The sequence below is a fragment of the Streptomyces rubellomurinus genome, assembly GCF_000961885.1.
Taxonomy (GTDB): Bacteria; Actinomycetota; Actinomycetes; order Streptomycetales; family Streptomycetaceae; genus Kitasatospora; species Kitasatospora rubellomurina.
In genome coordinates this window covers 55,279-101,245 of the sequence record NZ_JZKH01000019.1, presented here as the reverse complement: position 1 = coordinate 101,245, position 45,967 = coordinate 55,279, and the positions used below count along the sequence as shown (strand labels likewise).

Annotated in this window: 38 protein-coding genes; 12 read left to right on the top strand and 26 right to left on the bottom strand. The window is 74.6% G+C overall.

Annotated features, from left to right (window positions below; translation table 11 throughout):
* Nucleotides 1-168: 168 nt before the first annotated feature.
* Together VM95_RS12355 and VM95_RS12350 are read left to right on the top strand one after the other, a co-directional pair.
* Nucleotides 169-2,025, top strand: a complete 1,857-nt coding sequence (locus VM95_RS12355; RefSeq protein ID WP_045695412.1) for an AfsR/SARP family transcriptional regulator — start codon at nt 169-171, stop codon at nt 2,023-2,025.
* 106 nt (nt 2,026-2,131) lie between these two features.
* A complete protein-coding gene (locus tag VM95_RS12350) occupies nt 2,132-2,701 on the top strand; it encodes a GNAT family N-acetyltransferase (protein WP_045695410.1) in 570 nt (189 codons plus the stop codon).
* Nucleotides 2,702-2,743: 42 nt separating this feature from the next.
* Here the strand turns inward: VM95_RS12350 and VM95_RS38805 are convergent, their stop codons facing one another.
* From VM95_RS38805 to VM95_RS12280, 14 genes are all read right to left on the bottom strand, one after another.
* A complete protein-coding gene (locus VM95_RS38805; protein ID WP_157882075.1) occupies nt 2,744-3,829 on the bottom strand; it encodes a discoidin domain-containing protein in 1,086 nt (361 codons plus the stop codon).
* Complete coding sequence (locus VM95_RS12335; protein WP_045695405.1) at nt 3,816-4,448, bottom strand: phage tail protein; 633 nt, start codon at nt 4,446-4,448, stop codon at nt 3,816-3,818. The genes VM95_RS38805 and VM95_RS12335 overlap by 14 nt, the downstream gene beginning before the upstream one ends.
* A 6-nt stretch (nt 4,449-4,454) precedes the next feature.
* Nucleotides 4,455-6,404: a putative baseplate assembly protein gene (locus tag VM95_RS12330; RefSeq protein ID WP_045695403.1), complete on the bottom strand. Its 1,950-nt coding sequence runs from the start codon at nt 6,402-6,404 to the stop codon at nt 4,455-4,457.
* Nucleotides 6,404-6,823 carry a GPW/gp25 family protein gene (locus tag VM95_RS12325; protein ID WP_045695402.1) on the bottom strand — a complete coding sequence of 140 codons (420 nt, stop codon included), beginning with the start codon at nt 6,821-6,823 and terminating at the stop codon, nt 6,404-6,406. The genes VM95_RS12330 and VM95_RS12325 overlap by 1 nt, the downstream gene beginning before the upstream one ends.
* An 8-nt stretch (nt 6,824-6,831) precedes the next feature.
* Complete coding sequence (locus VM95_RS12320; protein ID WP_045695399.1) at nt 6,832-7,113, bottom strand: PAAR domain-containing protein; 282 nt, start codon at nt 7,111-7,113, stop codon at nt 6,832-6,834.
* A gap of 68 nt (nt 7,114-7,181) precedes the next feature.
* On the bottom strand, nt 7,182-9,029 hold the full coding sequence (locus tag VM95_RS12315; protein ID WP_045695396.1) for a VgrG-related protein: 1,848 nt from the start codon (nt 9,027-9,029) through the stop codon (nt 7,182-7,184).
* A 2-nt stretch (nt 9,030-9,031) separates the two neighbouring features.
* A complete protein-coding gene (locus tag VM95_RS12310) occupies nt 9,032-9,796 on the bottom strand; it encodes a CIS tube protein (RefSeq protein ID WP_045695393.1) in 765 nt (254 codons plus the stop codon).
* Nucleotides 9,797-9,809: 13 nt separating this feature from the next.
* Entirely contained in the window at nt 9,810-10,244 is a 435-nt protein-coding gene (locus VM95_RS12305; protein WP_045695391.1) for a phage tail protein, read from the bottom strand.
* Nucleotides 10,245-10,269: 25 nt separating this feature from the next.
* On the bottom strand, nt 10,270-12,609 hold the full coding sequence (locus tag VM95_RS12300; RefSeq protein ID WP_157882074.1) for a hypothetical protein: 2,340 nt from the start codon (nt 12,607-12,609) through the stop codon (nt 10,270-10,272).
* A 97-nt stretch (nt 12,610-12,706) separates the two neighbouring features.
* A complete protein-coding gene (locus VM95_RS43215) occupies nt 12,707-12,862 on the bottom strand; it encodes a DUF6760 family protein (RefSeq protein ID WP_167352912.1) in 156 nt (51 codons plus the stop codon).
* A complete protein-coding gene (locus VM95_RS12295) occupies nt 12,859-13,341 on the bottom strand; it encodes a hypothetical protein (RefSeq protein WP_045695385.1) in 483 nt (160 codons plus the stop codon). The genes VM95_RS43215 and VM95_RS12295 overlap by 4 nt, the downstream gene beginning before the upstream one ends.
* A 53-nt stretch (nt 13,342-13,394) precedes the next feature.
* Nucleotides 13,395-13,838 (bottom strand): phage tail protein, encoded by a 444-nt coding sequence (locus tag VM95_RS12290; protein WP_045695383.1) that lies wholly within the window; start codon nt 13,836-13,838, stop codon nt 13,395-13,397.
* Between the two features lie 24 nt (nt 13,839-13,862).
* Nucleotides 13,863-15,425: a phage tail sheath family protein gene (locus VM95_RS12285; RefSeq protein WP_045695381.1), complete on the bottom strand. Its 1,563-nt coding sequence runs from the start codon at nt 15,423-15,425 to the stop codon at nt 13,863-13,865.
* 178 nt (nt 15,426-15,603) lie between these two features.
* Nucleotides 15,604-16,296 (bottom strand): eCIS core domain-containing protein, encoded by a 693-nt coding sequence (locus tag VM95_RS12280; protein WP_045695379.1) that lies wholly within the window; start codon nt 16,294-16,296, stop codon nt 15,604-15,606.
* Nucleotides 16,297-16,623: 327 nt separating this feature from the next.
* Between VM95_RS12280 and VM95_RS38800 the strand changes: the two genes are divergently transcribed.
* A complete protein-coding gene (locus VM95_RS38800; RefSeq protein ID WP_052707324.1) occupies nt 16,624-18,075 on the top strand; it encodes a serine/threonine-protein kinase in 1,452 nt (483 codons plus the stop codon).
* A gap of 220 nt (nt 18,076-18,295) precedes the next feature.
* Here the strand turns inward: VM95_RS38800 and VM95_RS12270 are convergent, their stop codons facing one another.
* The 4 genes from VM95_RS12270 to VM95_RS12255 all read right to left on the bottom strand — a co-directional run bounded on the left by VM95_RS12270 (nt 18,296) and on the right by VM95_RS12255 (nt 25,468).
* Nucleotides 18,296-20,389 carry an ATP-binding protein gene (locus VM95_RS12270; RefSeq protein WP_045695377.1) on the bottom strand — a complete coding sequence of 698 codons (2,094 nt, stop codon included), beginning with the start codon at nt 20,387-20,389 and terminating at the stop codon, nt 18,296-18,298.
* On the bottom strand, nt 20,386-21,003 hold the full coding sequence (locus tag VM95_RS12265) for a Pvc16 family protein (RefSeq protein ID WP_045695374.1): 618 nt from the start codon (nt 21,001-21,003) through the stop codon (nt 20,386-20,388). Before VM95_RS12265 ends, VM95_RS12270 begins: the two co-directional genes overlap by 4 nt.
* A 4-nt stretch (nt 21,004-21,007) precedes the next feature.
* Nucleotides 21,008-24,646 (bottom strand): CARDB domain-containing protein, encoded by a 3,639-nt coding sequence (locus tag VM95_RS12260; protein ID WP_045695371.1) that lies wholly within the window; start codon nt 24,644-24,646, stop codon nt 21,008-21,010.
* Between the two features lie 153 nt (nt 24,647-24,799).
* A complete protein-coding gene (locus tag VM95_RS12255) occupies nt 24,800-25,468 on the bottom strand; it encodes a response regulator transcription factor (RefSeq protein WP_045695369.1) in 669 nt (222 codons plus the stop codon).
* 203 nt (nt 25,469-25,671) lie between these two features.
* Between VM95_RS12255 and VM95_RS42460 the strand changes: the two genes are divergently transcribed.
* A complete protein-coding gene (locus tag VM95_RS42460) occupies nt 25,672-26,973 on the top strand; it encodes a COG1470 family protein (protein ID WP_078859812.1) in 1,302 nt (433 codons plus the stop codon).
* Between the two features lie 67 nt (nt 26,974-27,040).
* Here VM95_RS42460 and VM95_RS12245 read toward each other — a convergent pair whose 3' ends face one another.
* Together VM95_RS12245 and VM95_RS38795 are read right to left on the bottom strand one after the other, a co-directional pair.
* A complete protein-coding gene (locus VM95_RS12245; protein ID WP_045695366.1) occupies nt 27,041-27,685 on the bottom strand; it encodes a hypothetical protein in 645 nt (214 codons plus the stop codon).
* Nucleotides 27,686-27,752: 67 nt separating this feature from the next.
* Entirely contained in the window at nt 27,753-31,622 is a 3,870-nt protein-coding gene (locus VM95_RS38795; RefSeq protein ID WP_052707323.1) for a hypothetical protein, read from the bottom strand.
* 275 nt (nt 31,623-31,897) lie between these two features.
* Here VM95_RS38795 and VM95_RS12235 point away from each other — a divergent pair, with 275 nt between their 5' ends.
* Nucleotides 31,898-32,869, top strand: coding sequence for a helix-turn-helix transcriptional regulator (locus VM95_RS12235; RefSeq protein WP_045695365.1), 972 nt, complete (start codon nt 31,898-31,900; stop codon nt 32,867-32,869).
* A 74-nt stretch (nt 32,870-32,943) separates the two neighbouring features.
* Complete coding sequence (locus VM95_RS12230) at nt 32,944-33,702, top strand: class I SAM-dependent methyltransferase (RefSeq protein ID WP_045695364.1); 759 nt, start codon at nt 32,944-32,946, stop codon at nt 33,700-33,702.
* Here VM95_RS12230 and VM95_RS12225 read toward each other — a convergent pair.
* Nucleotides 33,680-34,588, bottom strand: a complete 909-nt coding sequence (locus VM95_RS12225) for a patatin-like phospholipase family protein (protein WP_045695361.1) — start codon at nt 34,586-34,588, stop codon at nt 33,680-33,682. The two genes, VM95_RS12230 and VM95_RS12225, sit on opposite strands and share 23 nt — an antisense overlap.
* A gap of 83 nt (nt 34,589-34,671) precedes the next feature.
* Here VM95_RS12225 and VM95_RS12220 point away from each other — a divergent pair, with 83 nt between their 5' ends.
* Both VM95_RS12220 and VM95_RS45145 read left to right on the top strand, forming a co-directional pair.
* Complete coding sequence (locus tag VM95_RS12220) at nt 34,672-35,232, top strand: TetR/AcrR family transcriptional regulator (protein ID WP_045695358.1); 561 nt, start codon at nt 34,672-34,674, stop codon at nt 35,230-35,232.
* Between the two features lie 316 nt (nt 35,233-35,548).
* Nucleotides 35,549-37,045, top strand: coding sequence for a glycine-rich domain-containing protein (locus VM95_RS45145; RefSeq protein ID WP_045695356.1), 1,497 nt, complete (start codon nt 35,549-35,551; stop codon nt 37,043-37,045).
* Between the two features lie 64 nt (nt 37,046-37,109).
* On the opposite strand, the gene VM95_RS12210 is transcribed toward VM95_RS45145, so the two are convergent.
* A complete protein-coding gene (locus VM95_RS12210; RefSeq protein WP_045695355.1) occupies nt 37,110-38,648 on the bottom strand; it encodes a CoA transferase in 1,539 nt (512 codons plus the stop codon).
* Between the two features lie 155 nt (nt 38,649-38,803).
* Nucleotides 38,804-40,009, bottom strand: a complete 1,206-nt coding sequence (locus tag VM95_RS12205; RefSeq protein ID WP_078859811.1) for an MFS transporter — start codon at nt 40,007-40,009, stop codon at nt 38,804-38,806.
* A 135-nt stretch (nt 40,010-40,144) separates the two neighbouring features.
* On the opposite strand from VM95_RS12205, the gene VM95_RS12200 reads away from it, so the two are divergent.
* Together VM95_RS12200 and VM95_RS12195 are read left to right on the top strand one after the other, a co-directional pair.
* On the top strand, nt 40,145-40,474 hold the full coding sequence (locus VM95_RS12200; RefSeq protein ID WP_045695352.1) for an ArsR/SmtB family transcription factor: 330 nt from the start codon (nt 40,145-40,147) through the stop codon (nt 40,472-40,474).
* A gap of 283 nt (nt 40,475-40,757) precedes the next feature.
* Nucleotides 40,758-41,258 (top strand): GNAT family N-acetyltransferase, encoded by a 501-nt coding sequence (locus VM95_RS12195; RefSeq protein WP_045695350.1) that lies wholly within the window; start codon nt 40,758-40,760, stop codon nt 41,256-41,258.
* Nucleotides 41,259-41,275: 17 nt separating this feature from the next.
* Here VM95_RS12195 and VM95_RS12190 read toward each other — a convergent pair whose 3' ends face one another.
* The gene (locus VM95_RS12190; protein WP_244178736.1) at nt 41,276-42,418 is read right to left on the bottom strand and encodes an ROK family protein; all 1,143 of its coding nucleotides are present in this window, start codon (nt 42,416-42,418) and stop codon (nt 41,276-41,278) included.
* Nucleotides 42,419-42,489: 71 nt separating this feature from the next.
* Here VM95_RS12190 and VM95_RS12185 point away from each other — a divergent pair, with 71 nt between their 5' ends.
* Together VM95_RS12185 and VM95_RS12180 are read left to right on the top strand one after the other, a co-directional pair.
* On the top strand, nt 42,490-43,551 hold the full coding sequence (locus VM95_RS12185) for a Gfo/Idh/MocA family oxidoreductase (RefSeq protein WP_045695348.1): 1,062 nt from the start codon (nt 42,490-42,492) through the stop codon (nt 43,549-43,551).
* A complete protein-coding gene (locus tag VM95_RS12180; protein WP_244178735.1) occupies nt 43,548-44,036 on the top strand; it encodes a heme-degrading domain-containing protein in 489 nt (162 codons plus the stop codon). Before VM95_RS12185 ends, VM95_RS12180 begins: the two co-directional genes overlap by 4 nt.
* 18 nt (nt 44,037-44,054) lie before the next feature.
* On the opposite strand, the gene VM95_RS12175 is transcribed toward VM95_RS12180, so the two are convergent.
* Both VM95_RS12175 and VM95_RS12170 read right to left on the bottom strand, forming a co-directional pair.
* A complete protein-coding gene (locus VM95_RS12175) occupies nt 44,055-45,119 on the bottom strand; it encodes a hypothetical protein (RefSeq protein WP_045695345.1) in 1,065 nt (354 codons plus the stop codon).
* Between the two features lie 34 nt (nt 45,120-45,153).
* Nucleotides 45,154-45,717: a zinc-dependent metalloprotease family protein gene (locus VM95_RS12170; RefSeq protein ID WP_045695342.1), complete on the bottom strand. Its 564-nt coding sequence runs from the start codon at nt 45,715-45,717 to the stop codon at nt 45,154-45,156.
* Nucleotides 45,718-45,967: the final 250 nt, after the last annotated feature.

Genomic DNA, 45,967 nt, shown 5'->3' with positions numbered 1-45,967 from the left:
GCCCTCCCCCGCCGTCTCCCGGGCGGTCGGCGTCAGCACGCTCGCATAACGGTTGATCGGAGCCCGACATATCCGGGGACATCATGGTCGGTATCCAGTACTCTACCAAGCGATCACACTGAGTGATCACAATCGTCGCCCTACCGCTACGGGGGGAGCTGACCGGCGATGCACGTCCGCCCTGCCGAAGACCCGGAGATCTCCGGGGAAACCGTACGACCCCCCTGGCTGACCAGGGACCGTCTCCTGGACCTGCTCGACCGCTCCGCGCCCGGCGCCCTGACGCTGCTCGTGGCGCCCGCCGGCTACGGGAAGACGACACTGCTGGCGCAGCACCTGGAACGCTTCCGGGGCTCCGTGCTGCGGTGGCGCCCCTCGCGCGGCACGACCGGCACCGCGGCGCTGCTCTCCGCCGTCCACCACGGGCTCGGCGAGGCCTGCGGGCCGGCCACCGTCGCGCACCTGCTCCGCCGGGTGGAGCGGCGGCCGGAGCCGGTGCTGCTGGTGGTCGACGACCTGCACCTGATCCACGGCACCGAGGCGGAGTCGGTGCTGGAGGAGATCGCGCTGCTCGCGCCGCCCAACCTCCGCCTGCTGCTGGCCGGTCAGCGACTGCCGCTGTTCAACCTCACCCGCTGGGAGCTCGCCGCGAGCACGGTGCTGGGGCCGGCCGACCTGCGGCTGCGGGCCGACGAGGTCCGCCGCCTGCTCCGCGAGGTGTACGGCAGCCGGCTCTCCGGGCGCCGGGTGGCCGAGGTGGAGGCGATCACCCAGGGCTGGCCCGCGGCGCTGCGGCTGCTCCACCCGGCGCTGCTGCACCCCGCCGCCACGGGCACGGCCCCGCAACTCGCCGCCGTGGCCGGCTCGCTCACCCGCACCTACCTGGAGCGCGAGGTGATCCGGCCGCTGCCGGAGCGGCTGGTGCGGTTCCTGGAGCAGGTCAGCCCGCTGCCCCGGCTGGACGCCGCGGGGTGCGACGCACTGGTCGGCGGCTCGGAGAGCGCCTGGACGCTCGACGTGCTGGCGGACGAGCGCGGACTGCTCCGGCGCGAGCACTCCGACTGCAGCTTCCACTGGGGCCCGCTGCTGCGCGACCACCTGCTGCACCGTCGATCCGCACGGCCCGGCGGCGAAGGGCGGGAGCGCGTCCGGCTCCGGCCCGAGGCGCCGGCGCCGGCGCCGACGTCAGTGCCAGCGCCCGTGCGCGAACTCCCCTCCGGCTCGCCGCCGTTGTCGCTGCGCTGCTTCGGATGCTTCGAACTCACCCTGGGCGAGCGCGAGTTGGACTGGACGACGATCCGGCCGCGGGCCCGGGCGCTGTTACGGGTGCTGGCGATCCACCCCGGCCAGCCGGTCCACCGGGAGCTGCTGACCGAGGCTCTCTGGCCCGAGCGCCCACCGGCGACCGCCGCCCGCTGCCTGCACGTCGCGGTCTCCGCGCTGAGGAGGTTCCTGGAGCCCGGCATCACCCGCGGCGGCTCGCAGCTGTTGGTGCGCTCCGGCGAGGCGTACCTGCTGCGCCTGCCCCCGGACGGCAGCTGTGACCTGCGCCGGTTCGAGACCGCGCTGGCCGAGGGGCTGCGGGCCGAGGCGGCCGGCCGTCCGGACGCGGCGGCGCGGGCCCTGCGCTCCGCCCTGGAGGCGTACACCGGGGAGCTGCTGCCCGAGGACGGCCCGGCGGAGTGGGTCGTGGCCCGCAGGGAGCACTACCAGCGGGCGGCGGCCGAGGCGGCGCTGGTCCTCGCCAGACTCGAACTCGCCCGCGGCCGGCCGCTCGACGGCGCACGGGCGGCGGCGCGCAGCGTCCAGATCGACCCGTTCCGGGACGACGCCTGGCAGACCCTGATCGCCGCCCACGAGCGGCGCGGTGACACCGCGGCGGCCGAGCGCAGCCGCAAGGGCCACGCGCGGATGCTGCTCTCGCTCGGCCTTCCGGCCGCCGACGCCGTCGTCGACGCAGCCGTGCCGGAGGGGCGGGGTGACGACGTGGGGAGCGACACGGGCGGGTCCTCGGGCGTGACGTGACGGCGGCCGTGTCATGCTGCGGCCCCTCCGGCACGCCAACCGGTGACGGAAACGGCGGCCCGAAAACTCCCTGGCCCGTCCGACCCGTCTCGGCCATGATCCTCACGTGACCACCTACCTCGCGTCCGAGCGCCTGACCCTCCGCCCCTTCGCCGCCGCCGACGCGGACCTGCTGATCGAGCTGGACAGCGACCCGGCGGTGATGCGCTACCTGACCGGCGGCGCGCCGACCCCGCCGGAGGACGTCCGCGACCGCGCCATCCCCAGCATCCTCGCCGGCTACGAGCGCTGGAACCACGACCTCGGCCTGTTCGCCGCGTACGAGAAGGACGGCGGCGCGTTCGTCGGCTGGTTCTGCCTGCGTCCGCTGCGCAGCGGCCCGCGCGAGGAGGCCGAACTCGGCTATCGCCTGCGCCGGGCGGCCTGGGGCCGGGGCTACGCCACCGAAGTCTCGCAGGCGCTGCTGGCGAAGGGGTTCGCCGAGCTCGGCATCCGCATGGTCTGGGCCGAGACGATGACCGTGAACCGGCCTTCGCGCAACGTCATGGAGAAGCTCGGGATGACGCTCGCGGAGCACATTCCCACGCCGGACCACATGATGGCGGTCGAGGGTTCCGAGCACGGGGGTGTGCGGTACGAGATCACGAAGGAGCAGTGGGAGCGGCGGCAGGCGTAGGCGCCGCGAGGCACGGCGGCGACCGCCGCCGCGAGGCCGGGGTCAGGGCCGCTCGAAGAACTCCACCTCGGCGACGGCGACGCGACGGTCCGGAGCGGCACCGTAGGCGCCGTCGATCGTCAGCCTGATCCGCACCACGCCGCCGACGGCGAGATGGAAGCGCTGCTCCCCCGGAGCGTCGGCCGGGTTGACGGTCCGGGTGGTGACCTTGCCGTCCGAGCCGGTCAGGGTGACGGTGAGCCGCTGCGGGCGGGCCTGGGTGAGGAACTGTTCGGCGTTGGGCGAGATCCCCGGGTGGACGACGAGGTCGAGCAGCCGGAACGGGCCCGGGAAGTCCATCTCCAGGAACTCGCCTATCCCGTTCCCCGGACGGGCGGGCGCCCAGTACCGGTCCGTCGTCCCGTCGACGGCGAGGGCCGCCGGGTGCGCCGGGTCCTCGCTGGACGCCCGGACGGCGGTCGGGTGGATCTGCTGCGGCGTGGCGAACCGGTCCCGGACGACCTCCACTCCGGACGCCAGCTCGTCGCGGAAGGCGTAGCCCCCGACCCCGAGCAGGACCAGCAGCACCAGCGGCACGACGAACCTCGGGCGGCGCGGCGGGCGGACGCGGGGGCGGTCGCCGACGACCGGACCGGTCTTGGGGCGGCGGACGAACGGCCGGCGCCACCACGGCGGTTTCGGCGCGACCCGGGCGTCCTCCAGCAGGCCGCCGCACCGGCGGCAGTAGCGGCGGCTCGGCACGTTGCCCGTGCCGCACCGGCCGCAGATCAGGTCGCCCGGGGCGATCGGCTCCCGTTCCTCCGGCTCGGCCGGGCGCGGCGGAGGCGGCGGGGCCTCCTCGCCCGGCCGGACGGGCTTCGGCTGGACGGCCTGCGGCGGGTCGGCCCGGCGCGGAGCGGTCTGCGGCGGAGCGGCCTGCGGCGGGTCGGTCGGCCGTGGCGGGATGACGGGCGGCGTCACCGCGGGCGACACCGTGGGCGTCGGCGCAGCGGACGAGGACGGCGGCGCCGAAGCCGTGGGCTTCTCCTCGGCCGCCGGCTCCTCCTCCCACGACAGGTACGCCCCGCAGGTGCCGCAGAAGTCCTCGCCCCGCACGCACGGGTGCCCGCAGTTCTCACACGTCGTCATCGTGCCCCTCCCCTGAAGCCTCCCCGGCCGTCGCGGGCCCCGCCGCCCGGACGACCTCGACCGTGAACGGCAGGTGGGCCGGCCGGTTGGCGGCCACCAGCTCCCGCAGCGCTCGCAGGTCCACCGCCGCCGGGTCCGCCACCCGCAGCCGCACCAGCAGCCGTGGCTCCGGCGACCCCGGCAGCGGCGCCTGCGGCCGCGCCGACCACCGTGCGCCGCCGCTCTCCTCGATCTCCGGCTCCGCCCCGAACGCCAGCCGCACCTGCGCGGCCAGCCCGGCCCGGGTGCCCCGGACGGCGTGCAGCGGGGCCGCGTACGCGACGGCCGCCCGCAACCGGTCCGGCGGGAGCTCCGGCCCGGTCGACGCCCCCACCCACTGGGCCAGGTAGGCCAGGAAGTCCGGCGGCGCGAGCCTCGGGTCGAAGTAGGCGGCCAGGTTGTCCAGGGCGCAGAGGACCGGGGCGAGCACCTCGTCCAGCGCGCCCGTGAACTGCTGGAGGAACGCGTTCTCCCGCCGGTCGTCGCCGTCCGCGGCGTAGACGCCGGGTAGCTGCGCCCCGAGCGGGTGGCGGGAGCGCAGGCCCGGGACGAGCCCCCGTCCGTGCGGCTGTGCGGTCACCGGCCCTCACTCCGCCACGACCCGCACCTGGTGTTCGTACGAGAACACCAGGGCGTGCGGGGCCAGCCGGATCCGGTCGGTGGCCTCGCCGCGGTGGCCGCGCTCCGGGTCGGCGGGGAACAGCCGGACGCTCTCGACCAGTTCGACGTCGGGCAGTCGCTGCAGCACGGCGAACACCTCGCCGGAGTGCAGCGGACGGCCGAAGGGCCAGCCCGTGCCGTCCGGTCCGCCGGTGAGCGGGTTGAGGTACCGGTGCAGCGCGGCCAGGGCGGCGCGCTGGAGCCGGCCGGGCGAGCTGCGCGGTTTGGCCCGCAGGGAGGCGACGACCGTGACGCCCTGGTAGTGCGGCGGTTCGACGAGCAGGCGCGCGCCGAGCAGCCGGCGTTCGTCCAGGTAGCCGGTGACCTGCTCCAACAGCTCGGGCGAGCAGGCGAGTTGACCGAAGGAGAGCCGGCCCTCGCCGTCGTCGGCGGCGGCCGGCACGAGCAGCACCCGGACCCCGCCCGCGTCCGGGCCCTCCTCGTCGGCCACGCAGCGCACCCGGCCGACGGCGGGCGCGGCCTCGCGGGCCAGCTCCTCGTAGTCCTCGGCGGTCACCGCCCGGCCCCGCGTGCGCAGCACGATCGGACCGCGCAGCCGGGCGCCCTCGACGTCCTCGCCGTCCACGCCGCCCTCCGCCGGGCGCGGGTTCTCCACCCGGGCCACGTACGGGACGGAGCTGCGCAGGACGGCGAGCGCGCCCCGGGCCAGGTTGCCCCGGCGCCCGCCGCCGGTGCGGTACGAGCGGATCCGGATCGGCGCGCCCTCGGGCGGCACCGCGCCGTACTGCCGGAGCGTCCCGTCCGGTTCGCGCAGGGCCGGGCCGAAGGTGAGCTCGCCGGTGCTGCGGTCGAGCCGGACGTGGTGGTCTTCGGGGGTCGAGCGGCCGAAGTGCTCCACCTCCCGCCACTCCTCCACCCCGGTCGGGGTGGTGATCTCGACGGTGACCGGCTCGCCGCCGGCGACCACGGGGGGCCGGGCGAGGGTGAAGCTCTGTCCCGGCAGCCCCTCCGAGCGGCCGAGGACCTCGTCCCGAACGTGCTCGGCGTGGACGGCGATCGTCGTCCCGCCGACCGTGAACGCCTCCGCGGAGATCAGCACCGGCGCGGTGGAGTACGACGGCCGGCCGGGGACGGGGGCGGTGATCCGGCAGCGCAGCCAGCCGGCCCGGTGCCGGGCCTCCACGGAGGCGGTGTGGTCGGGCGGCAGCTGGAGGATCACGTCGCCGGGCCGGTTGAAGCCACCGGTGGTGTCGCGGTGGACACCGCACCCGGTCCAGCCGTCCCCGGTCCAGGCCTCCCAGGCCAGCGGCGGGTGGTCGGGGTTGATGCCGTGCCCGCTGACCGGGAAGTCGAGGCGCAGGGCCACCAGGCAGTGCGGCACCGCCTGGGAGAGGCCGAAGAGCAGCACGTCGCCGGGCAGCGGGGTGGGGGCGAAGCAGGGGGTGCCGCGGCCGGCGGCCAGTTCGGCGTCCCGGTCGGCCGGGGGCGCGCCCTGCGAGGAGGTCGCGAGGTGCGCCAACGCGCAGGGTTCGATGGAGAGTTCGCGCTCGGTGGAGAAGACCACCGCCTCCTCGGTGGCGGTCCGCACGGTGGCCACCTCCGTCCCGGCGTGCACCGGGACCGCCCGCGGCTGCGGGGCGGAGAGCCAGAAGGTGACGTCGGTGCGGGCCGCGGCGGGCGGCAGCAGCCGCACCCCGATCAGGTCGAGGAAGGCGAGGTGGTTCTTGTCCGGGACCCGGTTGAGCCGGTAGATCAGCTGGTCGACCATCTGGGCGAAGGCCTCGATGAGGGTCACGCCCGGGTCGGAGACGTTGTGGTCGCTCCACTCCGGGCAGCGCTGCTGGACCAGCCGTTTGGCCTCGTCCACCAGGTCCTGGAAGCGGCGGTCGTCCAGGTTGGGCTGGGGCAGCGGCATCAGGCGCTCCCCGGCTCGTCGGGGGCGTGGGCGGGGATGACGTAGAACGGGAAGACCAGGTTGCGCGGGTCGTTGGTGCCGCGCAGGGCGTAGCGGATGTCGATGTAGAGGGTGCCGGAGTCGACGGCGTCGAAGCCGACGGTCACGTCCTCCAGGTCGATCCGCGGCTCCCAGCGCTCCAGGGAGAGCCGCACCTCGTAGGCGAGCAGGCCGGCGGTGGCGCTGTCGGCCGGGGCGAAGACGTGGTCGTGGATCGCGCAGCCGAAGAGCGGGCGCATCGGCCGCTCGCCCGGCGCGGTGGAGAGGATCAGGCGGATGCTCTCCTCGATCTCCCGCTCCTGGGTGACCAGGGCGATCGATCCGGTCGGGTCGGTGCGGACGGGGAAGGCCCAGCCGGCGCCGATGAACTGCTGTCCCATCGCCGCGCTCACCCGCCGATCAGGACGGTCGGGCAGCCGGCGGTGATCGGCGCGCCGCAGGCGGCGAGGTCGCCGAGGCGGGCCGCGGGCAGGCCGCCGATCAGGACCGTCGGGCAGCCGGGCGGGGCGACCGCGTTCGGCGGGTGGACGGCGGGCGGCGGGAAGGAGCAGACGTGCGGGGTGCCGACCACGGCCGCCGGCTGCCCGCCGATGAGGACGGTCGGGACTCCGGGCGGGGCGAGCATGCCCGGGTGCCCGGTCGGGTCGCCTACCCTGGCGGCAGGTGGCATCGGTGAGACTCCATTCCTTCGGCGGGCGGATCTTCGGGCGCTTGCTCGACGGGCGTTCCCCGGGCGAGCTAGTTGATCTTGACGAGGGCGGCGCTGATCGAGCAGGTCGCCCCGCCCTTGATCTCGGTACTGGCGGACCCGGACACCCCGACCGTCGTGCCGCTGACGTCCACCTGCCCCTGCGTCTGCAGCTTCAACGCGCCTGCGCCGCCGTCCAGTTGGACACCGCTACGGGCCGTCACCCGCACCGAGTCGCCGGCCAGTTCGAGCGCCCCCCGCCCGGCGTCCACACTGACGCCCTGGCCGGCCTTGACGGTCACCTTCTGCCCGGCGTCGATCTCCACCGAGCCGTCGCTGTGCACCACGATCGTCGTGCCCTTCGCGTCCAGGTGCAGGGTGAGCTTGCCGTCGCCGGTGGCCACCCGGACGCCCTTGGGCCCGGCGGCGGCGTCCAGCAGCTCCAGGCGGTGGCCGCTGCGGGACACCAGCGAGCGGCGGTTGAGCGCACCGCTCGTCCCGTCCACCAGCTCGACGTCGTGCCGGGACGGCCGGTCCTCGCCGTTGTAGAGGCCGCCGACGACGTACGGGTGGTCGATCAGCCCCTGCTCGAAGCCGACCAGCACCTCGTCCCCCACCTCCGGGCCGAACACCCCGCCACCGCCCTTGCCGCCGAGCTGCGCGGTGCGGACCCAGTCGCTCACGTAGTCGTCCGAGAGCCACGGGAAGGCGAGCCGGACCCGGCCCTGGTGCTCCGGGTCCCGGGTGTCCGTCACGGTGGCGTTGGCCAGCCCGGCCACCCGGTCGCGCGGCCCCTGCCCGCCGGCGGTGAGGCCGAGCAGCGAGCGGTCGGTGCGGCCGCTGACGGTGATCCAGGTCTGGTAGCCGACCCCCGGGTCGAAGACGTGCCGGGTGGCGGTGACGGTGTACTTGCCCTCGAACGGCGCCCCGATGTTGGTCAGGGCCACCGCGCTGCCGGCCCGCAGCTTCGGGATGCCCATCGCCACCGCCGACAGCTCCGCGAACGAGGCGGCGAGATCGGCGGCGAGCGACCGGGCGGCGTGGTCGGCCTCCGGCTGCGCCGCGTACGGGACGTCCGTGGCCAGGAAGGCGGCCTCGCCGAAGGGTTCGGCCACCTTGCGCGGCGTCAGCCCGAGGGAGAGCAGGTCGCTGCCGCCGGCCGGCGCGTGGGCGACCACCGCGCGCTTGGCCCGGACGTCCCAGCCGCGCACCTCGACCTCCCGCACCTGGTCGGCGGAGGTGACGACCGCGTTGCAGCGCAGCAGGTTGCGGCCGAGCTCCAGCACGAACGGGCTGGAACGGACGGGGGTGGCCGGGTCCGGCGCGCCGGCGGCCGGGGTGGGGCGGCGGAAGTGGAACCTGCCGTCCTCCACGGACACCTCGGATCCCGTCCGCACGGCCAGCCGGTTCAGGAACTCCCAGTCGGTGATCCCGGGTTGGGCGACGTGCTGGAGGACGGTGGTGGTGGCGTCCACCGTGCCGACCGGCAGTCCGGCCCGGCGGGCGACGACGGTGACGATGTCCGAGACCGTCATCTGGCGGTAGCCGGCCACGCGGCGCCCGCGCAGGAGCCGGTGGGAGTGGTCGAAGCCGCGGACGACCGTGAAGGTGCCGGTGGCGTCCGCGTCCACCTCCAGCGCGGTGACCTCGCCGGAGAGCAGCAGCTCGCGCGCCGGGTCGTCCCCGGAGCGGGCGAAGAGCTTGACGGGGGTGCCGATCGTCAGGCCCGTCTTGCCGAGCACCAGGTGGTGCGGGTCGCGGAAGCGCAGCACGAACAGGCCGGGCAGCCGGCGGCTGTCGTCCACGTGGGCGGAGACCAGGAGTTCGGCGACCGGCGGCGCGAGCGGCCGGCCGTCGACCTCGACGGTGAGCGTGTTGGCGAAGCCCTCGCCGGCCATGGTCAGTGCCTCCCTCGGTGCGCGAGCTCGTCCGGCCCGGGCAGCAGCAGTTCGGTGCCCGGCCGCAGCCGCATCGGGTCGTCGATGCCGTTGGCCTCGGCGATCCCGCGCCAGGCGGCCGGGTCCCCGTACTCGCGCCAGGCCAGCAGCGCGAGCGTGTCCCCGGCGACCACCCGGTGCACCCGCCGCGCGGCGAGGGCGCCCGAGGACGGGTTCTGGCCGGGCAGTTCGCCACTGATCTCCTCCAGGGTCACCTGGCAGACGGCGCGGATCGGCAGGCCGCCGGCGGTGAACAGGGTGTACTTCGCCTGGACCTGGCTGATGTAGGAGAGGAACCCGGTCAGCCCGCCCCAGTGGAAGATCACCCAGGGCGGCACCGGCCGTTGCTTGCCGTGGCTCTGCGCCGTCGGCACGCAGCAGGCGAAGAGCTGCTCCACGGCCTTGACCACCCGGTCGTCCTGGTGGGCGGTGGCGTCGAAGAACATCTCCAGCGTCAGCTTGCTGGGCTCGGCACCGGTGAACTCGACCGGCCCCGCCTTCCGCGCGCCCTTGGAGGTCTTGCGCTCCCACTTCGCGGACTTGGTGAGGGCGAGCTCCTTGGGGTTGAACTGGAAGTCGATCTTGTCGAGTCGGGGCCCGGGCGTCGTCGTCCCGCCGTCCGCGGGCGGGTGGCGCAGTTCGAGGTAGGCGTGCTCCAGCTTCGGCCGGGCACCGGCCGGTCCGCCGTGGGCCGCCCCGGCGGAGAAGGCGATGGGCGAGGACGACACCGTCGACCCCTCCTCAGGCCCGGTCCGGATCGAGGAAGCCGTGGTGCGCGATCTCCAGCGTCTCGGTCGCGACCTTGACGGTCTCCGGGTTCAGCGACGGCCCTTGCCAGCGGACCGGCACCACGTCCAGCAGGCTCCACCGGGCCACCACCCGGCCGTCCGCGGTCATCGCGCTGATGTGGCCGGTCTTGCGCGTGACCCCGGACACCATGCCGGCGATCCACCGGGTGACCTTCTCGGTGTCCTTGGTGACCGGGCGGCTGAGCTTGATGTTCGAGTACTTGATGCGGGACGGGAGCTGCCAGACGTAGCCGTTGTTCCCACCCTCCTCGCGCTGCTCCATCACCACCTCGCAGCCGAGGCCCTCGCAGCTGTTGAAGGTGCCGAGCTTGAAGTCGTCGATCTCGACGATGAAGCAGACGCTCACCGCCGGGTCCTCGTCGGCCATCGCGCGTGCTCCCTTCGTAGCGGGTTCAGTAGTGGGTGTCGAAGCGCCGGCCGGCGCGCTCGCGGTCGAGGCGGAGCTCGGCCCGCAGCAGGCGGCCGAGGGGGTCGATCAGGCGGCGGACGAGTTCGTCGGTGCTCTCGGCCGGGGTGACGGGCGGGGGCGGGTGCGGGGGCGTCACGGACGACGGGGGTGACTCCGCGCGCTGGACGGGTGGGCCGGCCGGTGGGTCGGCCGGCGGCTCGGCTGCGGGCGCGGCGTGCGGTTCGAACGTCGGGGGCGACTCCGCGCGCTGGATCGGCAGTTCCGTCCCGGCACGCCGCCCGGGCGGCGGTGACGGCGGGGCGAAGAGCACCGATCCGTCGGGCATCCGCTGCGCGATGCCTGCCGCCACCGCGACCGTTCCGGCGTCGGCCGGGGCGCCGCCGGGCCGGGCCACGGGGGCCTGCTGTCGAACGCCCGAGGGCGGCACGGGTACGGCCTGGACAGCAGTCCGGTACTGCGCACTCAGTCCTTGTAGCGGCAGCGCCGGTCGGTCCCGGCCGGTGAGCGGCTGGGGCGCGTGTACTGCCCCGCCCCCGGCGGCGGATCGCTGGACGGACGCCGGCCAGGCCTGCCGACGCACCTCCCCGGTGGGCTCGACGTGCACCGGCGGAGCCCAAGCCACCGGCACGACCGGCAGTTCGGTGGCGGGCCCGGCGGCCGGCGCCTGCTCGCCCGCCCCGGTCGCCCTCGGGGTCGGCGCGGACCGGAGCTCCAGCCCGTGTTCGCCCAGCAGGCCGGTCGCGGCGGCTCCGGGCGCCGCGCTCACGGCCGGGTCGACGACACCGACGAACTCCGGCTCCATCGATGTCACTCGTTGCACGGGCAGGGGCAGTGGCGCGGCAGGGGCCGGCGGCGGGAGCGCAGCGGTTCCGGGGGCCCCGGCATTCTCCGCCGCCGGGGCGTCACCGGTGCGCAGCGCCTGCGGGACGAGCGGCGCGTCGCCCAACAGCGGCGCCAGCGGCCCCGCGGCCTCCTCCGAGGACGGGGACACCGAGCGCTGCACGGGCGCGACCGCCTCCCCCGCCCGGGACCCACTCGGCGGCGGAAGCGGAGTGGTTCCGGGGGCACCGGCCTCCTCCTCCGCCGGGGCGTCACCGGTGCGCAGCGCCTGCGGGACGAGCGGCGCGTCGCCCAACAGCGGCGCCAGCGGCCCCGCGGCCTCCTCCGAAGACGGGGACACCGAGCGCTGCACGGGCGCGACCACCTCCCCCGCCCGGGGCCCGCTCGGCGCCGGGAGCGGCGTGGTCCCAGGCGTGCCGGCCTCCGCCGCCGGGGCGTCACCACTGCGCAGGGCCTGCGGGACGAGCGGCGCGTCGCCCAACAGCGGCGCCACGGCCTCCTCCGAGGACGGGGACACCGAACGCTGCACGGGCGCGACCGCCTCCCCCGCCCGGGACCCGCTCGGCGCCGGGCCAGAGCCGTCCGCAGCGGGTGGCGACGCGGCCGGCGATCCGACCGGATCAGCCTGCCCGGCCCGCTGCACGGTGGGTGGGACGGCATCGATCGGTGCGCCGACCCTGGCGGCCCGCCGTGGGTTCTGCGGCGGCGACGGCACCGGCCCCGCCGATCGCTGGACGGCGGGAGGCGAGGAGAGCGGCGCGCCCAGCCCCAACCGGGGCCTGGGCGGCGGCGGATCGGCCACCATGGGACTCTCGGGAGCCGCGACTCGCTGCGGCGGTGCGGAGGAGGACGAGGTCATCGGGCGATCGCCGAGGAGCGGCCGTTCGCCTGCGGTCAGCGGAGCAGGCGCCTCGGACGTGCTCGGGGCGTCGGCGTCCGGCGCCGGGGGCTCGACCGGAGCAGGCGCTTCGGCCGGAGGCTCCGCCGCCACTGGATCAGGCTCTTCGGGCAGCGGCCGGCCCGCGCGCTGGACGACCGGGCGCAGCGGGGTCGCCGGCAGCGTCCTGACCGGCAGTTCGACCGACCGGGCGACCACGGTCATGGCCGCGCGCGGGGCCGCCGGCACGACCACCTCGGGAGCACCCCCCGGGACCGGCCGGGCACCGGCCAACGGCGCGACGACGTCCGGCGCCCTGTCCGGCACCACGTCCGCCGTCCCGTCCGGGACGCGCTGGACGGCCGCCGACGCGGCGGCCGCCCGTGGCCCCACGCCCACCGGCTCCGCCAGCCCGTACCCCGTCCCGCCCGGTGCCGCCGCGTGCACGAGGTGCCCGAGCGGTCCGAGGAACGACGGGTCCTGCCAACTCACCAGCCCGCCCCGGAAGCCCGTCGGATCGGTGACCAGCGACGGCGCGCCGAAGGTGAGCCGCTGCACCGGCACCTCCCGCCAGCCGTGCCGCGGCTCCCGTGCGACCGGTGACACGGCCGGTTCCGCGACCGGTGCCGTGACGGCCGGCTCGGCGGGCTCCGCGCCCCGCGCAGCCGCCGTCCACCCCCTCAGCCACCCCCACACCCGTCGCTCACCGCCCCTCGGCCAGCGCGTTCAGCCGGCCGATCTGGGCGAGGTAGCGGAGGCGTTCGGGGTGCTCCAGGTCGAGGATGGAGTCCAGCGGCCAGTGGAAGTGGTAGGCGACGTACGCGACCTCCTCGTACAACCGCTCGGTCGCGTACGTCACGATTCCCCCAGGCGGCCGCCGGCGAGGTCGACCGCGAAGTCGCAGGCGCAGGACGGGCAGGTGACCTGGGCCCGGGTGTGGCCCTCGGCGTTGATCCGGCGGTAGAAGTCCTGGAGGAACGCGAGGTCGGAGGCGAACAGGTCCTCGATGACGCCCGCGTGCACGTCCGTGACGTCCCCGATCCGGGTGATCACCCGTCCCAGCAGCACCACGGACAGGTAGGCGGGGTTCTCCCGCACCCGGTCGTCCCGCAGCGGCACCAGCTCGTCCCGCGCGGTGGCCAGCCGCATCACGCCCGCGCGGTGCAGCTGGCCGGACTCGTCGAGGTACCCGCGGGGCAGCTCGAAGGCGAACTCGGTGCGCATGGGCTCCCGCCGCTGCCCCTCCGAGGGGGAACCCGCGGGGGAACCAGCGGACCTGCCGGAAGCCCCCGGGGCCGCCTCCGGCGGGGCGGCGGCCGAGGCCATCTGTCGTCGCATCAGGGCCTCACCCTTCTCCGGAGGAATCCCCGGGCCTCGGCCGGGGGAGGATGTCAGGCAACGTCCATCTGTTCGTACGTGATGACGATCTTCTCGGTCAGCACGCTGGTGTCGCCGGCCTTGAGCGAGCCGATCTCCAGGCTCTTCGGCCAGGCGTTGACCAGGTTGTAGCGCTTGATCGCGTTGCCCTCGTAGTCGAAGACGATGATCGCGCCGCCCTTCCTGACCTGCGCCATCTTGCCGAAGCGGGAGTCCTTGATCCACTTCTCGAAGCTGTTGTCGCCGGTCAGGCCGCGGGTCAGCGTCACCTCGCCCGCCTTCGGACGGCCCGGGAGCTTCTTGATCAGGTACTTGCCGTCCGCCGTGTTCTGCTTGAGCTCGATGACGTCCTGTTCCATCTTCAGGCCGGTCACCTCGCTGATCTGCCGGATCACCACACCGTCGAACTCCAGGCCGAAGGAGTGGCCGACCGAGCTGTCATGGTCGGGAAGTGCCATGGCGCGCTAACCGCCTTTCCTCACTCACTCGTTGACGAGGCTGGTCCCGCCGGAGAACTGGGACAGCCGGAAGACCACGAACTCGGCCGGCTTCACCGGCGCGATGCCGACCTCACAGACCACCTGCCCGGCGTCGATCCCCTCGGCGGGGTTGGTCTCCCGGTCGCACTTGACGTAGAACGCCTCCTCCGGGGTGAGGCCGAACAACGCGCCCTTGCGCCACTCGTTGACCAGGAACGCCGAGATGGTCCGCCGGATGCGGGCCCACAGCGCGTCGTCGTTCGGCTCGAAGACCACCCACTGGGTGCCGATCAGGATCGACTCCTCCAGGTAGTTGAAGAGCCGACGGACGTTCAGGTAGCGCCAGCTCGGGTCGGAGGAGAGGGTGCGCGCTCCCCAGACCCGGATGCCCCGGCCCGGGAAGGCCCGGATGCAGTTGACCCCGATGGGGTTGAGCTGGTCGTGCTCGCCCTTGGTCAGGTTGACGGCCAGGTCGACGGCGCCGCGCACGACCTCGTTGGCGGGCGCCTTGTGCACGCCGCGGCTCTCGTCGTTGCGCGCCCACACGCCCGCCATCGCGCCGCTCGGCGGCACGAACCGCAGCCGGCCGCTCGCCGGGTCCGCGACCTTGATCCACGGGTAGTACAGCGCCGCGTACTTGGAGTCGTAGCCCGCCCCGACCGTACGCCACTCCTTGACCTGCTGCGGGGTCAGGTCCGGCAGCGGGTCGATGATCGCCACCCGGTTGCCCATCAGCTCGCAGTGCGCGATCAGCGCCAGCTGCACGGCCTTGACCTGGTCGGCGTCCAGCGCGCCCTGCTCGTAGGCGCCCATCAGGTCCGGGATCGCCACCATGGTGATCTCGTCGATCGCCTCCAGGCCGCCGAGGCCGGTGCGGTCGTCGGCGCTGCCGAGGTAGTCGGCCGGCGTCGCGGGGCCGGCCGCGTCGGCGGGCGGCTGTGCCGGGGCCGGTACGGCCACCTCCTGATTGTCCGGGCGGGCCACGGCCTGCGCGGCGCTCTCCTCCAGGGCGATCAGCTTGGAGCGCTCCCGGACCACCGTCACGACGTAGCCGCGCTGGCCGCGTTTGGCGGAGACGTCGAAGCTCTCCTCGACCTGGTCGCCGCGCTTGACCCGCAGCGTGAACGCGTCCTCGGCCGCCGACTCGCCGCCGGCGTCCGCCACCTCGACGGTCAGGCCCTCCCCCGCGCCCGGCAGGGCGGCGACCTGGAACGCGCCGAGCGCCGCGCGCGACCCGGCCGGCAGCGCGCCCCGGCCACCGCCCCGACGCACCGGCGCCGGGGCCGGCTGCGCGGCCGCCGGCCCGTCCCCGATCCGGACGACGTAGCAGGAGCCGCCGCCGTTGAGGAAGTAGGCGTAGACCGCGTGCGCGAGGTAGCAGCCCTCGGCGAACTCGCCGAACTCCCTCGTGTACTGGCTCCAGTTGGTCACCAGCGTGGGCGTGTTCGCCACCCCCTGCGGCGCCAGCCCGACGAAGGCCGCGACGGCCGTCCCGGCCCCTTCGATCGGGCGCGAGCCTGCCTCGACCTCTTCGACATAGACGCCCGGCGACAGATACGACGGCATCCCTTCAGCCCCCTTCAGGCCCACCTGGTCACTCACAGCCTGCTGGCCCCACCGACCAAGGTCACGGCCGTCCGGACGGCGGCCGGGGAAGCCGTCCTTGCCCGAACGGGCAACCGGCGGCGGACGGGCCCGTCACCGCGGCACGCTCCGGGGGACGGCCCCGACCCGCCGGCGCCGCTCAGGCGGGCGTCTCGTCCTCCTCGGCCTCCTCGGCCCGCTGCACGAACAGGCCCTGCACCGGCGCCTCTTCGTCCTCCTCCGCCGCCGCCTCCCGCTGAACGGCCGGGGCCGGCGCCGGTTCGGCCATGACCCGGTCGGCCGTGGCGGCCGCCTCCCGCTCGAAGCGGTCGCCCGGGTCGCTCACCGCGATGCCGCCCGGGGCGGCGGTGCCGTCGACCGGACCGGAACGCTGCTGCACGACGTGGGTCAGCTCGTGCGCGAGCGTCGTCCGGCCCTGGTGCGAGCCCGGGTCGTAGGCGTCGCGCTGGAAGACGATGTGCGAACCGACCGTGTAGGCGTGGGCGTTGACGGCCTTGGCGGAGTCGTGCGCGGCGGCGTCGGTGTGCACCCGGACGTCGCCGAAGTCGTGGCCCAGACGCGTCTCCATGTCCGAACGGACGTCCGCGTCCAGGGAGTTGCCACCGGAGGCGACGACGTCGTGCACCGGTGAGCGTTCCTCTTCCAGCGCCGCGCCGACCGCGGCGTTGCCCACCGCGCGCTGCAGCCCGAGCAGTCCGCCGGCGCCCAGCGCCGAGGCACGTCCGCCGGCCGCCGCCCGGAACAGCAGCCCGGCGCGGTCGTCCTGGGGCGCCTGTTCCGTCCGGGGCTTGGATCCGACGACCTGGTCGACCCCGAGTTCGTGATCGCGCATCTCACTCCCCAACCCGCATGGTTGCCACCAGACTCGTGCCCGCCCGAGCGCACCACCAGGCGTCCCGGGGCACCGCCTGCGCAGGATCGGCTGCCCCAAGGGGCACCCCAGGCGTGTCTCTTTGACGCGTTGAGCGGTTGATCGGAGGCGTCTGTCCGGCTCCCTTCTGCGCCGGCCTGGCCATGCGTACCGACAAGCGGGTCTCGCCGAAGGCCGAGTGGTCTCCCCCGGCTGTCCGATGGAGCTACGCCATCATCCGTCTTGTCCGCGACCTCTCCGTTCGTATCCTGGTTCCCGGTACTTCAGGAACCACTGGGGGCGTTCCGAATGAGGCACGGAGAGCTGATCGCAGGGCGCTACGAGTTGATCAGGCGCCTCGGGCGCGGTGGCATGGGTGAGGTGTGGGTCGGACGTGATCAGGCCCTCAAGCGCGAGATTGCGCTCAAGGCACTTGTCCTGGACGGGGAGACGCTCACAGAACTTCCCTTGCGGTTCGAGCGCGAAGCCATTGCGGTCGCTCAGATCAACCATCCGAACGTGGTCGCCATGTACGACCGCGGCGTGCACGAGGACATCCTCTTTCTTGTCATGGAAAAGGTGGACGGCGAAACTCTCGCTGATCTCCTCGGCAGGCAGGGGGCATTGGACCCCGCTCTCGCGTTGGATATCGCCGAGGCGATATGTGTGGCGCTCATAGCCGCCCACCAGGCTCGGGTCATCCACTACGACATCAAGCCGCACAACGTGATGCTCACCCGCGATGGGCACGTGAAGGTCGTCGACTTCGGGATCGCGGGGCTGTCCCGCACCATGTTCACCTTGGCGCGATCCTCCGAGTTGACACCGGCCGGCACCCCTGAATACGGCGCGCCGGAGCAGTTCCTCACGGAACGCGGTGACGAACGATCGGACTTGTACGCACTCGGTGGGGTGCTGTTCGCCATGCTTGCCGGTCGACCGCCCTTCACCGGGCACAATGCCCTGGCGATCATCCGCCACAAACTCGACGAAGACGCACCGCGACTCGACTCGCTCCGGCCCGGTCTACCAAGCCGACTGACGGATCTCGTAGCAGCGCTCCTGGAGCGCGACCCCGCACAGCGGCCACAGTCCGCACGGGACGTCCACAGTCGCCTTCGCGAGCTCCGGACGACCCACAGCACCCCGAAACCGCCCACGCAATCATCACGGCCGGACCCAGACCATCGTCTCGGCCATGAACGGCAGCGCAGCCGCAGAGGCTGGACCATCGCTCTGGCCGTCCTGGCCGCCTTGGGTGCGCTCGGCGGCGGGTACGCCGGGTACCGGTGGACCCAGGACCAGTACTATGTCGGCGCGGAGGGCGGGCATGTCGCCGTCTACCAGGGCGTCAACCGGAACCTGGTCGGTCTCAGCCTTTCCTCGGTGCACGCCGAATACCAGGACATCGAGCTCAAGTACCTGCCGAAGTACGAGCAAGCGCAGGTCACCAAGACCTTCTCGGTCGACAGCCTGAACGACGCCGACGCGACCATCAGGGACCTCGACGCCTGGGCCAGGCTCTGCAAGAGAGTCAGCGACCCGAACACCGGCTCCGTGATCGCCCAACCCTCACGGGTCTCCCCGGACGCGCTCCTAGCCGCCCCGCCCACGCCGGACGAGACGACTCACGACCCGGAAGTCGCAGCCTCGACTTCCGGGGCCTCCAGCCGGTTCGCTGCTTCACCGAGCAGCGCCCCCACGGTGCCTGGTCTGACCGACAACGAGCTGGCGCGCGCCAAATCCTGCCCGGAGCCGTGACGCCTCCAGGGGCCAAAATCGCGGACCGAGTCGTAAGGCCTGTCTCTTGGATCCTTGCCGGACGCGCAAGGCCAGGGCACGCATCTCGCCGCGTTGTCGTCGGTCGCCAATGGCCCCCAGCCTTCGGCCGGGAGGTGCCCCCACCTCCGCCTTACGATGCACGCACCCTGATGCCGCGCGCTGATCCGGCAAAATCCAGGAGACAGGCCCTACGGGGCAGCTACGGGGCGTCGTGCGCCAGTGCCACGTACGGTCCGAACTCGCTCTCCAGGCAGAGCCGTCCGAGCTTGCGGTATTCGCGGGCCACCGCCGCGATCAGGTCGGCCATGGCTACCGGGCGGCCGGCTTCGGCGGCGAGGTAGGCGGCCGTGACGGCGGCCGAGCGGATGTCTCCGCCCGCCAACTCGAAGGACGTGCCGCAGAATTCGAGGTCGAGGTCCCCCGCGCGCGGCAGCGACGGCCCGAGGCAGCGTTCCCAGAGCGCCGTCCGCTGCTCGGGCCCGGGACGGGGGAAGTCCACCACGAGGTCGAGCCGGCGGGTGAACGCGTCGTCGAGGTTGGCCCGCAGGTTGGTCGCGAGGACGGCCAGGCCGTCGAAGGACTCCATCCGCTGGAGCAGGTAGGCGCTCTCGACGTTGGCGTAGCGGTCGTGGGCGTCCTTGACCTCGGAGCGCTTGCCGAAGATCGCGTCGGCCTCGTCGAAGAGCAGCACGGCGTTGACCCCGGCGGCCTCGGTGAAGATGCGTTCCAGGTTCTTCTCGGTCTCGCCGACGTACTTGTCCACGACGGTGGCGAGGTCGACGGTGTAGAGGTCGAGGCCGAGGTCACCGGCGATCACCTCGGCGGACATCGTCTTCCCGGTGCCCGAGTCGCCGGCGAACAGGGCCATGACGCCGCGCCCGCGCCCGCCGCCGGGCCGCATCGCCCAGTCGCCGAGCACCCGGTCGCGGTGGCGGGCCCGGGCCGCGAGCTCGTGCAGCCGGGCCAGCGCGGGCGGGGGCAGGACCAGGTCGGTCCAGCCGGCCGTGGGCCGGATCCGGCGGGCCAGGCGCTCCAGCCCGGCGCTGTTCTGCGCCCGGGCGCCGTGCAGCAGGTGGGCCCCGGTGAGCGGGCCGCCGGAGAGCACGGCCTGCTGGTGCGCGGTGCGGGCGGCCCGCTCCACCTGGTCCGGGGTGAGCACGAAGGCCGCCGCCGCGTCCTGGTCGACGGCCGCCCCCTGCGGTGCCACCCGGTCGAGCGCCGCCCGCCAGAGCGCGGCTCGGGTCGCGGCGCCGGTCCGGGCCACCTCCACCAGGAGCGGGACGGCGGGCGACCACTCGGGCTCCCAGGACACCCGCCCGGTGAACAGGACCGGCACCGGCAGTGCGGCCAACGCCCGTACCAGGGCGGGCCGTTCGCCCTCCGGTGTGGCCACAGGACCGGCCACCAGGCCGGCCCCGGCGAGGCCCGCCTCCCGGCCGGCCGCGACGACCGCCTCCGGCGCGGCCGGGTCCCGGGCGAGCTGGGTGAGGTCGAGGGCGAGTGCCCGGCGGCCGGCGACGCGCAGCGCCTCGACGGCGAGGGCGCGGGCCGAGCCGCCGGGGGGCTCCCGCAGGTACGCGAGGTGGAGGCCGGCCGCGAGGGCGGCCCCGAGGCGCTCGGCGGGGCCGCGCTCGTGGACGTCGCCCGCCGTCAGCGGCGTCGGCGCCGTCAGCGGCGTCAGCAGGTCGGCCAGCCGGTGGTCGGGCGTGTCGTCCCCGAGCAGGTGCCCGGCGACCCGGTCGGGCACCCGCAACGACCGGCCGAGGAAGGGCCGTTCCCCCTCCTCCACCAGCAGCAGCCCCCGGGCGAGCAGCGGCGCGGCCGGGTGCAGCCGCCCGCGTGCGGCGGCCGAGGCGGCCGGGACCCCGCACAGCGCCAGGGCGAGCCCGGCGGTGGGCCGGCGGCGGGTCACGTCGTCGTTGAGGTACCCGTAGAGCTGTTCGAAGCGGCCGTCCAGGTCGGGGGCGAGGGCGATGAGCAGCAGTTCGACGTCGAGCGGCGGGAGCGCGAACTCCCGGGCCAGGCAGCGCAGTCGCAGGTGCGCGCCGGCCCGTTCGGCGTCGTCGGCCCGGTGCTCGGCGGCCGCCAGGCGCTCCTCGTCGATCTCGTCGGGCGCCGGGAGGGCACGCGGCTCGTCGAGGAGCCGGCGCACCGTCTCGTCGGAGAGGTAGAGGCCCCGGAACGGGTCGTCCGGCTCGGGGTCGTCGGCCCGGCGGACGGTGACGGCCCGGCGGACCCGTTCCTCGACGAGGGCGATCCGCTCCAGCAGGTGGGCGAGGCCGGGGTCGGTCACCTGGCCCTCCGTCGCACGGGGCGGGGTGCCGCGGCGGGGGGTTCGAGCGCGCCGCTGCGCAGGACGAGGCCGTCCTCCACCGGCGGTCCGGCCGGGTAGACCGGGGCCGCGGTGACCGGCACGCTCACGACCACGTCCAGCGAGGGCTTCAGCTCTCCGCCGAGCGCCGTCCACACGTCGGCGAAGGCCCGGTCCTCGGGCGGCGGCAGGGCGATGCCGATCGGGATCGGCAGCCCGGTGGCGGCCAGGGCGGGGCCGAGGGAGTCGGCGGGCAGCGCGGGGTGGCGCAGGAAGCAGACGAGCAGCGCGGAGAGCAACCGGTGCTCGTCCTCGGGCCGTTGGGTCCAGGCGCTGATCAGGTAGGAGAGCTTGAAGTACCGGGGCGGCAGGGTGCGGGCGACCACCGTGCCCTGCTCGTCGTAGACGTTCTGCCGCCCCCGGGAGCCGCGTCGGACGTCCTCCCTGATGTCGTAGAGGTAGAGGTTGACGGTCGGTGTGTTGCGCCGGGCCGCCCACTCCCGGGTGGGCGCGTCGAGGACCACGTCGACGTCCGCCCCGGCGAGGGCCCCGGCCCGCACCAGGGTGCGCAGCGATTCGTCGACCTCGTGGATCACCGGCCTACCGCCGTTCCTCGTACGGCCGGGGCTGGAGCACTCCGGGGACGACGGTGAAGGCGCTGCGCACTTCGCCGAAGGCGGGCAGGTCGGGCAGGGTGGCGACCAGCTCGCGCGGGCCGAGGGTGTCCTGGACGAGCACCAGGACGGGTGCGGTGAAGGTGCCGTCCCCGGCCACCACCACCGGCGCGCTGTCGGCCGTCACCCCGGCGCTCCAGCGCAGGCGGACGGTGGTTCCGGGCGGGAACTGGCTGCCGTGGGCGAGGGTGACGATCCCGGGCGGGCCGACCCTCGGGTCGAGCCGCACGGTCGGTTGCAGGACGGTGAGGGTGGTGGAGGCGGTGGCGCCGTTGCCCCGGTCGGCGGTCGCGGTGCCGCTCACGGTGGCGGTCCCGGCGGTCAGGCCGGTCACCGTGAGGGTCACGGTGGCGGAGGCCCCGGGGGCGAGGGGGCCGAGCGGGCAGCGGCCGGTCGGGCAGGCGGGGGTGGCCGAGTCCAGGCGGAGGCCGGCCGGCAGGGTGAGGGCCAGGGCGACCCCGGGCGCGGGGACGGCGCCGCCGTTGCGGACCGTCAGGGTGACGGTGGCCTGCTGCCCGGTGCGGATCAGCGCCGGCGCGGCGGCGGCGCTGACGGCGAGGTCGGGCAGCCGGGTGTCGGGCGGGGTGGCGGTGGGCGTGGCCGTGGGAGTGCCGGTGGGTGGGGCGGTGGGCGTGGCGGTGGGACCGGGCGCGGTGATGGTGACGGCCGCGCTCGCGGTGACCGGTTCGCCGTTGGCGCTGGTGACGGTGCCGGTGACCTGACCGGTGAACGCGGTGTCCCCGACCAGGACGAGCGTCACCGTCGCCTCGCCCCGGGGCCCGAGGTCGCCCAGCGCGCACCCGGTGGACGGGCAGGCGGGCGAGATGGAGATCACCCGGAGCTGCGGCGGCACGACGGGTGTCAGCGTCACGCCGGCGGCCGTCCCCTCGCCCCGGTTGCGGACGGTGAACGTCACGGTGACCGGCTCGCCCGGCGCCGCCGTGGGCGGCGTCGCCGACGCCGTGACGACCAGGTCGGGCGCGAGCACGGTGATCACGGCCTCGGCGCGGTCGTTCTCCGCCCTCGGGTCGAGGGTCTCCGCGCCGGCCTGGGCGGTGGCCCGCTGGGCGCCCGCCGCCGTGCCCTGGACGGTGATCCGGACGGTCGCGGCGGCGCCCGCGGCCAGTCCGCCGAGCGCGCAGTGGTACGGCGCGGGCGAGCAACTGCCCTGGGAGGGCACCGGCGCGCCGACCGCCCGGAGCCCGGCGGGCAGGGCCGGCTCGGCGGTGACGCCCTTGGCGTACCCGGGGCCAAGGTTGGTGACGGTGAGGGTCAGGTCGGTGGTGCCGCCGCGGGAGAGCTGCGGCTGGTCGGGCGTCAGGCCGACGGCGAGGTCGGCGGTGGGCTGCCAGCTGGGCCGGGTGTGGCTCGCGCCGGCGCGCACCGGCAGGGTGCGGCCCGCTCCGGTCGCCGGGTCGACGACGGCGATCCGGCGGTAGTCGGACGGGACGCGGCGGGGCTGGACGGCGACGCCGGGCCCGTCCTCGCGGACCGCGACGTCGACGGCGAGCTGCTTGCCGTCCGGCGACCAGGCCGGGGCGGCGGGCTGCCGGAGCGGCACGTCCGGCAGCGGCGTGCCGTTGACCGGGCCGACGTTCGGGCAGCTCGCGGCGGACGGCACCACGCTGCGGCAGGCCCGGCCGTCCGCGCCGAGCTCCAGCACCACCTGCAGCGGGGCGCCGGCGGGCGTCGGGCCGGCCCGCAGGCAGCCGTTGAGGCACGGGGGCGGCGTGGGTGAGGGCGAGGTGCGCGTGGGGGTGGGCGTGGGCGAGGGCGACGGGTCGGGCCGGGCGGCCAGCAGGCGGCGGCCGAAGGCCAGGCCGCTGCCGTCCGGAGCGTAGGCCGGGCGGGCGTCGCGGACCGGGCACTGCGGGTCGCCGCACTGGGCGGCGGTGAGGTCGTGCTGGTCCCCTCCGGCGCCGGTCTCGACCGACCACAGGTGGCGGATGCCGTAGACGGTGGCCGCCGCCGGGGCGGCCGCGGCCCCGGTCAGCTTGATGATCGGTACGCAGTCGCTCTCGCGGGAGAAGGCGAGCCGGCCGCCGTCCGGCGACCAGGCGGGGTCGAAGTCCCGGGAGGTGCAGCGGGATCCGCTCTCCGTCCGCGGGGGGACGGTCAGGACCGGCTTCGCCTTGTCGACGCCGTCGGTCACGTCCACCACGACGACCTTCTGCTCGGCGTTGCACTCGCTACAGAGGTTCTGCTGGACGAAGGCGAGCCTCTTCCCGTCCGGGGACCAGGCGGGCGCGGACTGCTGCCGGCCCTGGTCGATCCCGGGGCCGGAGAGCACGGTGGCGTGCGTCGGGTCGGCGGCGTCGCCGACCAGGATGCGGGTGGGCGCCCGCCCGTCCGGGCCGTAGACGCTCAGGGCGTAGGCGAGGCGCCGTCCGTCCGGCGAGTAGGCCGGGTCGGCCGTGGTCTCCCGCCAGTCCGTCTGGGGCCGCAGGTCCAGCCGGTCCAGCGGTGGCCCCGGGTGGACGCTCTCGATCCGCTCCCCGTACGTCCGCCCGGTGATCAGGATCGTCGGCGCGCCGCCCGGCGGGGCGTACCAGCCGGCCGACTCGACGCCGTCGAAGGAGCTGACGTCCACCGTGGTGCCGGCGCAGGTCGGGCAGCCACTCGCCGGGTCGACGCGGAAGAGGTCGTTGGACAGGAACGCCAGCGACGTGCCGTCCGGGGACCAGGTGACGTCCTCGGCGACGGCCGGTTCCTTGCCGCCCCGGGCAATCAGCTGGACGGCCCCGCCGCCCCGGGCCGGGACCAGGGCCAACTCACGGTACCCGTCCTGGCCGGTGACGAAGGCGATCCGGTCGTGTCCGGCGCCGGCCCGCGGCTCCCAGGCCGGGCGGTGCGCCTCGCCGGTGCCGGTGTCGACCCGCACCGGCGTGCCGCCCGGCGCGACCGGGATGCGGAAGATCTTCCCGGCCTGCTCGTAGGCGAGCGCGCCGCCGTCCGGCGACCAGCTCGCCCAGCCGCCGCCGACCGCCACGCGGCGCAACTGACTGCCGTCCGTCCTGGCCAGCCAGATCGACGGGGTCCGGTCGTCGCCCGAGCCCGTGGGCGCGTCCGCCGCGGCCGTCTGCCGGCACCAGTCCTGGGAGGGGTCCCACCCGGTCGGGTCGCTCTGCCAGGAGGTGAAGGCCACCCAGGCGCCGTCCGGGGACAGGGCCGGGTGTTTGATCCGCCAGCCCTCGCGCTCCAGCAGCACCTTGACCGGCCCGGCGCCCTGCCGCCCGAGCAGGCTCTCGCCGGTGCCGCTGCGGGTGCTGACCCAGACGACGGCGTCGCCCCGGACGGCCGGCTGGCAGTCGTCGCCGGCCTGGCCGCCGTCGAGCAGGGCCGTCGGCCGGCCGGTGCCGACCAGGGCGAGGGTGCGGTGGTCCTGGTCGTCGGAGGTGTAGGCGATCCGCCCCGGCGCGGGTTCGGCCGCGGCGGGTGCCATCGGCTCCGGCCGTCCGGAGCCGATCGCCGCGGTCATCGTCGCCAGCAGGGCGGCCACCAGGGCCGTCGAGAGCAGCGCCAGGAAGGGCCGCCGGAGCCGGCCGTGAGTGAGTACGCGTCGCACCGTGTCCCCCGGACGGTTCCTCCCGCGCGCCCGGGGGGGGCGAGCCGACGGCATCCGGATATTCCTCCTCAGCGCAACCCTGACCGGCCCCGGCCCGGTCGGCAGCAGCGGCCGGGGCAGCGGTCCGGGTAGCGGTGGCTGCCCGAAAGGGCGTCAGATCAGGCCCTCGCGCATCGCGTACGCCACCGCGTGCGAGCGATTGCGCAGTTGGAGGCGGGTGGTGACCTCGTGCAGGACGTTCTTCACCGTCCTTTCGGAGAAGGACAGTTCCTCGGCGATCTCGGCGGTGTCGCGGCCCGCCGCCACCAGCCGCAGCACCTCCACCTCGCGCGGCGCGAGGCCGGTGAAGGCGAGGCCGCGCGGGTCGAGCACCTGGCGCTGCAGGCGGCCGACCTGCTCCAGCAGGCGGCCGAGCAGGTCCGCCGGGACGCTCCCCTCGCCGCGCGCCGCCGCCGAGATCACCTGCACCAGGCGCTCGGCCGTCGCCTCCTTCCGCCGGACGACCCCGACCACGCCGCACTCCACGGCGGCCACCAGCCCGGCGTCGTCGAGCTCGGTGCCGACCAGGACGATCCGCCCGGCCGCCGAGCAGCGGAGTTGACGGAGCGTCCGCAGCTCCTCCTCGCCGACCCGGTCCACCGCGACGAGGACCACCACCGGCTCCCCGTCGACCTCCACCGGCTCCGTCGGTTCGCCCTCTCCCAGCAGGCGGATCTCGGGGCGGGGGCGCAGCTGGCCCGCCAGCCCCGCGCGGGTGATCGGGTCCTGTGCGCTGATCCGGACCGGAATCCAGGTAAGGTCGCCGTTGCCGTGGTACCGCATGCGTTCCCCGTCCTCCCGTGCCCGGCCGTCGCCGGGCGCCCAAGGTCCACGGGCCGGCGCGGCGCCGGCCGCCCCGTCCCCCGACGAGTCAACACCCGGCGAATCATCAGGCACTTCACAAAGACTTAACGGGCAGCACCACTGCCCGGAAGTGTGGCCGCCGGGCACCTGACCGCGGCCGGGCCGCTTCCTACCCTCGGCGCATGACCACCACATCGGCCCACCTCGATCCGTCCACCGCCTCGGTGCTGCCCGGGGAGGAGGCCCAACTCTCGCTGGAGGTGCGCAACGGCGGTGAGCTCGTCGAGGCCTACCGCTTCGAGGTGCTCGGCCCGGCCGGGGCCTGGACGGTCGTGGATCCGGAGACGCTCTCGCTCTACCCCGGGACGGCCGGCCGGGTCGTCCTGAAGTTCCGCCCGCCGCGCGAGAGTTCGACGTCGGCCGGGCCGGTCGCGTTCGGAGTTCGGGTGCTGCCGCAGGAGCGGCCGGACGAGGCCGTGGTGCCCGAGGGCGTCGTCGAGGTGCTGCCGTTCGACGGGCTGACCGCGGAGTTGACGCCCCGGATGTCGCAGGGGCGCGGGCGCGGGCGGCACCAGGTGGCCGTGGACAACCGGGGCAACCGGCCGGTGTCGGTGACCCTGGCCGGCAGTGACCGGCGCGATGCGCTCACCTTCGCCGTCCCGTCCGCCGCGACCACGGTCGAGCCGGGCCGGGCGGCCTTCGTCCGGTCCGACGTCCGCCCGCGCCGCCGGGTGTGGCGGGGGCAGGACATGCCGCACGCCTTCCAGGTGGTGGTGACGCCCGCCGAGGGCGAGCCGATCCCGCTGGACGGCACGTACCTCCAGCAACCGATGGCGCCCAGGGGGCTGTTGAAGACGGCGATCGCCGTGGCCGTGGTGGCGGGCGCGCTGGCGGGGATGTGGTTCGGGGTGCTGCGCCCGGCCGTCCGCTCCACCGCGAAGAACGCCGTCGCCGGGTCCGTCACGGCGGCCCAGTCGCAGGCCTCGGAGGCGAAGCAGAAGGCCGCCGACGCCCAGGGCGCGGCCGCGGCGGCGCAGCAGGCGGCGGCCGGCGCGCAGCAGGCGGCGGGCGGCGGGGCGAGCGGTTCCCCGCGACCGGCGGCGAGCCCGGGCACCGGCCTGGTGCCGGCCCCGGGGGCCGCGCTGTTCTCCCAGCGGCTCAAGGCCACCGCCCCGGCCGGAGCCACCCACGCGGAGAGCTACCAGGTGCCGGACGGCAAGACGCTGCGGCTGACCGACCTCGTCCTGGAGAACCCGCAGGGCGACTCGGGCACCATCACCATCGCCGTCGGCGACACCCCGCTGCTGGCCCCGGCGCTGGAGAACTTCCGGGAGCAGGACTTCCACTGGGCCTCGCCGATCCTGATCGGCGAGAAGCAGAAGCTGACCGTCACTGTCACCTGCGGCCGCCCCGGCCAGCCGCTCAGCGGCCCGGCGCCGTCCGACTGTTCGGCGGCGGCCCTGCTGAGCGGGTCGCTGGAGTGACCTCGCGTCGCCGGTGGGGTCCGGGCCACGGCCCGGGCCCCACCGGCGCACGCGCGGCGGGGGCCGCTCAGCGCAGCCGCTCGGCCAGCCGGGTCTCCAGCTCCGCGTAGCGGGGATCGGGCAGGGCCTCCGTCAGGAAGTCGAGGCCGGTGCGGATCAGGTCGACCAGCGGGGCGTACTCCGGCTCGGCGAGGCGCACGTCCGCGTAGAGGAACTGCCAGCCGTAGAGGCCCCTGGTCAGCAGGAGCGCCTCCAGGTAGCCGGGGTAGTCCAGTTCGAGCTCGAAGGCCCCGTGCGGGAACCAGAACACCCACGTCCGCGGCGCGATGGCACCGCCGACCAGCCGGACGGCGGCGAAGGCGGTTTCCCCACTGTCCGGCAGGTAGTCGATCACGCGCAGCTCCTTGAACAGCTCGATCTCCTCGTCGTCGCGGACACTTCCGGCGTCGGGCGGGCCGGACATGATGGCGTCAACCAGTTCGCGCAGGACGAACTCCCCGCCCGCGTGCGCGGAGGCACCGGCCGCGTACCACTGGAGTCCCAGCTCGTAGTAGCGGACGTGGTGGTCCTTGAGACCGGGCTCGAGGGTGACCCCGAACAGCTCCTGGAGCAGGGAGAAGCCGGCCGTCGAATCCTCGACCACGTCGCTGACCGCGCCCTTCCTTTCGCGGCGGACGTCGATCGCGTCGCTCTGCTTCAGCGCTGTGACCATGTCGAGGAATCGACGCTCGATGGGTGTGGGGTCAGGGTCGACCATCTTCTCTCACTGCTCCGTCCGCTTAGAGCTGGATGCGTCCCGCGTTGATCGCCGCGATCAAGTCGTTCACCTTGCCCTGAATTCCGTCTATGCTCGAATTTCTCCTGTTGTTCGCGGTCGTTATTCTCACTCTCAGGGCGGTGACGTTATTCGCGTCGAAAGGACCGCCGTTCGCGATTTCGTTGATGACCAGCTGGGAGAACGCCTCCTCGACCTTGGCTCCGAAGATGGCGTTGCTGAGGCCTTTCCAGCCGCGCGAGCTGATCTCGTTCAGCCTCAGCGGATTCACTCCGGTGGGCGTCGGCTGAGGGGGTGAGGGAAGCACCAGCGCCGCCGCCTTGGGGTGCCAGTCACCACCCTTCACCTCGTAGCCGCCCCAGCGCACCGTGATCCCGTTCAGGAATCCGTCCGGGCGCGCATGGGTACTGACGTCGACCTCGTACCAGATCATGTCCTCGTGGCCGAGGCTCAGAGCGTCTGCGGCCGGCTTCTCGATGCCGTAGTGGAAGTTCGTGTTCGTTGTTCCGAGGGCCACGACAAGGTTGGAGTCGGTGGCCTTTCCGCCGAGATATTCGGGCAGCAGGTGCATCTTCACCCAGGTCATCTGATTCGGCGGGTTGAGGTTGTTGAGGCCGACGACGCTCCAGCCGCGCAGCGTCGCACCGTCGTTCTTGGTCGATTTCTCGCCGGGATGGATCGTCGCGATGTCCTTGGGCAGGTACTGCGCCTTGAATCCCGTGGCCAGCACGCCGTTGGAGAACGGCGGCAGCACGGGCGGCGGCATCGGCGGCTTCGGGCTGCGGGCCGCGAGCAGCCGCGCGAGGGCGGCCATGTCGCCGACCAGCGCGTCGTAGTCCGCCTGCCGCTGCGGGCCGGCCGCGCCGTTCCTGCCCAGCGCGTCCTTCCGCTTCTCGACGTCGTCGGACTTCGCCTTCGCGGCGGTCATCGCCTGGGACTGCTGCGCCTTCTCCGGGCTCGCGTCGGGCAGCTTGCCGACTTCCGTGGCCCAGGACTGGAAGAAGTCCGCGATGCGCTGCTCGACGCTGTGCACCTTCAGCTCCGCCGAGGCGCCGTGCCCCGTGAACAGCACCCGGTGCTGCTCCCCGTCGCGGGTGGAGAACGGCTTCGACGGGAGCGGAAGATCCGCGCCCGGGGTGTCCTTGCCGGGTGTCTTCCGGCCGTCGTCCTTCTTGCCGCCGAACCTGTCCTTGACCTTCCTGCCGGCCGCCTTGAGCTTGGCCCAGATGGCCTTGCCCAGTTTCACGATCTTGCCGACGATCCAGTCGACGGCCTTCATGACCGGTTTGGACAGGGCCTGGAAGAAGCTCTTGACCTTGTTCGCGATGCCGCCGATGCCGAGGATCGCGGCGAGGGCGCCGATCAGCACGGGGATGGACTTGGCCAGGGCGCCCTCGATCAGTCCGGGGACGCCTCCGCCGCCGCCACCCGCGATGGCGATGACGGAGTCGAGGACGGCGTTGACGAACTCGATGATCTGGGCGCCGCGTTCGACGATGAACGTGATGATGTCGATGATCATCTTGCAGGCTTTGATGAACGCGCTGGCGGGATTCAGCAGGCTGATGATCCAGGTGATGCCGGCCATGAGCACGGTGGGGATCAGGTACGAGGAGATCTTGCCGAGGAGGTTCTCCTTCAGGTCGCCGACCTGCTCCTTGATCTCCTCCTCGACCCCCGCGACGCCCTCGGACTGCAGCTTCGCCACCAGCGGCACGCCGGATTCGACCGCGCTCATCGCCTGTTCCGGTACGCCCTTCGCGACGATCCGGCCCCGGATCGCCCCCCAGGTCAGCCCGAGCAGGGACGCGATCATCGACAGGATGCCGCGCAGATCGAACTTCGCCGGCACCTGCAGCCCGGCGCCGGACATGGCGCCGAGCAGCCAGCCGACGAGTCCCTTCTTCAGATGGGTGCCGATGTTGGCGAGGAAGTTCCTCAGACCGGCGCCGACCGCGGAGACGAGGTGGCCGAGGAAGCCGATCGGGTCCTTGAGGATCGCCATCACCGCGTGCGCGGCCTTGGCGAGGACGCCGAGCAGGAGGTCCTTGAGGTGGAGGATGGTGGTGATGACGCCCTTGACCGCGTCGACGGCCTTGGCGATCAGGCCCTTGTTCTTCTCCTTCTCCGCCTCGATCTCCGCGTCCACCTCCTTGAGCGCGGAGTTGTACTTGTCCGCCAGGGTCTGCACCAGCTCCTGGCCCTTGGCGTCCACGCTCTCGGTGAGGGAGTCGAACTTCCCCGCGAACTGCCCGGCGGCCTCCTTACCGATGGCCTGCAGGTCCGCCGGCAACTTCCGCACCTCGGCCTGCAGTTGCTGACGGCCGGTGGCGATCCGCTGCTTCGCCCGGTTCAGCTCGGCGCCGATGACGTCCGCGACCCCGGAGATCACCGACTGCATCCGGGTCACATAGCCCTGCCGGGCCGTGACGAAGATCTGGTCGGCCTCGGCGGGCAGCCCGGCGAACTTGTCCTTGACCCACTTCAGCTTCCCGGTGAAACCCGAGTACCGCTTGTGCTTGTACTCGTCCATGCGGTGCTTGTGGTCCGCCGTGAAGGCGTCCCGCGCGGCCTTCTCGCCCGCGGTGAACGCGTCGTCGACCTTCTTGTCGAGGCCGGACAGGATGGCTTCGACCTCGGTCTTCGTCGCGTCGAAGACCGTCTGCAGCTTCGCGGTGACGTCCGCCCGCTTCTTCTCGTCGCCGGTCCGGGTGTCCTCCTGGCCCTGCCGCACCTGGGTGTCCGTCTGCTGCCGGACCGCGGTCAGCCCGCTCATCGCGGTGGCCCCGGCCGTGGCGGCGGCGGCCTTCGCCGTCGTCAGGGTCTTGCTCTCGGCGGCCCGCACCTGCCCCGGAGCGGTGGCGGCGTGCTGCTCGCCGGCCTTCTTGTCCTTCAGCGCGGCGGTGAACGCCGGTTCGTTGGACTTGGCGAGCTGCGCCTCGGTGACCTGCGCGTCGGCCATCTGCTGGTCGACCTGCTTCGGCCCGGCCGAGAAGTCCGTCGCCGCGGGCGGGGCCTTGTCCGGCACCGCGTACGATGCGTCGGGGGCGCCGGGGTTGGCGGCCGCGGGTTGCGGGGCCAGCGGCGTGACCGGCTTCTCCTTGGCCGCCGAGGTGTCGGGCGCCGCCTTCGTCGTGGTCTCGATGGCGGCGGCCGACCGCTTCTTCCCGTCCGCGACCTGACCCTGCACGTGCCCCTTCACCGCGGCGGCCTTGCCCGAGCCGCTGAACTTGTCCGCCTCGTCGAGGTTCTTGGGGGCCTGTGCGCTGATGGCCTCGTTCACGGCGCGCACGAAGGCGGCCTTGTCGAAGGTGCCCGGCTGGGCGGCGTTCATCTTCTCCGCGTTCGCCGCCTTGCCCTGCGCGACCCTGTCGTCGGCGGGCGGCTTCGCGGCGGCCTGCGCGGCGTTCGCCGTCCTCGCCGCCGGCGGATGCGCCGCGAGGGCCCTCTTCTTGTTCCGCACGTCCGACGCCACCGTCTGGAACCTCGCCGACGACGCGGCGGGAGCCCGCGCGCCGGCCGCGCGGCGCTGCACCGGCAGCGCGGCGGCCGGCTCCGGGCGTGCCTCGCCGGTGTGGGCCCCGGGCGGCGCGGAGGACGGACCGGCGTCGGGCCCCGCGCGGCGGGACGCCACCAGCGCCGCGACCGCGCGGTTGCCCACCGCGCGTTGCAGCCGCTGCGCGGTCGCCCGGCTCAGCGGCGACGGCGAGGACGGCGACGGCCCGGCCCGATCCGGCACCGCCTGCACCGCCTGCACCGCCGGCCCGGGAACGGCCGTGGACCCGTCCGCCACGCCGGGGCCGGGGGCCGCGCCGCGACGGTGCGGGACGGCTTCGCCGGCCCCTTGCCGGCCCCGCTCGACCGAGGTCCCCATCCCCCGATCGTGGCCCGCGTCACCGGCGCGCCCGCAGCCCGATCGGGCAGCGGAACGGGCACACCTTCCCGGCCGGACGCCCCCGGCCCGATGGGAACCGGACAACGTGTTGACGACATGACACTTTCCGGCACCAAATCGGCACCGAACCCCCACCCATGTGTCCCCAGACCGTGACGAAGGCACCGAATCGGATCTTGAGTCGATCGCCGAACAACGGTTGGATACGACCGGCCGCCCATCCGGGAGGCGGCCGGTGACCCGGGGGGGATGCCATGTTGGAAGTACTCGGCGTGACGGCCGGCGCGACGACGGTGTACCAGACCATGCTCGACCACCCCGCCTTCGGCGTGGACGAAATCGCCGCGCACTGCGAGCTGACCACCGTCCAGGTGCACGACCACCTCGACGAACTGGCCCGGCTCACCCTGGTCCGGGCCTCCGCCGAACGCCCCGGGCAGCTGCGCGCCGTCAGCCCCGAGATCGGCCTGGCCGACATCCTCACCCGGGAGGAAGCCGAACTCGCCGCCCGGCAGGCCAAGTTGGCGGCCTCACGGGCGGCCGTCACGCGCCTGGTCGCGGATCGCGCCGAGCACCGCACGACCCACGGCGAACGCCTGCTCGGCATGGACGCCATCCAGGCCCGGCTGGAGCGGATGGGCCGCAGCGCCACCACCGAGGCCCTCGGCAGCCAGCCCGGCGACCAGCGCCCCGAGGACCTCCTCGCCAGCCGCGCCACCGACGCCGAGGCCCGCTCGCGCGGCATCGCGATCCGCACCCTCTACCAGGACTCCACCCGCAACCAGCCGCACGCCGCCACCTACGCCCACTGGCTGCTCAGCCAGGGCGGCGAGGTCCGCACCGCCGCCACCATCCCGCCCAGGATGGTCATCATCGACCGCAGCCAGGCACTCGTCCCGATCGACCCCGTGCACCACCGCAAGGGCGCCCTCTACGTCACCGAACCCGGCATCCTCGCCGCGCTGGTCGACCTCTTCGACCAGGCCTGGAGCACCGCCGTCCCGCTCGGCGCCGCCCAGCCCGAGGACCCCCGCACCGGCCTCACCGCCACCGAGCGCGAACTGCTGCGCCTGCTCGGCTCCGGCCTCACCGACGACGCCGCCGGCCAGCGCCTGGGCATCTCCTCGCGCACCGTCGGACGCCACATGTCGTCGATCATGGAACGCCTCGGCGCCAGCAGCCGCTTCGAGGCCGGGATCAAGGCCGCGCACAGGGGCTGGCTCTGAACCCTCCGCCCGCCGCAGGGTCCCGGGGCGTCATCGCGTGGCATCCCGGCGGCGGGCGGGACAGGATGGTCCGCATGAAGCGCACGTTCGAGGACCTGGTGGACGAGGCGGCCGCGGCCCCGGTCGACGGGTGGGACTTCTCCTGGCTGGACGGCCGGGCCACCGAGCAGCGCCCGTCCTGGGGGTACCAGCGGCTGCTGGGCGAGCGGCTGGCCCGGGCCTCGGCGGCGCTCGACGTGCAGACCGGGGGCGGCGAGGTGCTGGCCGGGGTGGCCGACCGCTTCCCCCGGACGATGGTCGCCACCGAGGCCTGGCCGCCCAACGTCGCCCGCGCCGCCGCCCTGCTGCACCCGCTCGGCGCGGTCGTCGTGGCCGATCCCGACGAACCGCCGCTGCCCTTCGCCGACCGCTCCTTCGACCTGGTGACCAGCCGCCACCCGGTCACCGTGTGGTGGCCGGAGATCGCCCGCGTGCTGCGCCCCGGCGGCAGCTACGTCGCGCAGCACGTCGGCCCGGCCTCGGTGTTCGAACTGGTCGAGTACTTCCTCGGCCCGCAGCCGCGGGCCCGCCTCGGCCGGCGTCCGGAGGCCGCCGTGGAGGAGGCCCGGGCCGCCGGGCTGGAGGTGGTGGACCTGCGCTCCGAGCGGCTGCGGATCGAGTTCCGCGACATCGGCGCGGTGGTCTACTTCCTGCGCAAGGTGATCTGGATGGTGCCGGGCTTCACCGTCGACGCCCACCGCGAGCGCCTGCGCGAGCTCGACGCGCTGATCCGGGCCGAGGGGCCGTTCGTCGCCCACTCGGCCCGCTTCCTCATCGAGGCGCGCCGGCCCTGACGCCCGCTCGGTGCGGGCCGGCTCCCGCCGTCCAGGCGGGGCGGAGGCGTTCGGCGGCCTCGGCGCCCTGACGCAGGCCCTCCCGGTAGGACGGCTCCCAGGCCGTCCGGTCGTTCAGGTCCGGGCCGAAGGCGCGCAGCGCCGCCGGGTCGGGCTCGACGGTCAGTACGGTGTGCGCCGCGGCCACCGCCAGCTCCCGGTCGAGCAGTTCGCGGGGGAACAGGTGCGCCTGGGGGTCGATCACGACGAGCACCCGGGCCCCGGCCGCGAGTGCGGCGTTGGTCGCCGAGCGCAGGGAGCCGTCCAGGTACCGGCGGCCGTCGACGGTGATCGGCGGGTAGATGCCGGGGAAGGCGGTGGCCGCGGCCACGGCGGCGGCCAGGGGGGCGCCGCTCGCCCGGTCGAAGACCCTCTGCTCACCGGTCTCGGCGTCCGTCACGGGGATGAGCAGCCGCCGGTCCGGCCAGTGGTCGGCGCCGACCATGCCGCGCATCCGGGCGATGTGCGCCTCCTCGGGGCCGGTCTCGGCGGCGAGCGCGATCCGCCCCACCCGGCGCCGCGCGCCGTCCGGGTCGTCAGCGGCGTTCCCCAGCACGGCGAACGCCTCGCCGAGGCGCCGCCCGTCCACCTGGGGGCGGCCGGCGCCGGGGCCGGTGGGGCGCACCGGAGTGGCGAGCCGGTCGGGGTCCTGGCCGGTGGCCAGCAGGGCCGCGGTGATCGCGCCGGCCGAGGTGCCGACGAACAGGTCGGCCTCCCCGAGGTCCACCCCGGCTCGGCGCAGCCCGCCGGCGAGCCCGGCCGTCCAGGCCGTGCCGACCGAACCTCCGGCACCCAGGACGAGCGCGCGGTCGAGTGCGCGGTCGAGCGTGCGGTCGAGTGCGTGCATGACGGTCCCCCTCCCGTTCTTGAAACAGTCGCACCATATAATGATGCCCGCTCACATCCGCGAGCTGGAAAGGACGATCGACCATGGGGCGACCCCCGGACCCCGCCCGGCGGGAGGCCACGCTGGCCCGGGCCACCGACTACGTCCTGGCGCACGGCCTGACCGGGCTGAGCCTGCGCCCGCTCGCCGAGGCCCTCGGCACCAGCCCCCGGATGCTGCTGTACGACTTCGGCAGCAAGCAGGAGTTGGTGGCGGCCGTCCTCGCCGAGGCCCGCCGCCGCGGCGCGGTCCGGCTGGCCGAGCACCTCCCGGCCCGAGCGGCCTCCCCGGAGGAGTACCTGCGCGGCATCTGGGCGTGGATGAGCGCGCCCGAGCGCGCCCCGTTCGTCCGGCTGTTCTTCGAGGTGCACGCCGACGGGCTCACCCACCCCGAGAACTACCCGGACCAGGCCGAGGCCATCACGGGCTGGTTCCCCACCCTCGGCGCCGCCTTCCGCGAGGTCGGCACCGGCCCCGACGACACCGTCACCCCCACCCTGGTCATGGCCGTCATCCGGGGCCTGCTGTTCGACCTCACCACCACCGGCGACCGCCACCGCACCGACCTGGCCCTGGACCGCTTCTGCGAACTCCTCCGGCGGTAGGGGCCGTCCAGGCGCGGCGGCGGACTGCCGTTGCGCACTCAGCGTGTCCGTGTTGACACTTTCCGTGTGCGCACGGTTCGAGTCCGCTGCGCTCCCACCTGCGACGACACACAGGGGAGGTCGAGGCCGCGTGCCAGGACGACGGATTCCGGGGGAGAGCAGAAGAGAGGGTCGACGGCGCAGTCTGCTGGGCGCGCTCGCGTCCGTGGGTGCCCTGGCGCTGAGCGGTGGCGCGGTGCTGCCGCTGCCCGCGGCGGGCGCTGCGGGCGCGGCCGCGCCTGTGGCGGCTGCGCCTGTGGCTGCCGACACGTGTGGCGTGGCGAACGGTACGACGGTCTGCGACACAGCGGGCTCCTACCGCTACACCGTGCCGGCGAACGTGCTGCAGGTCCGCCTCACCGTTGTCGGCGGGGGCGGCGGCGCGGGCGGCGGGACTCTCGGTGCCGGGGGCGGCGCCGGTGCCGCGATCGCCTGCACCGTCACCGGCCTGGCGCCGGGCACGGTGCTGGCGGTGACGGTGCCGAATGGGGGCAGTGCCGGCGCCCTGCAGGAGAGCTCGCAGCTCCTGACTGCCGCCGCCGGCGGCGGGGCCGCCTCCGTCACCGCCTCCGGTCTGGCCGTCTCCGCCGCCGGCGGCGGAGGGGGTGCCGGCAGCGTGGACGAGTTCGGCGGTATCGACGGCGGCGCCGGCGCAGGCAGCGGCGGCGGTGCGGGCGGCACGGCCAACGGCGATCCGGAGGAGGCCGGCGGCCGGCCGGGCAGCTCACCGACCTGCACCGCGTCCGGCAACGGGCTGACGGCCGTCAACGGCCCGGCCGCCACCAGCAGCGCCGGGCGCCCCGGCCTCGAAGGCGGCACGGGCGGGACGATCTCTCCCGACTGGTGCCACGGGGCCGGGTTCGGCGGCCAAGGAGGCCAAAGCGGCCTGGGCTTCCCGGGTGGCCTCGGAGTCGGCGACGGCGGGTCGGGCTGCGTCCTGATCACTCCCGTCGTGTCCTGTCCTCCCACCGGCTCCACCTCCGTCTGCGCCCCCGGCCTCGCCCAGTACACCGTCCCCGCCAACACCGGCACGCTGACCGTCACGGCCGTCGGCGCCGCGGGCAGCGGCGGGGGCGGTGGCGGCGGTCAGGGCGCCAGCAGCATCTACGGCGACGGTGCCGGCGGCCAGGGCGGCACCGGCGGCGGCGCGGCGGCCGCCCTCACCTGTACGTTCACCGGGCTCCGGGCGGGCACCGTCCTGGATGTCGCGGTGCCCTTCGCGACACCCGGCGGGGCGGCCGGCTTCGGCGGCTCCGGCGGCGAACTCAGCGCCGGCAACCCCGGCCGCGGCGGCAACGGCGGCCAGGCCGCGTCCGTGACCGGGCCCGGCGGCGTCGAGGTGCTCGCGCCCGGCGGAGGCGGCGGAGCCGGCGGCCACGGCTCCGCCAACCGGCCTGCCGGCGGTGACGGAACCGCCGGCAGCCCGGCCGGCCAGGGCGGCGGAGCCGGCGGAACGGGCGGCTTCGCCCGGGCCACCGGCGGCCAGCCGGGCACCGACCCGGTCTGCGCGGCCACCGCCACCGGTGTGTCCGCCACCCCCACCGTCTACACCGGTAGCTCCGGCCCCACGGTCACCGACAGTCAGACCGGCAGCGCCGGCGGAACCATCACCCTGCCTGCCGCCGCCAGCAGCGCCTGTCCCGCCGGCACCGGCAACGCCGGTAGTGGTGGCAACGGCGGCAACGGCGGTCGGGGAGTATCGAATCCGGGGCAGAACGGCGCGGACGGGACCGCCGGCGGGAGCGGCTGCGTCCTCATCGTCGCCACCCCGTGATCCGGCGCACCGCCTGAGCGCGGCCGCCGTCGGCACGAGGGTCGACGGCGGCCGCGTCGGCCGGTCAGCCGTGGCGCGGGAGCCAGCAGGGGGTGCTGCTGCCGCGCGGGACGAGGACGGTGCGGAAGCGGCCGGGGGTCCTGGACATGGCCACCTGGTCGGTGACGCCCTGGTAGTGGCCGCAGGGGGTGGCGGCCGTGAAGGTGTCCGGGTCGAGGTAGGCGTGCGGGGATTCGGGGTCGCGGGCGAGGGCGGTCGCGTGGGCGTAGTCGCGGTCGAAGACGCCGAGGCTGAGGATCCAGACCGCGACCCGGGTGAGGTTGAGGGTGACGCGGTAGCTGCCGCCCTCGGTGGCCCGGCGCAGGAGCGCGGCGACGGCGCCGGTGGTGGCGAGCCAGGACAGCAGGTAGTCGTTGACGACGCCGATGTGGGGCATGGCGGGGGTGCTGGTCGGTCCGGCCGCGACGCCGTCCGGGCCCTCCATCAGCATGATGCCGGTGAGCGCACCGGCGACCTGGTCGAAGCCGACCCGCCCGGCCCACGGGCCGCTCTCGCCGGCGAGCGAGAGCCGGACGTGGACGATGCCGGGGCGCACGGCGGCGGCCTGCTCCGCGCTCAGGCCGATCCTCTCCAGGTAGCCGGGGCGGCGGTTGGCGTAGAACACGTCGGCGCCGCGCAGCAGTTCGCGGATCCTCGCCCGCCCTTCGGGGCCGTAGGGGTCGACGGTGCTGGAACGGACGCCCACGTTGGCGGAGTTGTAGGCGACGTCGAGCTCCAGTTCGTCGGGCCGCCAGAGGTTCAGCACGTCCGCGCCGTGGTACGCGAGGTCGCGGCCGATGCCGGCGCCCGCGATGACGTGGCCCATGCCGAGCGCACGGATGCCCGAGAGCGGCTGAGCAACGCCGGCGGGCAGGGGTTCGGGCTCGCTGTCGCCGATCTTCTCGATCCTGATCAGCGGGTCCCGGGCGAGGAACTCGTACGCGGGCTCGCGCAGGAAGTCCTCGGTGGTGCGCAACATCGGCATGACGACGCCGAGTTCGGCGCCGGCCCGCTCCAGGTCGGCGGCGTCCCACTGGGCGACGGCGTCGGCGACGGCCTGCTTCTCCGGCCAGGTGCGGAGCAGCCGGTAGGCAGCGTTCCTGATCTTCGGGTACGGGTTGAGCGGCATCATCCAGCGGCCGTCGCGCGCCCGGTAGAACTCGAAGCCCAGCGGGCTGTCCGGATCGGAGGGCATGCCGCCGGGGTGGCCGTTCAGCAGCTCCCACGTCCGGTCGTAGAAGGGGCACAGCCGGTGCGGGGCCTTGCGCAGGTCCATCGTGACGTCCTGGCCCTCGCCGGTGCGGTGGCGCCAGAGCGCGGCGAGGGCGACGGACTTGGCCGTGATGCCGAGCGCGGCGGCGCCGCCGAGGCGCATGATGCTCGGGACGATCGGGTCGCTGCCGAGGAAGGTGACCGTCCCGCCGCTGTCCTCGGGGCGCAGGCCGGCCGGGGCGAGGACCTCGCGCAGGGCCTGGTGGATGTCGAAGCCGTCGTCCCGGGTCAGCGGGTCGGCGACGGCCTTCCGGACGCGCTCGGTGAGTTCGGTGGGTTCGTCGACGCTCATGGGATCCAGCCTTTGCTTCGTGACGAAGTGGTCGAGGTGGAGCCGGTGTTGCGTTCGGCAACACCGGCAGCCTATGCCTGCGGCGACGACGTTCGGGTGCGCATGACCGACCTGACGGGCGCTCACCACGGCGCGGGAGCAGAGCCCGTGGGGCGTCAGACCCGGGCGGTGGCCGGAGCCTGGGCAGTGGCCGGAGCCGGGGCGGCAGGGGCTACGGCGGCCGCGCGCCGGTCGCGGGTGGTGGCCGCGGCCGTCGCGCAGGCGACGAGCGCCAGCACCGCCGCCGCCAGCGGGAACCACCGGGTGCCCAGCACCGCCATCGCCGCCGAGCCCGCCGCTCCCCCGGCCGCCGTGCCCAGGTAGAGCGCGCTGCTGTTCAGCGAGATCAGCAGCGGCGCGTTCGCCGGGTCGATCGAGGCCAGCCGGTGCGGCAGGGCGATCGACACCGCCCAGCCGGCCAGCGGCACCACCATCGCGTACACCAGCGAGCCGGCCATGCTGCGGCCCAGCCAGGGCAGGGCGGCGAAGGCGGCCGCGGCCACCGTCGAGCCGACGAACAGCACGGTGCGCACGCCGAGGCGGTCGACCAGGCGGCCGCCGAGCCAGCTGCCGAGGACCGACATCACGCCGGTGGTGAACAGGATCAGGCTCAGCCGGTCGGCGTCACCGCCGGTGGCGGGCGCGACGGCGGTGGCCAGGTAGATGTAGACGCACTGGAAGGCGAGGAAGAAGACCAGGGTGGTGGCGGCCGCGCCGAGCACCTGGCGCCGGCCGAGCGGGGCGAGGCGGGCCTTCAGGGTGGGGGCGGCGGCGGGGGCGGGCAGGTCGCGCAGCAGGACGGCGAGTCCGGCGAACGCGGCCAGGCCGAGCGCGGTGACCAGCCACATCGTCAGCCGCCAGTCGGTGCGTCCGACCCAGGTGCCCAGCGGCACGCCGAGGGCGGTGGCGACCGTCATGCCGCCGAGCACGGTGGCGAGCGCCCGGCCGCGCCGCTCGGGGGCGACCAGGGTGGTGGCCACCGCGTTGGCGGTCGGCGTGTACAGGGCGGCGCCGGCGGCGGCGAGGACCCGGGTGGCGAGCAGCAGCGGGTAGGTCGGGGCGAGGGCGCTCAGCGCGTTGGCGGCGCTGAAGACGGCGAGGGCGGTCAGCAGCAGGGTCCGGCGCGGCCAGCGGGCGGTGGCGGCGGCCAGCGGCGGGGCGAGCAGGGCGTAGCCGAGCGCGAAGACGGTGACCAACTGGCCGGCGACGCCGACCGACACCCCGAGGTCGGTGGAGACCGGGCCGAGGATGCCGGCGATGACCATCGAGTCGGTGCCCACGGCGAAGGTGCCGAGGGCGAGCAGGAGCAGGCGTACGGGCACGGGAATCCCCCCGGGGATTGTTGGACGAACATGCAACGGTTTGATGCTCGCCAAACAATCGAGGATTGGTGGATGATTGTCAAACCATTCCCGTCCAGCTGTCGCCAGCCACCCGAGATCCGGAGCGCCGAAACCATGACCGCCGTCGACCGGCTCCCCCAGCCCACCACCGCCGACATCGACCTCGTCACCGTCCTGCACGCGCTCGGCGACCCGGTCCGCATGCGGCTGCTGCTCAGCTACGCCGACGACGCCGAACACTCCTGCGCCCCAAGGGACTTGGGACTGGACCACCTGCACAAGTCGACCGTCTCCCACCACATGCGGGTGCTGCGCGAGGCCGGCGTCACCTCCACCCGCGTCGCCGGCCGCAACCGCTTCGTCAGCCTGCGCCGCGCCGACCTGGACGCCCGCTTCCCGGGCCTGCTCGACGCCATCCTCGCGGGGGCCGCCGCCCCAGCCTGACGGGCGGGGTGGGGCCGGCGGGGCCTGTTCCGGTTGGCGCTGCGCTCCGCGGTTGAGGATGGTGACGGATTCACGGATACCTGCCCGGGTGACCAGGGTGCCCCTGGTCCACAACGGAGCCCCGGCAGGCATCCACTCCTGGGGAGCGAGCTGCGGCAACGCCATGGCACCTCGCGCTCGTCCAGCTTCGGGTTCGCCAGGGCCTCGGTGTCCGTCACACCCTGATCCTGGATGTTCTCCCCTCGCGGTCAGCCACGCCGGCAGGGCTGACTACGCTGCCTGCATGGCTGCCCTCTCCTTTTCACCGCTTCGCTTCTCTCCGCAGGAGATCGCTGAGGTGGTCGACCTCTACACGAGCAACCCGGAGTACTGCCGAGCCGCCGGCGAGTACGACCCCGAGAACATCCGGGCCGACCGCGTCGAAGCCGATCTGCGGGAGGAATCCGGTACCGAGGGCTGCGAGGTACTGCTCGCCCGGGATGCGCGCAGGCAACTCGTCGGGCTCCTGTGCCTGCTTGACCGTCACCCAACAGATGGCCAGCCCTGGATCGGGCTGCTGATGGTGCACGGCAACTCTCACCGCAAGGGCATCGGCCGATTGCTGGCCAACCTGGTCGAGGAGCGGTTCCGCAGCGAGGGCCGGGACGGCATCCGGCTCGCCGTCCTGGAGAACAACCCCGCCGCCCTCGCCTTCTGGAGCTCACTGGGCTGGCAGGAGATCGACCGTCGTGCCGACAGACAGCACGGCCGCCCCTGCATCGTCATGCACAAGCAGCTGACCTGACCTTCGGAACAACTCGCCTAAAGGAAGAGACGACCGAGGGCGAGCGCGGCGGCGCCCTGGGGGATGGCCAGGCGCGGGGCGCGGGTGAGGGTGACGCGCTGCCAGTGCGGGTCGGGCAGGCGCGCGGCGAGTTCGGCGCGGATGGCGGCCTCGAAGGGCTCGGGGTCGTCGAGGAAGGTCGTGCCGCCGAGGCTGACCTCCTCGACGTCGAGGAGCCGGACCAGGTTGGCGACGCCGATGCCGAGGGCCCGGGCGGCCTCGTCCGGGCGCCCGGCGCGCAGGGCGGCGAGGCAGACGGCCTCCAGGCAGCCGTGCGCGCCGCAGGCGCAGGGCGGGCCGGCGGGGTCGAGGCACTGGTGGCCGAACTCGCCGGCGTTGGTGCGGGCGCCGCGGTGGACGCGGCCGTCCAGGACCAGGCCCGCGCCGACGCCGTCGCCGAGGTAGACGAAGGCCCGGCTGTCCGGGCCGAGCCGGCTCAGGACGCCGGCGGTGGAGTCCTTCTCGACGATGACGGGCAGCCCGGTGCGGGCCCGCATCTCGTCGCGCAGGTGCAGGCCGTGCCAGCCGGGCATGCCGGTGACCCGGTGGAGGACGCCGTCCCGGGCGTCGAGGGGGCCGCGACAGGCGAGGCCGAGGCCCAGGACGTTCCCGGCGGCGGGGCCGGCGGCCAGCTCGTGGACCAGGGCGGCGAGCCGGTCGAGGACCGGGCCGGGCTCACTCCCCGGGTCGACGTCCTCCCGGACCTCCGCGGTGACGGCCCCGGTGAGGTCGACCCGGAGCAGGCGCAGTTCGCGCCGCCCGATCTGGGCGCCGAGGGCGAAGCGCGCCTGCGGGACGAGGCGCAGCAGGGTACGGGGCTTGCCCGTCTGGCCGGCGACGCGTTCGCGGCCGGCTTCGGTGAGCAGGCCCTCGGCGAGCAGGCGGGCGGTGATCTTGCTGATGGCCTGGGCGGTGAGACCGGTCTGCACGGCCAGTTCGACCCGGCTGATCCCGTTCCCGGCGCGGGCGCGGACGGCGCGCAGGACGGCGGCGTCGTTGCGGTCGCGGACCAGCGCGAGGTTCAGCGCCGGGTCGGACAGCGGGGCGGCGGAGGCGGCGAGTTGGGCGGGGCCGGGAAGCGGGGCGGGGCCGGGAAGCGGGGCGGCGGGGTCGGTCGTCACGTCTCGATTATGCGAGCTTGTCGATCTCCGCGGGCTTGCCAGTTAATCCACGCTGTTGTTTAACTAGGGGCATGGACTCTCCGCAGCTCAACGTCGGACTCATCGGCTACGGCATCGCCGGCGCGGTCTTCCACGCGCCCCTGATCAGCACCACCCCGGGCCTGCGCCTCGCCGCCGTCGTGACCGCCGACGCCGGCCGCCGGGCCCGGGCCGCCCGGCAGCACCCGGGAGCCGCACTGCTCCCGGACGCGGACGCACTGTGGGCGGCGGCCCCCGACCTGGGCCTGGACCTGGTGGTGGTCGCCTCCCCCAACCGCACCCACGTCCCGCTGGCCGCCACCGCCCTGCGGGCCGGCCTGCCCGTCGTGGTCGACAAGCCACTGGCCGCCACCGCCGCCGAGGGCGAGCAGCTGGTCCGGCTGGCCGCGGAACGGGGTCTGCTGCTCAGCGTGTTCCAGAACCGGCGCTGGGACGGCGACTTCCGCACCGTACGGCAGCTGGTCGGCTCGGGGCGGCTGGGCCGGGTGCACCGCTTCGAGTCCCGCTTCGAGCGCTGGCGCCCCCGACTCAAGGGCGGCTGGCGCGAGCTGGGCGACCCGGCCGAGGCCGGCGGCGTGCTCTACGACCTCGGCTCGCACCTGGTCGACCAGGCGCTCGTCCTCTTCGGCCCGGCCACCCGGGTGTACGCCGAGCTGGACGTGCGCCGCGCCGGCGCCGAGGCCGACGACGACAGCTTCGTCGCCCTCACCCACGCCGACGGCACCCGCTCGCACCTGTGGCTGAGCGCGACCGCCGGCGACCTCGGCCCGCGCTTCCGAGTGCTGGGCTCGCAGGGCGCGTACGTCACCCACGGCCTGGACGGCCAGGAGGACGCGCTACGGGCGGGCCGCACCCCGGCCGATCCGGACTGGGGCGTCGTCCCGCCCGAGCGCTGGGGCGCGCTGCGGGCCGGGGACACCGCCGAGCCGCTGCCCACCCTGCCCGGCGCGTACCAGGACTACTACGCGGGCCTGGTCCGGGCGCTGCACGGCCGGGGCCCGGCCCCGGTCGAGGCCGGCGACGCCGTCGAGGCGCTGCGCCTCCTGGAGGCGGCGCAGCGCTCCGCCCGGACCGGAGCGGCGGTGCAGCTGTGACCGGCGTGCCGGGGCCGGACCGCGCCGCAGCCCCCGACATCGCCGAACTGGAGCGCCAGCACCGCGAATTGCAGCTCCCCTCGATCGACCTGGACGACACCTGGCGGCTCGGCTCGCTGATCGTCGCGGTGGCCCGCGAGCGGGCGCTGGCGGTGACGGTCGACATCCGGCACGGCGAGCAGCAGGCCTTCCACGCGGCGCTGCCCGGGACGAGCCCGGACAACGACGACTGGATCCGCCGCAAGGCGGCCGTGGTCCGCCGGTTCGGCGAGGCCTCGTACCTGGTGGGCGAGCGCTACCGGGCCAAGGGGCGGGCCTTCGACCTCGACCCGGCGCACTACGCCGCGCACGGCGGTTCCTTCCCGCTGCTGGTGCGGGGGACGGGCATGGTGGGAACGGTCACCGTCTCCGGGCTGCCGCAGCTGGCGGACCACCGCCTGGTGACGGAGTGCCTGACCCGCTTCCTGGCCGGGGCCACCGCGTAACGCCGCCCCGCGAACGGCTCAGGCGACCGCGCCGCTGCCGTCGTCGTCGAGGGTGGGGTCCCGGCGGTCCGTCACGATCTCGTCGCTGACCTGGAGGTCGCCGCCGAGGCTCACGCCGCTCGTCGCGGCCGTCACGGTGACCGCGATCGGGCCGGCGCCGGGCCGGTCGACGGCGGAGAGCGCGAAGGTGGCGGTCCCGTCGCTGAAGTCCGACTCGGCCGGGTGCCCGTAGTAGGCCGGGGTGCCGCCGGGGTCGCAGAGCAGGACGTGGGCGCCGTTCGACCCGTCCGGCCAGGTGAGCACCAGGTGCCGGACGCCGTACGACGTCCCGCTCCGGTCCAGGTCCGCGACCAGGCCGGCCAGTGCCGGTGCCTGCAGGACGGAGTTCGGCAGGCCGTCCAGGACGGCGGGGTCGATGGCGAGCAGCAGGTGCTCGCCGCAGTCGATCGCGACGGTCGCGCGCTGCTCGGGGCCGATCAGGTACAGCTCGCCCGCCGCCAGCCGGGTGAGCAGGGCGAAGTCGTCGTCGGCCGGGGCGGACGGGGTGATCGCGGACGCGGCCTGGCCGGCCGGGATGGCGCGGAGGTCGCTGTCGGCGGGCGGGGTGGGCTCGAATCCGGTCTGCCCGCCCCGGTGGGCGATCACGGTGAGGGCGAAGGCCGCCTGGTCGCCGACCTCGTCGCCGGGCGAGGGCGCGAGCTGGTGCAGGGCGTCCAGGACGTCGGACGTGGCGATCTGTTCGAGCGTGGCCCAGGCGGAGAGCGCGACCAGCGACTCGCCGTTGGACACCGCGCCCTGGACGAGCGGCACCGCGCCGCTGCCCAGGCACGCGGCGAGCGCGAGCGCGCCGGCCACCACGAACGGGTCGCTGTCCGTCACCGCCCGGCCGACCGCCTGGGCGAGCGCGCCGTCCGGGCTCGGGTCGGTGAGGGACAGGAAGGCCATCGCGCGCATCCGGTTCGGGTCGTCGGCGGCGAGGGCGCGGTTGAGCAGGTCGGTGCGGTCGTCGTCGTCGAGGGCGGAGAGCAGCGCCGGGTCCAGGGTGTCCCTGGAGGCCATCAGCTGGTCGACGTTCGCGGTCATGGTGCGGTCACCGGCTCTCGACTCTCGGCGGGCCTTACGGTTTGACCGCGCAGTGCGTCTTCATCTTGGCGGCCTGCGCGGCGGTGATCCCGCCGAATGGGCCCGGACTCGCGAACATGAAGTCGTTGGCGGTGCCGGCACAGGACGGCGGGTCATCCTCGCAGTGGCGCAGGCCGAGGAAGTGGCCGATCTCATGGGCGAAGGCGTTTCCGGTCTCCGCCGTGAGTTCCTGCATCGCGACCACCGGGGCCCGCGGGTTGTCCCCCTTCACGCGGTTCTTGCTGCAGTCTGCACCGATCGGCGACAGTCCGGTGAAGTGCGGATCGGTGATCTGACGGACCACGAAGAGGTCGATCCCGTCGTTTTTCACGGACCACAGGTTCGTCAGCGTCTTCGCGTCCGCGTAGTTGCGGATGATCGCGAGCCGGCCGGCCTGGGCGGAGCTGAGGTGGTACATCCGGACCGTGCCGACCTCCGGGCCGAATGTCGCGAAGATCGCCTTCATGATCGCCACCGAGCCGTCGACCTGCGCGAGCTTCTCCGGGGAGAACTTGTCCCTGCCGACGACGATCACGTTGACATCGAAATGCGGCGCCATGGCGAACTCCGATCCCGGCCCGCCATGAACCCTCAAGTCGCCCGGCTCGACGGCCCGTTCCTTCGATCGTAGGCCCCGCCCTGGCACCCGGCGCGGCGGCGGACGGCCCCGGGCAGCGCCCGGCAGGGCTCCGCCCGTGACGCCGGTGGCCAGGTCACCCGGTACGCCGACCTTCCGTGTACCGGTCGCTCGCCCGGGACCGCCACCCGGCGTGCGCCGGTCGGGCGGACCGGCGCGCCGACGACTGCGC

Coding starts and splice junctions, on each gene's coding strand:
- VM95_RS38795 (WP_052707323.1), bottom strand. CDS start 31,622: ATGGGGACCTCGGTCGAGCGGGGCCGGCAAGGGGCCGGCGAAGCCGTC.
- VM95_RS12210 (WP_045695355.1), bottom strand. CDS start 38,648: ATGAGCGTCGACGAACCCACCGAACTCACCGAGCGCGTCCGGAAGGCC.
- VM95_RS12195 (WP_045695350.1), top strand. CDS start 40,758: ATGGCTGCCCTCTCCTTTTCACCGCTTCGCTTCTCTCCGCAGGAGATC.
- VM95_RS12170 (WP_045695342.1), bottom strand. CDS start 45,717: ATGGCGCCGCATTTCGATGTCAACGTGATCGTCGTCGGCAGGGACAAG.
- VM95_RS12320 (WP_045695399.1), bottom strand. CDS start 7,113: ATGCCACCTGCCGCCAGGGTAGGCGACCCGACCGGGCACCCGGGCATG.
- VM95_RS12305 (WP_045695391.1), bottom strand. CDS start 10,244: ATGGCCGACGAGGACCCGGCGGTGAGCGTCTGCTTCATCGTCGAGATC.
- VM95_RS12185 (WP_045695348.1), top strand. CDS start 42,490: ATGGACTCTCCGCAGCTCAACGTCGGACTCATCGGCTACGGCATCGCC.
- VM95_RS38800 (WP_052707324.1), top strand. CDS start 16,624: ATGAGGCACGGAGAGCTGATCGCAGGGCGCTACGAGTTGATCAGGCGC.
- VM95_RS12330 (WP_045695403.1), bottom strand. CDS start 6,404: ATGCCGCTGCCCCAGCCCAACCTGGACGACCGCCGCTTCCAGGACCTG.
- VM95_RS12315 (WP_045695396.1), bottom strand. CDS start 9,029: ATGGCCGGCGAGGGCTTCGCCAACACGCTCACCGTCGAGGTCGACGGC.
- VM95_RS12325 (WP_045695402.1), bottom strand. CDS start 6,823: ATGGGACAGCAGTTCATCGGCGCCGGCTGGGCCTTCCCCGTCCGCACC.
- VM95_RS42460 (WP_078859812.1), top strand. CDS start 25,672: ATGACCACCACATCGGCCCACCTCGATCCGTCCACCGCCTCGGTGCTG.
- VM95_RS38805 (WP_157882075.1), bottom strand. CDS start 3,829: ATGACGACGTGTGAGAACTGCGGGCACCCGTGCGTGCGGGGCGAGGAC.
- VM95_RS12220 (WP_045695358.1), top strand. CDS start 34,672: ATGGGGCGACCCCCGGACCCCGCCCGGCGGGAGGCCACGCTGGCCCGG.
- VM95_RS12200 (WP_045695352.1), top strand. CDS start 40,145: ATGACCGCCGTCGACCGGCTCCCCCAGCCCACCACCGCCGACATCGAC.
- VM95_RS12295 (WP_045695385.1), bottom strand. CDS start 13,341: ATGCGACGACAGATGGCCTCGGCCGCCGCCCCGCCGGAGGCGGCCCCG.
- VM95_RS12230 (WP_045695364.1), top strand. CDS start 32,944: ATGAAGCGCACGTTCGAGGACCTGGTGGACGAGGCGGCCGCGGCCCCG.
- VM95_RS12225 (WP_045695361.1), bottom strand. CDS start 34,588: ATGCACGCACTCGACCGCACGCTCGACCGCGCACTCGACCGCGCGCTC.
- VM95_RS12245 (WP_045695366.1), bottom strand. CDS start 27,685: ATGGTCACAGCGCTGAAGCAGAGCGACGCGATCGACGTCCGCCGCGAA.
- VM95_RS12235 (WP_045695365.1), top strand. CDS start 31,898: ATGTTGGAAGTACTCGGCGTGACGGCCGGCGCGACGACGGTGTACCAG.
- VM95_RS12290 (WP_045695383.1), bottom strand. CDS start 13,838: ATGGCACTTCCCGACCATGACAGCTCGGTCGGCCACTCCTTCGGCCTG.
- VM95_RS12175 (WP_045695345.1), bottom strand. CDS start 45,119: ATGACCGCGAACGTCGACCAGCTGATGGCCTCCAGGGACACCCTGGAC.
- VM95_RS12280 (WP_045695379.1), bottom strand. CDS start 16,296: ATGCGCGATCACGAACTCGGGGTCGACCAGGTCGTCGGATCCAAGCCC.
- VM95_RS12285 (WP_045695381.1), bottom strand. CDS start 15,425: ATGCCGTCGTATCTGTCGCCGGGCGTCTATGTCGAAGAGGTCGAGGCA.
- VM95_RS12255 (WP_045695369.1), bottom strand. CDS start 25,468: ATGCGGTACCACGGCAACGGCGACCTTACCTGGATTCCGGTCCGGATC.
- VM95_RS12355 (WP_045695412.1), top strand. CDS start 169: ATGCACGTCCGCCCTGCCGAAGACCCGGAGATCTCCGGGGAAACCGTA.